This is a genomic window from Lysinibacillus sp. Bpr_S20, assembly GCF_023337835.1.
Lineage (GTDB): Bacteria > Bacillota > Bacilli > Bacillales_A > Planococcaceae > Lysinibacillus.
In genome coordinates, this window is record NZ_JALNLQ010000002.1 from 173015 (window position 1) to 230685 (window position 57671).

A 57671-nucleotide genomic window follows, 5' to 3' on the forward strand; every position below is an offset into this window, starting at 1 on the left:
GAGCGTTATTTTTTTTGCTCGCACTCTGTGCATTAGGCTGGGGATTTACACCCTATCAGACGGTTTTTGCGGGCATCGCAATCGGTGCATTCTTTGGTACGTATAATTTTTGGATTTTAGTTCGCCGTATGGAGAAGTTTGATCGATCCATTAGTGAAGGGAAGAAAGTAGGCTCACTTGGTACAGCGCTTCGCTTTGCATCAGGTGTAGCGGCAGTCGCTTTAGCCATTTCGTTGCCAAACTATTTTCACTTAATTAGCACGGTCATAGGGCTAATGATTCCGTACGTTTTTCTCTTTGTCGAGAGAATAGTGTCACATGTAAGGAACCGCTAATGTGCTTTAAATTAGAAAGAGAGGTGAAAAATAACAATGAATCATAAAGCTCCATTACAAGTAGTTGATTTCGGTTTGTTTACACTAACATTCAACCTTTCAACTGTTATGATGTTACTAGTTGCGGCTGTAATCGTTTTCTTAATCGCATTTATCTCAACTAGAAGCCTAAAGTTAAAACCTACAGGTATGCAAAACTTTATGGAATGGATTATGGATTTCGTAAAGAACATCATCAAAAGCAACATGGACTGGAAAACTGGTGGACGATTCCACATTTTAGGTATCACGTTAATTATGTTTATCGCAGTATCTAACTTATTAGGTCTTCCATTCTCTATCGTCTATAACGACGAACTTTGGTGGAAATCTCCTACAGCTGACCCAACTGTTACAATGACTCTTGCAACAATGATTTTAGCCTTAACACATTTCTATGGTATTAAAATGAAGGGGACAGGCCATTATGGTGGTACATTCTTCAAACCTATGGCATTCATGTTCCCGCTAAAAATCGTTGAAGAGTTTGCAAATACTTTAACATTAGGTCTTCGTCTTTACGGTAACATTTATGCGGGTGAGATTTTACTTGGCTTAATCGCAAGCTTAGCAGCATCAGGTGCCGTTGGATTCGTCGGAGCAATTGTTCCAATGATGGCATGGCAAGGTTTCTCTATTTTCATCGGCTTTATCCAAGCCTTTATCTTCACAATGTTAACAATGGTTTACATGGCTCATAAAGTGAGCGATGACCATTAATATAAAGCATATTTCTTATGCTTGAACCAAAAAAAACAAACAATTCCAAGGAGGAAATTTTCAAATGGTAGGTTCAATAGGTTTATTAGCAGCAGCAATCGCAATCGGTCTAGGTGCACTTGGTGCAGGTATCGGTAACGGTCTTATCGTTTCAAAAACAGTAGAAGGTATCGCTCGTCAACCAGAAGCTCGTGGCGTTCTACAAACTACAATGTTCATCGGGGTAGCATTAGTTGAAGCCCTTCCAATCATCGCAGTAGTAATCGCATTCATCGTAATGAACAAATAATTCAGTTGTATACTGAATTCTAGTGGCGAAGCAGGAATCTCCAGATGAAACTTCGCCCTTCATTTTGGAACTGATAAAAGCTATGTGTAAATATAGCTTTTTAAAATAGGTAGTTTTTTAAATTATTATGTTGAAGTTAAAGCTCTTGAAGGGAGTGAAACAATCGTGTTTTTAGATTATCTTGTACTAGGTTCAGGTACTGGTTTTAACGGTGGTGATATCGTATCAACATTAGTGATTTTCTTAGTGTTAATGCTATTACTTAAAAAGTTCGCTTGGGGTCCACTTATGGGCATCATGCAACAACGTGAAGAATTAGTAGCTAGTGAAATCGAAGCAGCTGAAAAAGCGCGCAAAGATTCGCACCAATTTTTAGAAGAACAAAAGAGCCTTCTTAAAGAAGCTCGTACGGAAGCACAATCGATTGTTGAAGGCGCTAAGAAGCAAGGCGAAATGCAAAAAGAAGAAATTCTTACTGCAGCTCGCAATGAAGCAAACCGCTTAAAAGAATCGGCTTTACGTGAAATTGAGTCTGAAAAAGAAAAAGCTATTGCAGCTGTACGTGATGAAGTCGTTTCATTATCTGTACTTGCAGCATCTAAAGTCCTTAGCAAAGAGATTTCTGAGGCAGACAACCGTGCTCTAATTGAAGAGACGATTGCGAAGGCAGGGGAAGCTCGATGAGTAATTCAACTGTAGCAAAACGTTACGCACAAGCGCTTTTTGAATTAGCGCAACAAAAAAACATTCTTGCTGAAGTTGGAGCAGACTTAAATGAGCTAACAAAAGTAGTCAAAGAATCTCCTGATTTTTTAACACTATTAAATGCTCCTAAGTTCTCTATCGAACGTAAGAAACAAATGGTAGCAGAAATCTTTGCAGGTGCAACTACAGATGTTTTACACACAGTTCAACTACTTGTTGAGAAAAAACGTGTAAACGAACTGAAGCTTATTGCTAACGCATATGCTGAGCTTGCTGCACAGGCACAAGGTACTGCGGATGCAACAGTATTCTCTACTCGTGCACTTTCTGCTGAAGAAAGTACTAATATTTCAACAGTATTTGCGAAACTTGTAGGGAAACAATCATTAAACATTACAAACGAAATTGATCCATCACTTCTTGGTGGTATTCGTGTTCAAATCGGTAATCATATTTATGATAGCTCAGTAGCGAACAAGCTTGAGCGCCTAAAACGTGAATTGATCGGTTAATAATTTAGAAATGTGAGAGGTGACATACATGGGCATCAAGGCTGAAGAAATCAGCAGTCTGATTAAACAACAGATTGAGAATTATGAATCTGAACTTAAAGTAAGCGAAGTTGGTACAGTTATCCGTATTGGTGACGGTATCGCTCTTGCTCATGGCCTCGACAACGCCATGGCTGGAGAACTTCTTGAGTTCTCTAATGGTGTTATGGGTATGGCTCAAAACCTAGAAGAAGGTAACGTTGGTATCGTAATCTTAGGTCCATACGCTGACATCAAAGAAGGCGATGAAGTTCGTCGTACAGGTCGTATCATGGAAGTACCAGTTGGTGAAGAACTAATTGGCCGTGTTGTAAACCCACTTGGTCAACCAGTGGATGGACAAGGTCCAATCAACACAACAAAAACTCGTCCAATCGAAAGTCCAGCTTTCGGTGTAATGGCTCGTAAATCAGTACACGAACCACTACAAACTGGTATCAAAGCGATTGACGCTTTAGTACCAATCGGTCGTGGTCAACGTGAGTTAATCATCGGTGACCGTCAAACAGGTAAAACATCTGTAGCAATCGATGCAATCCTTAACCAAAATGACCAAAACATGATCTGTATCTATGTTGCAATCGGTCAAAAAGAGTCTACTGTACGTGGTGTAGTAGAAACTCTTCGTAAAAATGGCGCTTTAGATTACACAATCGTTGTGACAGCTTCTGCTTCTCAACCAGCTCCATTATTATTCTTAGCACCATTTGCTGGTGTATCTATGGCTGAAGAATTCATGTTACAAGGTAAACACGTTTTAATCGTGTATGATGATCTTACTAAACAAGCATCAGCTTACCGTGAACTTTCACTTCTTCTTCGCCGTCCTCCAGGTCGTGAAGCTTACCCTGGTGACGTTTTCTACTTACACAGCCGCTTACTTGAACGTGCTGCGAAGTTAAACGAAACATACCAAAATGGTTCTATTACAGCTCTTCCATTCGTTGAGACACAAGCTGGGGATATCTCTGCATACATCCCAACTAACGTAATCTCAATCACTGATGGACAAATTTTCTTACAATCTGACTTATTCAACTCTGGGGTACGTCCAGCGATTAACGCCGGTCTTTCTGTATCACGTGTAGGTGGATCTGCTCAAATTAAAGCGATGAAAAAAGTTGCGGGTACACTACGTCTTGACTTAGCTGCATTCCGTGAGCTTGAATCATTCGCTCAATTCGGTTCAGATTTAGATAAAGTAACGCTTGCTAAACTTGAACGTGGTAAACGTACGGTTGAAGTTCTTAAACAAGACCTTAACAAGCCACTTAAAGTTGAAAAACAAGTTGCTATCCTTTATGCACTAACTAAAGGTCATTTAGATGATATTCCAGTACAAGATATCGTTCGCTTTGAACGTGAATTCTTAAGCTGGTTAGATACAAACCACACAAACGTTTTAGATCATGTTCGTACTACAAAAGAACTTGCTCCTGATGCGGATTACGTAGCAGCTTTAACAGAGTTCAAAAAAACTTTCGCTAAATCAGAATAAGTTCGAGTTAGTCACTTGATTAAAAAACAAAAGGTGGTGAAATACCAGTGGTAAACTTACGCGAAATTAAAGGTCGTATTAATTCTACAAAGAGTACGAAACAAATCACGAAAGCGATGCAGATGGTTTCTTCTTCAAAGTTACGTCGTGCAGAGCAAAACGCTAAAGCGTACGTTCCTTACATGGAAAAAATCCAGGATGTAGTAGGCGCGATTGCTTCAGGAACAAAAGACAGTGGACATCCAATGTTAACTGCTCGTCCTGTTAAGAAAACAGCTTACTTAGTCATTGGTTCTGACCGTGGTCTTGCAGGTGCTTACAACTCAAGTATCCTACGTCAAGTACAACGTACAATTGACGAGCGTCATAAATCAAAAGACGAATACGTTATTTTAGCGGTAGGTCGTGTTGTTCGTGATTACTTTGTGAAACGTGATCATAATGTCATCAGCGATGTTGTCGGTCTTCCGGACCAACCATCATTTGCTGATATTAAAGAAATCGCTCGTAAAGCTGTTGGTATGTTCACTGATGGTACTTATGATGAACTTTATATGTACTACAATCACTTTGTCAGCGCAATTGCTAGCGAAGTGACAGAGAAAAAACTTCTTCCATTAACGGATCTTGCACCTGCTAGCAGTAATGCTTCTTACGAATTTGAGCCATCTGGTGAAGCAATTCTTGAAGTGTTACTTCCACAATACGCGGAAAGCTTAGTTTACGGCGCATTATTAGATGGAAAAGCAAGTGAACATGCTTCTCGTATGACGGCTATGAAAAATGCAACTGATAACGCTTCTGATCTTATTTCAGACCTTTCATTGCAATATAACCGTGCGCGTCAAGCGGCGATTACACAAGAAATTACAGAAATCGTTGGTGGAGCTGCAGCCTTAGAATAGGCCAGCTTCCCAATGTCGTATAAGAATACGATAGGAGGGTACACAGTAATGAATAAAGGACATGTTATTCAAGTAATGGGTCCAGTTGTTGACGTAAAATTTGACAATGGCCAATTACCAGCAATCTATAACTCATTAACAGTTAAGATTGAACGTCCTAATGAAGAACCAACAATTCTTGCATTAGAAGTTGCTCTTCATTTAGGTGATGATTCTGTTCGTACAATTGCAATGTCATCTACTGATGGCTTACAACGTGGAGCAGAAGTAACAGACTCAGGAAAAGCTATCTCAGTACCAGTTGGTGAAGTTACTTTAGGTCGTGTATTCAACGTACTTGGAGAAGTTATCGACTTAGGTGAAGAGATTCCAGCTGATGCACGCCGTGATTCAATTCACCGTGAAGCACCATCTTTCGAGCATCTTTCAACTACAGTTGAAATTCTTGAAACAGGTATTAAAGTAGTAGACTTACTAGCACCATATATTAAAGGTGGTAAAATCGGTCTATTCGGTGGTGCCGGTGTAGGTAAAACGGTATTAATCCAAGAATTAATCAACAACATCGCACAAGAACACTCAGGTATCTCTGTATTCGCTGGTGTAGGTGAGCGTACTCGTGAAGGGAACGACTTATTCTTCGAGATGAGCGATTCAGGCGTTATCAAGCAAACAGCGATGGTATTCGGTCAAATGAACGAGCCACCTGGTGCACGTATGCGTGTAGCATTAACTGGTCTTACAATGGCGGAATACTTCCGTGATGAACAAGGTCAAGACGTACTTTTATTCATCGACAATATCTTCCGTTTCACACAAGCAGGTTCTGAGGTTTCTGCCCTATTAGGTCGTATGCCTTCTGCGGTAGGTTACCAACCAACACTTGCAACTGAAATGGGTAAATTACAAGAACGTATCACATCTACTAACAAAGGTTCTGTAACTTCTATTCAAGCGATCTACGTACCAGCCGATGACTATACTGACCCGGCTCCGGCTACAACTTTCGCCCACTTAGATGCAACGACTAACCTTGAGCGTAAATTATCAGAAATGGGTATCTACCCTGCGGTTGACCCATTAGCTTCGACTTCTCGTGCTTTATCACCAGAAATCGTAGGTGCTGAGCACTACGCAATCGCTACTGGCGTACAACGTACAATCCAACGTTACCGTGAATTACAAGATATCATTGCGATCTTAGGTATGGATGAATTATCTGATGAAGATAAACAAACAGTAGAACGTGCTCGTCGTATTCAATTCTTCTTATCTCAAAACTTCCACGTTGCGGAACAATTTACTGGTCAAAAAGGTTCTTATGTACCTGTTAAAGAAACTGTTCGCTCATTCAAGGAAATCCTTGATGGCAAATGGGATCACCTACCAGAAGATGCTTTCCGTCTAGTTGGTTCTATTGATGAAGTAGTTGAAAAAGCGAAAAGCATGGGCGTAGAGGTTTAATACTAGGGACGAGGAGGAAAAAATATGAAGACAGTTCTAGTCAATATTGTCACTCCCGACGGCCCAGTATACGATTCTGAAGTATCAATGGTAATCGCTAAAACAACTTCAGGTGAAATCGGTGTTCTTGCAGGCCATATTCCTATGGTTGCTCCACTTGCAATTGGTGCAGTGAAGCTTAAAAAAGAAAACGGTTCAACTGAACTAGTTGCCTTAAGCGGTGGTTTCATTGAAGTTCGCCCTGAAAAAATTTCAATTTTAGCTCCTTCTGCTGAAATTGCTGAAAGCATCGATGTTAAACGTGCTAAAGAAGCCGTTAAACGTGCTGAAGGTCGTCTTCAAAGTAAACAAGATAACATTGATTTCAAACGTGCTGACCTAGCATTAAAACGTGCGTTGAATCGTATCAACGTTCATGAGGGTAATATCTAATTCAAATTTTAACGGGCAGATTCAACATCTGTCCGTTTTTTAACTTTATGCTCTATATACCGTTTGAACGTATCGCTAGAGGACTTAATATGGAGGAATCAATATGGAAATATATGAGGCAATAGGGCAGGACGCTTTAATAGGGATTTTATCGCATATATTTTTTATCGCTATTACCTTTTATGCACTACAAGCTTTTATGTTAGAAAAGCTCTTCAAGAAGAACAAAGTATTTCAAATCCAATTAATTTATATTTTAGTAAGTATTACGATAGGATCAGCTGTTTCAAATTTCTTTCTGCAAATTTCAAACTGGTCTGGGAAGCTTCCGTATTTATTTTAATAGCCCCTTATTACTATCTTTATGTTAGTAAGTGAATCTACATATTTCACAGGGCTTTATAACATAATTTATGTGGTCCTTTGAAATATGTAAAAATCAGTTTTACATCTCTCAAATGTTTTGAAAGCGAAAGAGAAGCGACAACTACAGATGTCTTAGTAGCGAAAGCAAAGCGACAGGTGTGCAGTACCTCACCACTGCTTAAGATGGTGAGATGAAGCACACGCCATGATACTGGGGAATAATTGATATAATTCCATTAGATTTTGTTTTTGTTCACAAATCATTGGGTATATATTAGAAATTAACACATTTCTTCCGTGTTATTGGTCATTCACAAAAAAAAAAAACATGCGTACAATAAATTAAATAGCAAAATATCAATAAATGACGTAAAATAGTGATTTGGATGCTTGAACGAGCGTAAAAAAAGTTGTACTATAGAGTTGTTTGTTTACTGATTATGACATTATACTTCTTTTTAAAATAAAATTTTGATAGGTTAATAGATTGAATTCGGAGGGACATAGGGTGGAAAAAATAATAGTGACTGGCGGCCAAAAGCTACAGGGAAAAGTACGGGTTGAGGGCGCAAAAAATGCAGTGTTACCAATCCTAGCAGCAGCTTTACTTGCTTCTAAAGGAGAAAATGTAATTAAAGAAGTCCCTAACTTAGCAGATGTCTTTACTATAAATGAAGTACTAAAAAGTTTAAATGCAGCAGTTACATATATACCAGAGGATAATACAGTATATATTGATACAACAAAAGAACTTTCTAGTGAAGCTCAATTTGAATATGTCAGTAAAATGCGTGCATCGATTTTAGTGATGGGTTCTTTATTAGCTCGTAATGGCTATGCTCGTGTTGCTTTACCTGGGGGATGTGCAATCGGTTCCCGTCCAATTGAGTTACATTTAAAGGGCTTTGAGGCGATGGGAGCAAAAATTTCTTTTGGCCATGGCTATGTAGAGGCGAAGGCAGAAGGACGTTTAAAAGGCGCAAATGTGTATTTGGACTTCCCAAGCGTGGGGGCAACTGAAAATATTATGACAGCTGCAGCCTTAGCGCAAGGAACAACTGTAATTGAAAATGCTGCGAAAGAACCTGAAATCGTAGATCTTGCAAACTTCATTAATAATATGGGTGGTCGTGTTATCGGTGCAGGTACGAATACAATTCGTATCGAAGGAGTCGATACATTATATGGTACAGAACATCATATTATTCCTGACCGTATTGAAGCTGGAACATTTATGGTTGCAGCAGCAATTACAAAAGGGGATGTAACGATTGAAAATGCTGTTCCCGAGCATATGACAGCATTAATTGCAAAGATGCGTGAAATGGGTGTAGAAATAACAGAGCTTGAAGAAGGAATCCGTGTACGTGCTCCTAAAGCATTAAAAGCTGTTGATATTAAAACTATGCCACATCCAGGCTTCCCAACAGATATGCAATCACAAATGATGGCCTTGATGTTAACTGCTGAAGGTACGAGTATTATTACGGAAACGGTTTTCGAAAATCGTTTTATGCATGTTGAGGAGTTCCGTCGCATGAATGCCGGTGCTAAAATAGAAGGACGTTCTGTGTTTATCGAAGGACCTGTAAAGCTTCAGGGTGCTGAAGTAATGGCCACTGATTTACGAGCTGCGGCCGCACTAATTTTAGCAGGTCTTGTATCTGAAGGTGTGACTAGAGTGACAAAGCTTCATCATTTAGATCGTGGTTATGTTGATTTCCACGGCAAACTAGCTGCACTTGGCGCACAAATTGAACGTGTACCAGTAGAAGAAGTTATCATTGAAGAGAAAACAACTGTTGAATTACCAACAAACTAAATAGATTGATGAACCCTTTGCTTACGAGCAAAGGGTTTTTTTAGTCATGTTGGTGAGAGTCTGGTAAACAAGATTGAGTGATGTACATGTAAAGGATGCGAAAAAAAGCATATTTCCGCCATATAAGAGGATGTTAATTCCTATTTATTAGAGTTTTTAAAACGTATACCATGCAATTAGTTGATTGGAGTGGAGGCTGGGCGACTCCTTGGGGATCAGCGATAGGGGAACGAAGGCTAAGAGCATCACATCCTGTGATAACGCCTTCGTGACCAACATCTTGTTCGCCCGAGACCCTGGAGCGAGCAACGCGAGTGAAGCGGCTCATCGGACGCCCCCAGGAAGCTCTGCTCTGCGCGAAAGCGAAGCGTCAGCGGCAAAGCGCCCAGCCGGAACGGAAATCAACTTCACGCTATGGTGATAAGAGATTTTTAGAGAGCCCTCAATCACATATTTTGAAAAGTTTCAGCATATTATTCCTTATGAAAAAATGGATGATGAGTATAGGCATAATTTGTTTGATTGGAGCATTATATATGCTTCCTGTGGCATTTGGTGAGAGGCTTACGGTTGGAGATTCGCCTGAAACAACAGAGCAAGCTTGTGAAATATTCATAGAAGTGGAGGGACAAAAGGAAAAAATCCCTTTAGAAACGTATGTAACGGGTGTGGTAGCGGCAGAAATGCCTGTTTCATTTAAAAAAGAAGCTTTAAAGGCGCAAGCTATTGCAGCAAGAACATATGCGTTAAAATCGACAAATTACGGTGAAATAGCTATCGCTCCTACAGTTGCTAGACAAGTTTTTTACAATAAGGAACAAAGAAAAGCGAATTGGACTAGCAATTTCCCGGGGAATGAAAAGAAAATTGTCGAGGCCATTAATGAAACGAAAGGACAAGTTCTTCTATATAATAATGAATTAATTACGGCAATGTTTCATTCTACTAGCAATGGGAAAACAGAGAGTGCCTACGATTTTAGTGGCAATGATGTACCTTATTTACAAAGTGTTGCGAGCATTTCGGATCAATCCTCACCAAAGTTTTCAGCGATGAAAGAATGGACATTAGCTGAATGGAATGCTTTGTGGCCTGTTAAATGGCAGGAAAGTGATTTCAACCTTGTACAGTATTTTTTAAATGATTCGGGACGTGTTGAGCGCATGCAATTAGGTAAGAATGTGTGGTCAGGGCGAGAAATTCGAACACTTTTAGAAATACCATCAACGGATTTTAAAATTGCCTATAATTCAGCTGCCGGAAAAGTGCAGGTAAGTACGAAAGGATACGGGCATGGGGTAGGAATGAGTCAATATGGAGCAGAGGCTATGGCAAGTGATGGGAAAACTGCTTCCGAAATTTTACACTATTATTATCAAGAAACAGAAATAAAAAAGATAGATGCATGTTTAAAATAACTTCTAGTTGTTCACACTGCAACTAGAGGTGATGAAAATGAGAGAGGATAAAAATAGTAAAACTTCTCAAAATCAAGATGAAAAAGTTCAATTACAGAAGAAACCGTGGTTTTGGCCAGTTGTTTACGCTGGTGGTGCTCTAATGCTAGCAGGTTTGCTACTTGGTTACAATAGTCTTGTATCAAAAGAAGAGGCTCCGTTACCAACAGTAGCAGAAGTAGATTCAGGTCCTGTAGTTGAAACAAATGCAAAAACAGAAACAATGAAGTACCCGTTCAAGGAAGCGAATCTTAGTAAAATTCAAGTTTCGCAAGAGTTTTATGAAGTAGAGGCAAATGCAGAGTCGCGTGAAAAAGCACTTATGGTATTTAATCAAACATATACGACATCTTCTGGTATTTCTCTTTCTATGAATGGTGAAGAATTCGAAGTACTTGCTGCTATGAGTGGTAAAGTAAAACAAGTAAAACTTGATGCGTTTACAGGCAATAAAATCGTTATTGAACATGCCAATGGTCAAGAAACAACTTATAGCTCTGTAAAAGACATTGCTATCAAGGAAGGCGATCAGGTAACGCAAGGTCAAGTAATTGGGAAAGCGACTGATAATGAGTGGAATCAATCAGCTGGCGTACATTTGCATTTTGAAGTTCTAGAAAACGGAAAATATATTAATCCGAAAAAGTTACTAGCCTTTTAACTTATTTCAGTAAGAGTTTTGTGTAACGTAAGTGCAATGCTAGTTTAAGTCACTTTTCAGTGCTTATCCAAAATGTAAGCACTACAGAATCGGCTTTGTGCAAGAGCAAAGCCGATTTCGTATGCCGTGATGCAGAAGCGTGATGGATGATAGGAAATTCGTAGATTTCAAATATAGTAAATGATTCATTTACATTGAGAGAAACGAATACTAAAAAATGCATAAAAAATCGGTATTTTATCGTGAAAATGTAAAACGTGTTCTGAATAGCTTTGTCCTCACATAAGGTGAAGAAATGCGCAGACGTGCATCTGATGCCATTTGTGAAATTGTGTGGAAAGGACGAAGAACGTGCACGAGCACATTCGGAAGCGCTGCATACGCCTCGGTGAATTATTGATTGAGACGCGTGAGACTGTGCGTGTCCTCGCGAAAATGACAGGTTATTCAAAAAGTACGGTGCACAAAGATTTAACAGAGCGACTACCAACAATTCATGAAGCATTAGCTGAGCAAGTGAAAGAAATACTCGCCTACCATAAGGCCGTACGTCATATTCGTGGAGGAGAGGCAACGAAAAACAAGTGGAAAGAAAGAGCGAGTCAAGAATGATTCGTTCTTTTTTTAATGCGAAGGACAAGCTAGATACATATTTCCTGAAAGCGTCCAACTGTAACGGAAGTCACCCCTTCGATTTGCTAAAGAATCAAAAAGATTGCTGAAGGATTTCATCTTTTCATTAACTGTTCATATAATTGAAAGGAATGAAGTTCGATTCACAAAATTAGGTGTAATTACCAAAAGGATATGATAAAATATTCTAGATAAACATATAAAAATGAACGTTATGTAGTTGGAAATGGCGGGAAGGAGAAATTATAAAATGTTTTCGAAAGATATAGGCATTGACCTAGGAACTGCGAACGTATTAATCCACGTTAAAGGCAAAGGAATCGTCTTAAATGAACCATCAGTTGTGGCGATCGATAAAAAAACAAATAAAGTATTAGCGGTGGGGGAAGAGGCTCGCCAAATGGTAGGGCGTACACCGGGTAATATTACTGCAATTCGTCCACTACGAGATGGTGTCATTGCAGATTTTGACGTTACTGAAGCGATGCTAAAACATTTCATCAACAAATTAAACGTCAAAGGGTTTTTAGCGAAGCCACGTATTTTAATTTGCTGTCCAACAAACATTACTAGTGTTGAGCAAAAGGCGATCCGTGAAGCCGCAGAAAAATCAGGTGGAAAAAAAGTATACTTAGAAGAAGAACCTAAAGTTGCAGCTATTGGAGCAGGCATGGATATATTCCAACCTAGCGGCAATATGGTCGTTGATATTGGCGGCGGAACAACAGATGTGGCAGTCCTATCAATGGGTGATATTGTAACAAGTGAGTCCATTAAGGTAGCTGGAGACAATTTTGATAATGATATTTTGCAATATATAAAAAAAGAATATAAATTGCTAATTGGTGAACGTACGGCAGAAGCCATTAAAATAACAATCGGTACAGTCTTTAAAGGTAGCCGAGACGATTCAATGGACATTCGTGGCCGAGACATGGTGACAGGTCTACCACGTACAATAACGATTCACTCTGAAGAGATTGAACGTGCATTACATGAATCAGTCGCTATGATTGTTCAATCTGCAAAAAATGTTTTAGAAAAAACGCCACCAGAGCTATCTGCGGATATCATTGATCGTGGAGTCATTATTACAGGCGGTGGTGCGTTACTGCACGGTATGGACCAGCTATTAATCGAAGAGCTAAAGGTACCTGTGTTCGTTGCAGAGCAACCTATGGATTGTGTAGCAATCGGTACAGGAATTATGCTAGAAAATATTGATCGAGTGCCAGCATCCTTATAAAAATATGATGAGGTGATTCCTTTGTTTAAAGGGTTTTATACAGTTGCAACTGGTATGATTGCACAACAAAGACGAACAGAATTACTAACCAATAATTTATCAAATGCGAATACACCAGGATTTAAAGCAGACCAATCAACAATTCGCTCATTCCCCGACATGCTCATGTCGAGTGTAGGAAAAACAAATGCACCTGCTAATCAGCAAGCAGGCTCTCAATATATGAGTCAAGTGGGCGCATTAAACACAGGGATTTATATGCAAGAAACATTACCAAATTACATACAAGGCCAAATCTATAACACTGATTTCACGACAGATATGGCTTTGATCGATGGAAACTTACCACAAAATGAAGATGGTACTGCTGGATCTATTTTCTTCCGTTTAGCACATCCTGATGGTGGCGAAGCATATACTCGCAACGGGAATTTTACATTAGATGGTCAAGGCTATTTAGTAAATCCACAGGGGCTGTATGTGTTATCAGATAGAGGTCAACGCATCCAACTACCGAATGATGATTTTCGCCTAGATGAGAACGGGGCAATCTATGTTGGTAATCAGCAAGTTGCTCGTGTTGGAGTATCATTTTCAGCGAATCCGAACATGCTACGTAAACAGGATAATGGCTTAATTCGCACTGAAAACGGTGATAACTTACCGACAGCTTACGGTGCCAATGGCGTATCCTTTACACTGCGTCAAAATTATCTAGAAGGCTCAAACGTAGATTCTAGTCGCACAATGACTGATTTAATGACAGCATACCGTGCTTTCGAAGCTAACCAAAAAGTGTTACAGGCTTATGATCGCAGCATGGAGAAGGCTGCTAATGAAATCGGGAAAGTATAATAGGCGAACTGGAGGCGTTTGAACATGCTACGTACAATGATGACTGCAACAAACACAATGGGGCAATTACAAAATAAACTAGACACAATTAGTAATAACATTGCCAATAGCAATACACTCGGCTATAAAACGCAAGAAGCTACATTCAATGAATTGCTTTATCAGCAATTTAATAATGACAAGCAAGACCGAGCTGACCGACAATCACCAGTTGGTATCCGTTATGGTTCAGGCGCAATGCTTGGACAAATCCAATCAAATCAAAAGCAAGGCTCTCTACAAACAACGAATCGTGACCTTGATTTTGCTTTTACAAAACCAAAGCAATATTTCAATATTTTAATGCCAGAAGGTGAAAATGGCACAAAAACAGTGTATACTCGTCAAGGTGACTTTTATTTATCACCATTAAATAATGGAACAGTAATGGTTGTAACTGCAGATGGATATCCATTGGCAAACTCAACAGGACAAGCGATTACATTACCAGATAATGTGAAGAGTTTCGCGATCCGTGATGGTGGCGTATTAGAGGCAGCATATCCAAATGGAGATATTATTCGTACTGATGTAGCAGTGACAGAATTCCAAAAGCCACAGCTAATGGAGAAAATTTCTGGCGCCTATGTTGGACTTCCGGATAACCTAGCTCAGCTTGGATATACACAAGCTGAAGTTGTCACTGAATTACGAGGAGCAAATCGTCAGCAAATTGGCATGCAGAGCGGTTCGCTAGAAATGTCGAATGTAAATCTTTCAAAGGAAATGACGGATTTAATTCAGACACAGCGTTCTTATCAATTCAATGCAAGAGCTGTAACTTTAGCAGACCAAATGCTTGGGCTCATTAATGGTATTCGATAGTCAATCCGATATTACTGTTTAGTAAGTAATGAAGAGGAGTACAATCTATGACAAACGATTCAAGTCGAGGTTCTATGCAAACAAAAGAAACCGATACGCCACCAGAAGAGAAGGAACACGGCTCAAATGGAGAGCAACAAGAGGTTCGCTGGGTGCAAATACGGCTGATTCCGATTTGGCTACGCGTTGTACTTATTATCATCTTAGTTGTTATTGCCGCAGTTTTAGGTGCAATGTTTGGCTATAGTGTAATTGGACAAGGTAGAGCCGTGGACGTCTTCAAACCAGAAACATGGCAGCATATATTTGATATTATGAATGGTAAAGAATAAAATTATTCTTTACCATACTTTGTATTTACATAGCTTTATCTTCATGCAGCAAATGTTTTGTAACATTTATTGCATGAAGATAAAATCTGGATGCAATGACGCCAAGGCGAAATTGATATAAGGGGGAAAAGAAATGTTAACAGCAGAGCAAATTCAAGCAATTTTACCACACCGCTATCCTTTTTTATTCGTGGATCGAATCGTTGAATTAGAAGAAGGCAAGCGTGCAGTCGGTTTAAAAAATGTTTCGATGAACGAGGACTTTTTTAATGGACATTTCCCAGGCTATCCAGTAATGCCTGGCGTTTTAATTGTAGAGGCACTGGCACAAGTGGGTGGTGTAGCGTTATTAAACGCAGAGGAATTCAAAGGTCGACTAGCTTTCTTGACGGGTATTGATAATTGTCGATTCAAGCGCCAAGTAGTACCGGGAGACCAACTTCGCTTAGAGGTTGAATTCGTGAAACTACGTGGAGTAATGGGCAAAGGTCATGGCGTTGCGACAGTCGATGGAGAACTAGTATGTGAAGCGGATATTCTTTTTGCCATTGGGCCTGAACAACCAAAACAGGCTTAATTTGCAATTATAGGATAAAAGATATAAAATAATGATGTCGAATTATGTTTTTACTGTTAATCTTTTTAATAGATTAATTTAGATTTTTTATAGAAAATGCAATGGCATATATGTGATTGTAAATTGAAATACATGTAATTTTAGTTTTGTTTGAAACGTAGGAGGATTAAATAGATGTATAAGGAATTGTCTTCAGGTGTTAAAATTAGCATTACACGTTCGATTTCCACATCTTTTGAATCGTACTTAGCAAGTATTGATTGGAAAGAAGAGCGTTTTTCTATGGAAGACTTCATTGCTAGCTGGCAAACGTATTTTCAAGAAAATGCCGCATGGATCGAAAAAATCCCAGCAGATGTTTTAATGAGTACTGAATTCCATGAAGAAATGGCCAAAAAAATCGATGAAGTAATTGCCAAAATTTTAAATGAAGAACCAACAGCTAAGCAAATTGAAACAATCGAGGCCTTGCAAAAAGAGCTTGGTACAAATTATAAATTCAGCTGTAAAGCAGAAGCAGCATACATTGAACAATTGTTAAAAGAAAAACAAAAATAGTTTGTACAAAAATCGGATAGTTCCCTCCTTTCCCGGGCAATCTATGTAGGATCACAAATACACACATTGTATTTGATGACATAGCACCGAGGAAAGGAGGTTTTTTCATATGTGGAAAATGTCATTTTTGACAGTTATTCTTTTTTCTGCTTTATTCCTTGGAGGTTGTAACTGGGGAAACAGAGCAGTTGAAACAAGACCAGTCGAGAACGTTAAACACGACGTTCGCCGAGGTGTTGAGAAAGTGGAAGAAAGAAATGACGTTTACAACCGTGACGTTAATGGTGTTAACCGTAACACTGTACTTCCAGAAGCTACAACACCAGGTACAACTGCACCAAGAACAACAACACCAGGTACAACAACAGTACCAGGAACGACAACACCAGGAACAAATGCTGATATAAACAGCACAAATGGCTATAACAACGTTCCTAATGCAAATGGCGTAGTTAAAGAAAAGGTCGTTGAAGAGAAAGTAACGCGATAATATAAAAAAGAGTGTTTCCAACCATGGAAACACTCTTTTTTCATTTCGCGAAGTGAGGGTGAGTGAATACCCGCGGAGCAAGGATGAATACCCGCGGAGCAAGGGAGAATACCCGCGGAGCAAGGGAGAATACCCGCGGAGCAAAGGAGAATACCCGCGAATCAAAGGTAAATACCTGCGGAGCAAGTAAATACCCGCGAATCAAAGGTGAATACCCGCGAAGCAAGGGCAAATACCCGCGGAGCAAAGGTGAATATCCGCGAAGCAAGGGATACCCGCGAAGCAAGGATAAATACCCGCGAAACAAGGGCAAATACCCGCGAAACAAGGGTAAATACCCGCGAATCGAAGGTGAATACCCGCGAAACAAGGGCAAATACCCGAGGAGCAAGTAAATACCCGCGAATCAAAGGTGAATACCCGCGGAGCAAGTAAATACCCGCGAATCAAAGGTGAATACCCGCGAAGCAAGGGCAAATACCCGCGAAGCAAGTAAATACCCGCGGAGCAAGGGTAAATACCCGCGAATCAAAGGTGAATATCCGCGGAGCAAGTAAATACCCGCGAAACAAGGGCAAATACCCGCGGAGTAAGGATAAATACCCGCGAATCAAAGGTAAATACCCGCGAAGCAAGGGTATTCAGCCATACGAAATCCCTAGGAAGAGCGGAAAAATGGCTTCATATAGTCCACTAAATTTTCGGGTAAGTGATAAACACGATTTTTATAAGAACCTGTATAGGGAAATTGAAACTTTCTAAGTAAGCGATTGGCTGCATCACTGGAAGGAATATCGAAAAATTCACGTAACTGTTTGTTGGTAATCGTCGGCTTTACTAAGTATCGATAATCTTGTAGGGCTTCAGCAAATATTTCTTCGCTTGCATATTGACAGGACGAACATCTCCAAATCCCGCGAGCATAATGCATTTGAGATTTGTATTGGCATTTCGGACAAAGCACGCCTTGGCGAAATCGTGATGGATCAATAGAAGTCGGAACTTTGGATGGTTGATTTCTAGTAAGAAGTTGTTGAGTAATCTGCGTTAACTGTTCATTGCTTAAAATGGTTTTTGTATATTTTTCAAAAAGGGAATTTAGATGTTTTTGAAGTCCTGAAACATGGAAAATCGGAATTGTATTTGGGTGACTAGCAATGATAGCAGAGGGATTCGAAATGATAACCGCACCCTCAATGGGAAGAGAATAGTTTTGGAAAATAACTTTAAGAAATTGCATATGTCGTTGGGTCTGCGTGATGGCATTGGGAAATCCTTCGACAGTTCCATTTGGTTTCGTTCGAATACATTGATGAGTAAAATCGTCAAAATCTAGACGTCCGTTAATATTCTTGATTTCAACAATTAACATAAAGTGACTGCAAATGAAAAGGGTATCGAGTTGATGTGAATGCTGTGCAGAATTTATCAGAATTAAATTATGTAACACTGAAAAAGTATACGGACATATTAATTCATGCCATTCACGGTCAACTCTCTTCTCACCAGCAAAGCCAGCATCCAATCTTCTAAATTGCTCATGATAAAAGCCAAAATCAGGATCCTCTTCGAACAACCGCCTCTTTAAAGCCTCAAGCCACAATAATTTTACAGGCTTTTCCCTAATAGCAATGTGCAAGTGTAGTTACCTCCTATAATTTTTACATCGTATTTTACCTTAAAATTTCTACCTGTCCAATAAAAAATAACGATGCAGATTTTGCATCGTTAAATTCAAGTTCAATCATTTTTGAGTTTTGGTCGTTCTTTCATATCGTGTGAGAAGCGGTCCAATAGATTCTCTAAAGTAACACCCTCAGCTAGTAACTCGGCAAGTAATTGTTCGGCATATTTCGAGCGTTTTGTCTTTAGTGTTCCTTTTAAAAGAACAGAGACGTGCTCGCCAATTTCTTCAACTGTATGTACGACAACTTGGAAAGGGGCAGGCTCATTATCTGGAAATGAAATAACTGCACGTACATGAAAAACAGTAGCATTCGCTAAAAGTTCATCAAAAGTTGAACGATATTGCTGATCCATAAACAGTTCAAGAATCCAAGATTGATGGCTATTTTCCTGGTTAATAATAATTCCATCGACTAAAGGGAAAGGTTGCATGCCGTCTTTTGTGACAAGGTCAAAGGAAAGCATCTTAAATGTTTTCATTATGTAATATCCTCCTAAGTCGGTCATCTTTTTTAGTATAACATATTCAATTAGCTCTGTAGGGTTAATGCTGTGTTGTCACACAAACTGCAAAAACAGCGAAATTGCCTATTTCAACAAGTAGCATTTGTCATTACAGCGAAAAGCATTCGGCCTGAAAAATTATTCAATAATTGAAAAGGAAAAGCTTCAATATATCCAATTTATGATTAAAAACTAAGGGAAATGATAAAAATCGACTTTTGCCAACGCAGGATCAATTTTTGTAAGATGAGAGCAATCCAAAGCAAAGGAGGTGAATCGATGAACCAAGTCGGACTGGTCGGAAGGTTAACAAAGGATCCAGTGTTACGACACTTATCTGGAAATCGCGTGCAAGCACATTTTTCGTTAGCCATTAATCGCAATTACAAAAACAGCCGTGGGGAAGTGGATGCTGACTTTATTCTCTGTACAGTATGGGGAAGGCTTGCAGAGCATATCGTCAAATATTGCGGGAAAGGCTCATTAATCGGGGCAAATGGTCGTATTCAATCACGATCATTTGTAAATGAAGAAAGCGCAAAGGTTTTTATAACAGAAGTAGTCGTAGAAGATGTCCGATTTTATCAGCTTAAGCCAAGGGATAGTGACGAGGCTACAGTACCGTCAAAGCAATCTGATGAGCAGGAAGGCTTAAAGGATTTTGTGCTACCTGAGGCAGAAGTACAATTACCAGTAATATAGCAGTCCTAAAGGGTACATACGGGGCAAGTGACAAGTAACAAGTTGTTGTCTGATCCGCCATTCTCCTTCTATACTTGCACCGTAATCAATTTAGAAAGGAATGATGTACACCTTTCATAACGTAGTTCATTGCTGAAGACCGCACAGCAATGAGCCTTTTAAACACAACTAAATATAAATATGAAGTAAGTAGGGAAGAAGTAACAGTAAGATCCACTGAAAAAAGCGCCAAGAACACTTGGGCTCTTGGCGCTTTTAACATTAAAAATCAAGCTTCATTAAATCACGGAGTTCGTCATCTTCTAACTCAGTTAACCATTGGCTTGATTGAATGAGTTCTTCTGATAATGCAGATTTTTGGGCAAGCATTTTATCGATTTTCTCTTCGATAGTACCGATTGTCACAAACTTATGCACTTGCACAAATTGTGTTTGGCCAATTCGATAGGCACGGTCAGTTGCTTGATTTTCAACGGCGGGATTCCACCAGCGATCTGCGTGTAATACATGATTTGCCGCTGTTAAATTTAGCCCTGTTCCACCTGCTTTTAAGGAAAGGATAAATATTGGGAAATCTCCTGCCTGAAAAGTCTCTACTAAGCGGTCACGCTGCTGCTTAGGCATCGCACCTGTTAAGAACGGTGCATCAATATTATATAGTTCACTAAAACAATGCTGTAGTAATTGCCCCATCCCAATATATTGGGTGAAAATGAGGCACTGCTCGCCGTTGTCCACGATTTCTGTAGCCATTTGCACGATGCGTTCTAATTTCGTAGAACGAGTTAGCATGGATTCGGCATCCTCGAAAGGTTCTTTTAAATACAAGGCAGGATGATTACATAATTGCTTTAACTTACTAAGCATTTTTAAGACGCGTCCCTTTTTTTGGAAGCCTGTTAATTGCTCCAGCTGATCGAGCGTCTCTAATATATATCCCTCGTATAAAGATGCTTGCTCAGTTGTTAATGGGCAATACTCATGAGACTCTTGTTTATCAGGTAAGTTAAGCTGTAAGTGTGGGTCACGTTTTGTACGGCGAAGTAAAAACGGTTGAATTTTTGCACGTAACTTCTGTTTATGTGACTCAGACTCATCTCGTTCTATCGGTAAAATAAATTCTTCATTAAAGCGACCGAAGCTACCTAAATAGCCTTTATGGATAAAGTCGAAAATGGCCCATAGCTCCGATAAACGGTTTTCCACAGGTGTACCCGTTAAAGCAATATGATGTGTACCATTTAATTTACGAATAGCTCTTGATTGTAGCGTTTGCATATTTTTAATATTTTGAGCTTCATCTAGTACAACTGTTGCCCATTCAACAACTTGTAAAAACTCAGCATCCTGTGATACCGTGCCATAGGTAGATAAAATCACATGAGGTTTTTCGCTTTCTACAAGCTGTTTAAAAGCATCCTCCTTTGCTCGATTTGCCTGATAATGCGTATGCACACGCAAGGAAGGAGCAAAACGCGCAAGTTCCTTTTGCCAGTTGCCTAGTACGGACGTAGGGCAAATGATGATGGATGGCTTTGTATCCTCAGTAGTTTCAGAAAGATGAAGCAAATATGAAATAAGCTGAACCGTTTTACCAAGACCCATATCATCAGCTAGGCATGCACCAAAGCCTTGTTCGCGCATGAAGACAAGCCATTCAAAGCCCTCATGCTGATAAGGACGTAATTCTGCCTGCAATAATGTAGGAATCTGTACGGTAGGAAGTCCTTTTTTCTCCTGAAGCTGCTCCATATAGGATTTAAGCGATTTTTGTAATTCGAATGCAAAAAGCGGGTCATCTCGCATTGCATCATCGGCATCCTCTTCTTCAAGAGGTAAGGATAAATCCTCTGGTAGCTCACGGAATAATAATTCACGAACAGTCCAGCTTTCATCTTCTGCCTGCTGCATCAATGCACGCATTTCTTGCATCCAGTTCGCATCGACTCGAAACCATTCAGTACCAATGCGAATGAATTCACGTTTCTCATCCACAAGCTTTTTAAATTGTTCAGGTGAAATGGACTGTCCATTCATAGAAAATTGCCATTTGAACGTTAAAATATCATCTAATCCAGCAACCTTCTTTGTCGCTACATTGCCAGTACTTACGCGAACACGCATTTTGGATTGTTTCAAATCTTTAAGCCAAGCTGGCAATACAACATCAAAGCCGAGTGCCTGTAATCTTGCTAAATCCTCACGTAAAAATGCTCGAACTTGTAAATCTTCAAGCATCACACGGATGAAAATATCGCTACGTAAATCTTCAATAGAAAGAAGATCTACAATTTGTCCTTGTTGTTGTTCAATAGCATCAGCATACAATTGCCACTTCGCCGGTAGAGCGTCAGCGATTGGCAGAGATTGCTTTCGCATAGCAGGCGTCCAGTAGTTTTTGGCTGTTGCCGTACTAAGTACTGTTTCTAATAGCCATACTTCTGAATCTTCCTCAGGCTCACTTAAGCGTAGGGAGACAGTAACTGCTCCTGCCTGTCGTTCTTGCTCTAATGGCCAACCCCCACGTAAGAAAAATGGCGTTAGCTTTGGTAAATCAGACAGTACAAGACCTGCTTGCGCCAGTTTTTGCTGTACGGCCGTTTCTAATAAAGCTGTATCTACCCCGTCTAGAGGAAATGTTAGTGTAGAAAAATCATCAGCAATAACTACGTGTGACCAGAGCGAGGGCTCCTGCCAATACGTTTGTAAAGCGGACGCTTTTTCTAGCAACACCTGACTTTCTGCGTTCACACCTTGCCATTCAATAAAAGGATGCACATAGCGCTTTGAAAAAATATCAAGGAGCTCAGAGGATGAAACGTCAATCGTAAGTTCTGAACGATTGGTTAATAAACCATAGACATTCACTTCATAGTTAAAAAATAATGAAGAAATGAGTGATTCTGTTTCCATTGCTGCACCATCAGCAGTAAATCCCTGTAACGTAAAATATCCTTCCTGTGCTGCATTAATACGAAGCTGTAATTTTTTTGAAAACGGGGAAGGAGCATTCATAGTCATCATACTAAGTTTCCTTTCTCAATTTCTTCCTGTAATGCACGAAGTCGTTTATACTCTGCACGAATTGTTTGCATATATGTCTCAAAATAAGCAGTTTTACCAGCACGCTTTGCTGCACTGCGCATACTTTTCCAGATTCGTACAGCCTGCTTGTAGTTCATACGTGATTTTTGTGTAATTTCCGTCATGGCATATAGATGATATAAAGGCAATACTGTTGCAGGCGCAACCTGAAGCACATCCTTTAATCCACACATTTCTAAATAAGAAAGAGAGGAGAGGTTCAGCTGATGAAGGGCAGCCCATTCACGATAACGTCCTTTTTTAATAAGAAAGAACGAAAACGGTTGGAGTCCATAAACACCAAATGCACTATATAAGGTTGCTTCCTGTTCTTCTGTAAGCTGTATGTCTTCGTATAAAAGCTGAAATTGCTTTACATATTGAGCACGTTTTACAACCGGCACAGTTTGCTGTAAAAAGACTTCGGTAAATGGTAGCATCGCGCGTAAAATAATGGACTGTGCATGTGATTCGCCAGCACGTTTTGCAAAAGTAGCCAGCTCAAATAGATCCTGCATATGTTGTCCATCAATATGTGCAATGCTTTCCAGTAATAAACTTTCTTTTTGTAGCAGCACATAAAATAGCAGTTTTAATGACTGCAAGGAAATCTCAGCTGAAGGATTTTCAAGGTTATTTATAAGTGCTAATTCCTGTTCACGACGCGGCTTTTCATAAAAAAGCACCGCCCAAAGCAACATATATATTTGAAGTCGATCAGCAAATAAGCCTTGTCGTTCTAATAAAAGCTCTCTCACTAATTCCTGAATTGCATCATAAAATGGGTCAGTAGCAAAAAGACGTGATCGACCAGTTAGCTCGGTCAGTGTACCCTCCAATGATTGAACACTTTGATCAATAAAATATTTCATATAAGGAGAATCCAATGAATGTCCTTTTGTTTCATTTAAATGACGCCATATTGTATTAAAGATGGATAGTTCCATGAAAAGCTTATAAAGTGGCTGCCACTCACGTTCGAAAGGCATATGCCGTTGAAGTCGTTCCAATGCATCTGTCCGTATAGCGGAAAGACCATACCCTTCAAGAATACGTCCAGGTGGTAATAAACGTTTCATGACTTCATTGACCATCAATCGCCAGCTTTCTGGACTCCGTTCATCTGCCAATGATTTTAATTGCACTGATTTTTTGGCGCGCCAAGCACCTGACCAATTTTGTACGGAATCAAAATACTGATAAAGGGCAAGCAATGCGCCAACCTGATGTCTACACCATTTCAGCTGAGGACAGTTACAGCGCAACTCCTCATTGGCAAAATCAATTTCTACAGAAGCAGGTCTGACATCCTGTACGCTTGCATATAATGTAGAACTCGCTCCATTAAAACGTTCAAAGACAACTGATTTATTGCGCACTGAAAAAACAGCACGACGCACTAGCTCTTCGTCTTCAGTAGAGGAAGGATGTAACGCCTGTTCAGCTTCCTGTATTCTAGTAAGGATAAACTCTTGGTGTTCCTTAGCTAATTGGGCAATAGACAATGCCATAACCTCACTCCTTTCAAAATGTATAGCTAGTGGGCATTAAAGTATGAAGGAAAAAAGACTGTCCTTCCATTATACGATTAAAATGCGTACATGATAAGCTGAATGATTTGAAAGACAAAAATCAAGGAGAAGATAGTTAACAAGATAATTAATATGTGTTAAAATCTGAATAATCAGATAAATAGGGAGGGATGAAGGATGATGCAAGTTCAATATATGAAACCATTTTACACAAAAATCACTGGAGACAAACTCCGTCTCGTGTTTGCTTATCAATATTTCTCTATTTTAAAAGAGAATGAGATTTTCCATTTCATTCCCATCGAAGGTAAAGAGATGATTATCAACTTGAATACACAGCAAATTGAAAATATATCTGAAGTATTTGTTTTCCAAAAAGGAAATCGTTTTATCCGACTGCCATTATATCAATTATTATTAATTACAAATGTTCATGAGCATCTAGCACCGATTCTTGAAAACGCTACTCCCAAACCACAGTTACCACTTGTTTCTTCAGTGACTGTAGGGGAAGTAGATCAACTCATTACTGAATTGGAGCAAAAAAACATTGATCATTTAATCGACCAGGCATTACTAGATAATAATAAAGCGCTCTTTTTTGAATTACTACAACAAAAGAACCATCAACTCGGAGGATTCGAAAATTGAATACACGGTATTTCAATAAGTAAGCACCTACTTTTCAATTACGAAAAGCGGGTGCTTTTATATGTAATTGAGTCTAAAGTTTGAAATTTGGAAATGGATTAAAATTTATTACTATATACAACCTACTAAATTACCAAAATAAACTTAAAAGAATTGAACAAAGACCGAAATAAACAACAATAGGGGGTGGTGAAATGATGTTTGGAAAATGGTCAGCAACGGGGTTGTCAATTTTAAATAATATGAATAGACATTACAGTGCAATGAACAAGGCAATGCTTCGAATTTCTTCAGGTTACCGTATCAATAGTGCTGCGGATGATCCAGCGGGACTTGCGATTTCCGAAAAAATGCGTGCGCAAATTCGCGGATTGAACATGGCAGCAAAAAATATCCAAGACGGTATTTCACTCGTTCAAACAGCTGAAGGTGCACTAAATGAAGTACATGATATGATTCAGCGCATGCGCGAGCTCGCAGTACAGGCCTCGAACGATACATTAACAGATAGTGACCGTGAGAAACTCGATATGGAATTTCAAGAATTAAAAAAAGAAATTCAGCGCATCTCGAAAGACACTGAGTTTAACACCAAGACATTACTAGATGGGGATTATGCTACAAACGGTATTAAAATTCAGGCAGGTGCCAACGCAGGTCAAAGCATCGAGCTGTTTATTAACGGTATGGGGGCTGGAGCACTTGGCTTGGACGATACGACATCCATCGCCACTCGTGACGATGCCAATCACGCAATTTCCACAATGGACGAAGCCTTAAAACGTGTATCAAGCGAGCGCTCAAGACTAGGTGCCTACCAAAATCGCCTAGAACACGCCTATAATGCAAACGTAAACACAGCAGAAAACTTACAAGACGCCGAATCCCGCATCCGAGACGCCGACATCGCCAAAGAAATGATGAACATGGTAAAAGCACAAATCCTCATGCAAGCAAGTCAATACGTACTAGCAATGCACATGCAACAAGCACAATCAATCCTACAACTACTCGACAGCGGAAGGAATCCCCGATACTAAAGGAGATTCCTTTTTTACGTGGCGTAAAAAGTGAAAGCCACTGATAAAAAATGTACAATCGCCGATAAAGAAGAGACCATCGCCGATAAAAGTGAAATAATCGCCGACAAAACACGAAAAATAGCTGATTAAATCACAAAACTGCTGTAAAATGTGCTATAATCGCTGGAAGGATCCTGAATCCGCTATAAACCTAACAAAATTTAAATAGAAAAGGAGAGAATGGATTGATCATAAAATCCTTCGCACCATCCCCGTTGACTACAGGACTTCAAGCACTTGTGAATCGGTTACAGCCCACGCACCCGCAATATCACCAGCTTCAGCAGGAACTTAAAAATAAAGAAGCGGGTGATTATGGTGAGCAGTATGTTATGAAGGAACTACAGCAAATTGCACTGCTCAATGATTGCTACATTCTCCACAATGTAACACTTCCCTCTGTTCTTCCCATGCAAATTGATATTTTACTCATTGTCCCCAACGCTATCATTCTTTTGGAAATTAAAAATATTCGAGGAATTGTACATTTTAAAAATGATCCCCGCCAGCTCATTCGGACATCGGATTCTGGAGAGGTTCACGTTTTTACGCATCCTGAAGTTCAGCTTGAACAGTATATGCAAGGTGTGAAGCATTTCTTCAATACCCAACAGGTTTCGATACCTATTTATGGAGCCGTTGTGTTTCCTTTTAATAATGTAAATATTCATCGAGAGGACGGACGGTTGCCAATTATCATGGCAAAAGAGCTGCCCATATTTCTACATAAACACTTAGAGACAAGCAAAGAGACGAAAACAATGGCAGACATCAAAAATATCATTTTGTCGCATTTGAAGCACAGAACGCCATTTCCGCTTTGCACATACTATCAAATTGATGCTTCTGCTTTGCAGCGGGGTGTTTATTGTGAAAACTGTGGAAGGTTTGGAATGCAAAAATTACGTATGACTTGGCATTGCCAAAGCTGTAAATTTATATCTAAAAACGCACATATACGAGCACTACTGGATTATTACATGCTAGTAGGGGATACAATAACGAACAGAAATTGTCGTGAGTTTTTGAATGTAGAGAGCCAGTATGTAGCAAAGCGGCTTTTACAAAAATTAAATTTATCAAGTACAGGACCAGATCGAATTAGGAAGTACCATTTGTCCAGCATATATTGGAATTCGCCGCAAAAAGAGTGAGTTGCGCCGCTAACTGAAGGAAGACCGCCGCCAAACGATAAAGTTGCGCCGCCAACCAAACGAGGAACGCCGCTAAAACTTGAAAATCCGCCGCTAAGGCACAAGACTTATGCCAAACAGTCCAACATATATAGGAGTTCGCTGCAAAAAGAGTGAGTTGCGCCGCAAACTGAAGGAAGACCGCCGCCAAACGATAAAGTTGCGCCGCTAACCAAACGAGGAACGCCGCTAAAACTTGAAAATCCGCCGCTAAGGCACAAGACTTATGCCAAACAGTCCAACATATATAGGAGTTCGCCGCAAAAAGAGTGAGTTGCGCCGCTAACTGAAGGAAAACCGCCGCCAAACGATAAAGTTGCGCCGCCAACCAAACGAGGAACGCCGCAAAACCCTGAAGATTCGCCGCTATCCGACAAAACATTCGCTAATCGGACACAGAAAACAGCTTCAAAATAACAAATTGATTCACACTTTCCCTTGAAAGATGTATACTATAATGCAGAACAAAATGCAGCACGCATTTATAGAACATATCATATAACTACTCGTTTTTGAAAACGGAAGGAAGAATAGAGAAATGACTAAATCAATTTGTGTCGTTGGACTTGGCTACATCGGTTTACCAACGGCTGTAATGTTTGCCAATCACGGCATAAAAGTACATGGGGTAGACGTAAACCCAGCAGCAGTAAAAAGTATTCAAGAGAAAAAACTTCATATTGAAGAAAATGGATTGCAGGAGCGCCTGAACAAAGCGGTTGATGAAGGTTTCTTAACGGCGTCAACGACACCACAGGAAGCGGATGTGTTTATCGTGGCTGTTCCGTCGCCGATTAATCCTGATAATACAGCGAATTTAGAATATGTACGTCAAGCTACGGCTTCAATCGTGCCTTACGTGAAAAAAGGGAACCTTGTTATTCTTGAATCGACAGTACCACCGAAAACGGTAGAGCACATTATGCTACCAGAGTTAATCAAGGCAAATCTTGAATTTGGTGTTGATTTATTTGTAGCACATTCACCAGAGCGTGTAATTCCTGGTCGTATTTTTGAAGAGTTAGTGAACAACGACCGTATCGTTGGTGGGATTGACGAGAAGTCTGCACAAATGACAAAAGAGCTTTATCAAACATTTGTGAATGGGACAATTCACCTGACGGATGCAACGACAGCTGAGCTAGTAAAAGTAATGGAAAACACGTATCGTGATGTCAACATTGCATTTGCCAATGAGCTTGCAAAATTAGCAGAGAAGCTAGACGTCAACATTTGGGAAGCGATTAAATTTGCGAACTATCACCCACGTGTAAATGTTCACTTCCCAGGGCCTGGTGTAGGTGGTCACTGTATCGCGGTTGACCCTTGGTTCCTAGTGGAGCTAGGTGGAGAGACAGCACAACTTATTCATTTATCTCGTAATACGAATGATAGTATGCCAAGCTTTACAGCACAACAAACACAAGCCATCTTAAATCAAAACAAAATTGCTGGTGGCAAAGTAGCTGTTCTTGGACTAGCCTTCAAAGGAAATGTAGACGACATGCGCGAAAGCCCATCTACAATCGTTATTGATGAGTTACAAAATCTTGGATTAGAAGTTATTTCATATGATCCACACATTAAAGAAAACAAACATGCTACACAAACACAAAGCTTAGAAGAAGCGACAAAAGATGCAGATATCATCGTTGTGCTAACAGATCATAATGAATTTAAAGCATTAGAAGCTGCAGAAATCACAGCAAAATCAAAAATCGTCTTCGATACGAAAAACTGCTTAAAACGTGATAAATGGGAAGAAGCAGGCTTCCAGTTCCACCTTTTAGGAGATGCGAAGAACCGATGAAAGAAACAGTACTTGGCATCAATGTCAATACGGAAGGCTACGATGAATTAATGGAGATGGCATTCGAGCGTATTGAAAAAAAAGAAAAAGCGCTCGTTGTTGCCATCAATCCAGAGAAAATTATTAAGGCAAAAGAAGACCCTGCTCTAAAGAAGCTGCTGAACGAAGCAGAATTTCAAATTCCAGATGGCATTGGTGTAATCCTTGCTTCCAAAATTCAAAAAGGGCAAATCCGTGAACGTGTGACAGGCGTCGATATGATGATGAAGCTTTGTGAAGAAGCGGCAAAACGTGGCAAGCCTATTTTCCTTTACGGAGGAAAACCGGGTGTTGCAGATGCGGCAAAAGCAAAGCTAGAATCATTATTTCCTTCTATTAAAATAGTCGGCACACAGGACGGCTACGAAAAGGACGAACAGAAGGTCATTGACCGCATAAATGAAGCACAACCCGATTTACTTTTTGTAGCGATGGGAAGTCCAAGGCAAGAAAACTGGATTAATGCCAATCGCAATCAATTGCATCCAACTATTTATCAAGGTGTGGGCGGATCATTCGATGTACTTGCAGGAACAGTAAAACGTGCACCTGAAATTTTCCAAAAATTTGGCCTTGAATGGTTTTATCGTTTAATGAAAGAACCTAAGCGTATCAAGCGTCAAATTGCGCTTCCATTATTTTTATTGGAAGTGGCAAGACAAAAACGCCAATAATTTTTAAAAATTGGTATTGTTGTTTTATATTGAAAGTGTTAGACTGTAAATGTATAGGAATTTCCTCTATGAAATAATAGAATTCCCTGCAAGGAAACAACGGTTGGTAGCCCAAGCGAAAAAAGCTCAAGCATTTAGATGCTTGAGCTTTTTTCGTGTCTAAAAATAGTAGTCTCTCCTTAAAAGCATACATGCACTGTCAAAAGATCCCTCCTATACATTTCACCGGAACACCTCAAACATGTAGCACCTACAATTTCCATATTAAAAAATAGGATTTCCAATTTTCACACCTTATAAAATGGATTTACATCCCCTAATTAGATATTTCTGTAAAAACATTGAACATTTAAGGCTTGTTTACCATATTATTGTTGGAAAAGATGTGCAAAAACACTTGAAAAATCGTCTTAAATAGATAACAATGGTAAAAGAGAGTTGCATGCCCATGTTTTTCCGGAAATGAATTAGAAACATTTCCAAAATATGATTGACAACTTTTAGGTATCAAACTATACTTTTATGTGTAGTTGTTTATTTACTGCATTTCTATGTATTTGTAGTAGAGACATAATTTATGAACTTAGAGGAGGAAATTTTTCAATGGCTAACCAACCAAAGAAATACAAAAAATTCGTAGCAACGGCTGCTACAGCTACATTAGTAGCTGCTGCAATCGTACCAGTTGCTTCTGCGGCAGGATTCACAGATGTAAAGGGTAGTTCTCACGAAGAAGCTATCAACGCTTTAGCTGAAGCAGGTATCATCAATGGATACGCTGATGGCACATTCAAACCAAATCAAGATGTAAACCGTGGCCAAGTAGTAAAATTATTAGGCCGTTGGTTAGAAACTGAAGGCTATGAAGCTCCAGCTGACTGGGAAACAAAACAATACTTCAAAGACCTTCCGTTAACAGCTGAAAAAGAGCTATTAAAATATGCTGCTCTTTCTAAAGAAGCAGGCGTATTCGAAGGTTCAAACGGCAACTTAAACTTCACACAAAAAATGCAACGTCAACAAATGGCAGTTGTATTAGTGCGTGCTATCAACGAAATCTATGGATTAGATCTAGTAAAAGAATACAAAGCTGAAAAATTCACAAGCGAAATCGCTGACCTAGACAAAGCGTTCTCTGCTGAGCAACGTGAAGCTATCACTGCTTTAGAATATGCTGAGTTAACAAATGTAACTACCCTACCAGGTAAAAAATTCAACCCAGCTAACTCTATCACTCGCGGTCAATTCGCTTCATTCTTATACCGTACAATCAACATTGAAGTAGCAACTTCAGCTTCTGTAAAAGCTATCAACAGCACAACTGTTGAAGTAACGTTTGACGAAGAAGTTGAAAACATTCAAGCTCTTAACTTCGAAATCAAAGATCTAGAAGTTAAAAACGCAGCTGTAAAACAATCTAACAAAAAAGTTGTTGTTTTAACTACTGCTCCTCAAACAGCTGGCAAAGAGTACACTGTATCTCTTAACGCTGAAGAAATCGGTAAATTCAAAGGTATCGAAGCTGTAATTCCAACTTCAATTGATGTTGTTGAGAAATCTCAACAAAACGTTCTTGGTAACCAAGTAACTGTAAAAGCAAAAATTGCTGTTGCTGAAGGTCAATCTAAAGCTGGTATTCCTGTAACATTTAACATTGTAAATGCTCAAGATAATTCTCCAAACCCAGGTGGATCTTTAAACCAACCAATCGTAGCTGAAGCAGTGACTAATGAAGAGGGTGTAGCTACTTATACTTATACACGTTATGCAGCAACTTCTAATCAATTAGCAACTAGCGATGAAGTACAAGCATATGCGACTGGTAAACCAGCTGTGCGTTCATTTGCTAAAGTGTACTGGGCAAATATTCAACCATTAACGATTACTGAAGTAACAACAGGTGCTACTATTAATAATGGTGCTAAGAAAGTTTATAAAGTAAAAGTTGCACTTGACCATGCTGAAAAAGTTAATAATGCATCTTATCCAAATCATCCATATCAAGTGAATTTAGGTTTCAAAGAAAACTTAAATGTTACACCAGATAAAGCAGTTAAAGATGTTACTGTAACTGATGCATTTGGTAATACTTTAGGATATCCAGGTCAATGGACAACAACTTCTCAAAATGGTAATGCAGTTAAAATTTTATTAGATAAAAATGGTGAAGGTACATTCACTTTATCTGGTAACAATGCAACAGTTACTCCATTTGTTTTCGTTGACCAACAATCAAAAGTTGCTAATGCTGCAGATGTGAAAAATCGCTTTGATGAAACTGAATTATTTGCTCAAGCTCCATCTGTAACTTTCGCTAAAGCTCATAATTTAGCTATTAATCTTGAAGCAAAAGGCGTAGAAGCAGCTGCTAAATATCAAACTGCATTTACATTAGATACTAAAGGTAATTTACCTCGTAACACAGGTGGACGTTCATACGTTGCAACTATAGCAGATTTACAAGGTGCAACAGCGGGTTCTAAAACTCCTGTTTATGTATCTGTAGCAAAAGGTAACTCTAAAACTGCTAACAATGTAGCGAATGTATTTGTTTACGATGAAATCGGTAAAAAATTACATGAAGTAAAATATGTAAATGATAAACCAACACCAATTTTATTAAATACAGATGCTAAAGGCCAAGTTAAATTCAAATTAGTAGGCGATGCAGATTCTTACGCTACACCAACTGTATTTGTTGATAGCGGTGACAAAGCTGGTCAATTAGATAGCAACGATTTACAACAAGTTGGTTCAATCGTATACTTTGGTGATGTTAAAGTTGAAAAAGCTCGCCTAACTGTAGATGATGAATCAGAAACAACTGTAAACGTTACTGAAGAAACAGAGTTTGTTTATGAAACAGTTGACCAAAACGATAACCCTTACTATGTTGCAGGTGTTCCAGAATATACTGCTACATTTGATTTAACAGCTTTATATAACAATGCTACTGTAAAAGCAGGAACTTATGGAAATGTTACTAGTGCTTTAGGTACAATTAACCAAGATAGCCATAAGGTAGTTACTGTGAAAAGTGATACAAATGGTAGAGCATCTGTTAAAGTAGAAGCTGTAGCGGGTACACGTGTAACTGCGAACGTTTCAGCATCAACTCTTTCATTCGGTAATTTATCAGCAACTGCTATCTTCACTAACTTAACAAATGAAGGCGCATCTAACTTCACTGGTAAATTATTAGCTGTTGATACAGGTAATAACCGTCTATTAGCAACAGATAAAAATGGTGTTGTATATGAATTAAAATATGCTGAAAATGAATTACGTTTAAATAATAACCAAACTGTTGATGAAGCTACATTCGCAACAAAAATTGGAAATGTATTCTCATTCACGCAAAAAACAAACTCAGCAGCAGCAGTATTCAATGTAGAAGCAAATCAAGCATCAGCGATTGATACAACTTCTGCAAATTCAGTTCTTAAAACTATCACAATCAATGCTGATCAAACTCCAGCTGCTAAAGTTTATGATTTTGGTAATGCAACATTAAAAGGTAATATTAAAGTTAACGGTGAAAATGTTACAATCAAGAATTTAAAATTAGATGGTACTATTACTGTTGGAGATGTTGGCACACCATCTACTAGCATTAACTATGTTGATGACTTTAGTGTTGAAAATGTAACAGCACCAACTGGTGGAGCAGTAAATGTTATTCTTAACAATGGTGATGGAAATACTTTCACAGTAACAGGATCTACTCTTAATGAAGTGACTGTAGCTATTCCTGAACACGTAGCAGTAGGTTCAACATCTACTATTAATGACTTAAAACTACTAGTTGCTGGTTCTTCAATTACTGGTGCTGGTACAGTTAAAAAAGTAACTATAGCTAACAACTCTATTACTTTCTCTAAGGATAACCAAGTTAAAATTGATGAAGTATATGATGTAGCTAAAGCTACAGCTGAAGCAACAAAAGCTTTAGAAGATGCAATCAAAGCAGAAGCAGATGCTAAACTAGTTGAAGGTGATTATACTCCTGCTACATGGACAGCATATGCAAAAGCATTAGCAGATGCAAAAGCAGTAGATACTACTAAAGCTACAATTGCTCAAATTGAAAAAGCAACTAAAGATTTAGCAGAGGCAAAAAATGCATTAGTTAAAAAAGAAGATGCAAAAAAAGACGCTGAGTTAAAACTTCAATTTGATGCTGAAAAGGTTGCATTCACATCTTCAGAAGCACTACCAAAAGGTATTGATGTATCTGTAGACAATAAAGATGTAGTAACTGCACTTGATGCTGATAATAAATCAATTTCTTTAAAATTTGAAGATGGTAAAGTACCAACAGCAGTTACAACAATTACAGTAACTGTAAAAACTGTAGCAACTGATGATACAAAAGCTGGCACATTCACATATAAAGTGAAATATACTCCAGAAGTTGCTGCAACAGATACTGAAGAAGCAAAAGCTGCTAAATGGGAAGAAGTAAAAGAAGCTACAAAGTAATAGAAGTGTTACTTTATAAACTAACTTTCGTGAAATAAGTAATTTACAGCTCCATGGATATAACTTTAATTAGTTAAATTCCATGGGGTTTTTCTATCTATCTAACTTATATTCATCTGGGAAGTTCGGATGCATGATAAACTGTTCCATGAGCCACGTGTCTATTACTGCTGTACTGCATTAGTCATAACCGCATTAACACACACTTCAAACAGTTAATATATTATTGATATAGAAATTTATTAGCCTTTATTCCTTCTACAGGAAAAGGCTTTTTACATTTTAAGGAGGAATTCATTCTCATCGATGTATTGGATCATTTGATTAGCACATCAAAAGGTTTCCGTTCATTAAAAGAATTGGGTTACATGTAATTGATAGAGGGTAAACAAGATGGAAGCATTACAACGTTTTATAGAAGGAATAAATAAGTTAATAGGAAACAATGTCAATAGAAGAAGCAGTTTACGAATCGCTATTATTGGGCTATGTGTCGCATGCACTTCTTTTTTTCGATGTTATTGGCATCTACTAATGTCGTGAGTTCAAATACATTATACAAAGTATGGACTCGGTAGAAGAAATTTCTGCTGAGTCTATTTTTTAAGGAGATGTTTTTTTAAAACTATAATTTAATATGTAATAATTTCGTGAGCATATCTAAAAATCTATTAAATTTCAATATAAAAATAATAATAATTTACACAAAATATACTATTAATAACAATAATTAGTTATATAATTAATATGGTATTAATAATAATTTGCTTACATATATATGTAGTGGGGAAATATGTTTTGTATCGTTCGACAATGGATGACATGCAGTATGCCATGAAAGCCGCCTGTAGGGTGTAGGCCCACTGTGGGAATGCAAAGATAGGTTTACGTTGTCGACAATGCATGCAAACGACACACATAGCATGATAGCAGCGAAGGAGGTAGGGGCAAAGTAGAAGAGAGTCTATATCTTTCAGTACTAGATAGTAAACAAGTTAAATGCAATAGAATGACAGTTAATGAATAAACAATTCTATCATTTTTTGCACAGTCTACTATTAAGTAGAGAGAAGACTTTGCATTTAAAAAACTAACTTTCCTAAATTTGAAAGGGGAATTTACTTGTCAAAGAATAATTGGAAGAAGCCTTTAAATACCTTTTTAGCAACAACCCTAGTCGCAAGTGTGGTTGCACCAGTAGCACCCATCACTGCAAAAGCTGAATCTTTAGCAAAGGATTTAATCATTTCAGAGTATATTGAGGGGAGTTCCTTCAATAAAGCCATTGAAATATATAATGGAACAGGGGCCGCTGTTGATTTAAGTCATTATACGTTAGAACTTCATACGAACGGCGAAGCCACTGCGAAAAATAAAGTGAGTTTGACAGGTATGCTAGAAAATAGAGCTACCTATGTTGTTTATCATAAGGATGCAAAGCCTGACATTAAAGCAAAAGGAAATTTGGAAAGCTCAACTGTTATTAATTTCAATGGAAATGATCCAGTTGTATTAAGAAAATCTGGTGAAGTAGTTGATTCCATTGGACAAGTTGGTTCTTCCGCGGATTTTGCGAAAGATGTAACTTTGGTAAGAAAAAGTTCAGTTTTGTCGGGTGATACAACAATTGATGATCCGTTTAACGCTGCGTTAGAATGGACTTCATTTCCTATAGATTATTTTTCTAATTTAGGGCAACACGTAATGGATACTTCAGGTGGACCTGTTGATCCTGAAGCACCGTCAGTTCTCTCAATTGGAGAGGCTCGCAATAAGGGAGTCGGTGAAACGGTAACGATCAAAGGTAGAGTTGCAGCTGGCTTAAAAAATACGTTCTCGGTTCAAGACGAGACAGGTGGTATTGCTGTAAGACCTACTAGTCTAGCAATGTCTGTCGGTGATGAGGTTACGTTAAAAGGTAAATTAGCTGATTATCGCGGGTTACTTCAATTAGATGGTGCTACAATCGTTGAAAAAGTGGAAAATGTCGGTGCCCCTTCTCCAAAGGTCGTAACAGGTGCTCAAGTAAATGAAGAGCGCGAATCACAGCTCGTAACAGTGAAAAATGTTACGCTCACAGATGTTCAACAAGGGGCTGGATGGGCAAACTTTACTGCCAGTGACGGAACGAACTTCCTTGTGCGAGATGAGACTAATTCGCTTGACTTAACGGTCGGTACAAACTATGAATCTATCACTGGTATTGTGCAACAGTTCGATAAAGACTACCAATTGATTCCTCGTTCAAAAGCAGATATCGTAGTGGACAGTTCGGTATTAAAGCCTGCTAGCGCATCTCCTGGAAGTGGAACGTTTGTTGGAAATACAACAGTTACATTATCAACATCAACGGCAGATGCAGAAATTTATTACACAGTAGATGGCACGGAGCCAACGGATAAAAGTTCTAAATATGAGAAGCCAATAGAAATTACTAAAGATACTACAGTAAAGGCAATTGTCAAAGCGAAAGATGGTACGTTAAGTGAAGTAACGACGTATGAATATACGATTACAGATAAATTACAAATTCATGATATTCAAGGTGCGGGGCATGCTACTACATTTGATGGTCAGACAGTGGAAGGAATTGAAGGCATCGTCACGTATTCGTTTTCATTAAATAATAATTGGTATTATACGATTCAAACGCCAGATGAATTGGCTGATGATGATCCGAATACTTCTGAAGGAATTTTCCTCTACAGTGGGAAGAAACAATGGCCAATAAAGGTAGGAGATTTAGTATCTGTTAAAGGTAAAGTAAGCGAATACGCTTACGATGGCTATGATGATCGACAACAAACAGATTTAAAAACAACGCAAATTAATGTGCGTGACGATCAAGATGGAAAAGTAGAAGTCCTTAAAAGTAGTGTCGCGTTACCAAAAGCAGTCGAAATTGATAAGTTAAAAATGTCCTTTAGTGAGATTGACAGTGATCAGCTTGAAATATTTAATCCAACTATCGACGCTATTGATTTTTGGGAAAGTCTTGAAGGGATGAGAGTAGAAGTTGGCAACGTGAAAGCTGTAGGGCCACAGGATCATGGAGATTTAGTAACAGTACTGGAGGATGAACCAACAGACACTATTCACGGTGGGGTATTGTACGAGAAAGACAATGCCAATCCAAACAGAATTCAGTTCCGCTTAGAACCGAATGGAGCTGCACGTGATTTTGAGGTTGCAACAGGCGATAAGTTTAAAGGGCCAATTACGGGAATCGTAGGCTATTCCTATCAAAACTTTAAAATCTATGCTTCTTTAGATGAGATGAAGGCAGCCCATGAAAAGGGAGCTACATCTCCAGAGACAACAAAAATAGAGAAGGCACAAGATAAGGTAACCATTGCTTCTTATAATTTGGAAAACTTCTCGAATAACAAAACATCTACAACTGATGATAAAGCGAGAAAATTAGCAAGAGCCATTGCTGTTGATATGGGTAGTCCTGATATTGTTGGCGTAACAGAGGTGCAGGATAATAACGGGCCGTCTGCAGGTGATTCCAAAGCGGATCAAAGTTATCAACGATTAATTGACGCTATTAAAGGTGTAGGCGGTGTCGAGTATCAGTATGTGAATATCGATCCCAATAACAATCAAGACGGTGGCGCGCCAGATGCGAACATTCGAGTTGGCTTCCTTTATAATCCAGAGCGAGTGAAGTTGAAGGAAGGTATTCCGTCAGGGGATGCTACAACAGCTGTAGGTTATAAAGATGGAAAATTAACATTGAACCCTGGTCGTATTGATCCGGAAAATGAAGCGTTTAAAAATAGCCGCAAACCTTTAGCCGCACAATTTGAATTCCAAGGTGAAGATGTCATTGTCATCGCAAATCATTGGAATTCTAAAAATGGAGATACACCTTTATTTGGTGCCATTCAGCCTCCACAATATGGAAGTGAAGTGCAACGTAAAAAGATTGCCAACATTGTTTATAACTTTGTGGAAGACGTGAAATCAAAAAATCCAGATGCCAACATTGTTTCTTTAGGTGATTTTAATGATTTCCAATTTTCGGATGCTCTTAAAATCCATGAAGGTCAATTGATGACAGATATGATTCATAAAGTGGAAGCTTCTGATCGTTACACATATGTTTATCAGGGGAATTCACAAGTATTAGACCATATTTTAGTGTCAAACAATCTAACAGACAAAACGGCTATTGATATCCTTCATATTAATGCTGATTTCACGGACATGGCCGGTCGTGCAAGTGACCATGACCCTGTAATGGTTCAAATCGACGTGAATAAAGGCTCAACTGTTGAACCGATTAAGCCTGAAATCGTTTATGACTATAAGAACTTCAAAAAGAACAAATTGACAATAAACAAACCGAGTATCGCACTGCATTTAGATGCCCAATCGGTTATTCCAAAAGGTGTATTCCTTAAAGGTGCCTATGTGGAGCTACATGGAGAAGGCTTTAAGACGACGGATGTTACCTTTAGTCCAGTTAAAGCAGGGATGATTATCGACGTAAAAGGCACTGCCGTGAAATCAATCACGATTGAAGGTCCAAATGTCAGTGAAATAAGAGGCGCTGAAAATATAGATATTCAATCAATCATCTATAAAAAAGGTGCATCACCTAAGCAAATTAAATTTACCAATTCAAAAGGGGATCCCATTGTGGATCCTTCTTTACCATCTGAAAATAAACAACCAATCGTTAAAAATCCAATTCCAAACAAAACGGCTGCTGTTGGAGAGGACATTCAAATTGATTTAACCGATCATTTTTCTGATCCTGATGGTGATGAACTTTCATTTACTGCTACAAAAGGAATTATAAATGGAAAGGTATTAACACTCAATTTAGATGAGGGTAGTCATATTGTTGGTGTCACAGCATCTGACGGCAAAAAAAGTGTCACGACAAGTTTCAGCGTTACCGTTAGTGCAAATGATTATTATGCAGGTGCCTATAATAAGGAAGGTCAAGCATTAAAAACAGTTCTGCATGATATTATTTCTGAACAAAAGGTCCTTTCTTATGATGAAGTTTGGGATGCATTAAAGTATACGGATGAAGATCCTAGTAATTCGAGTAATGTCATTTTACTGTACACGGGGAAATCTAGTCCAAAAACAAACAGTGGCGGCAATGTAGGGAACTGGAACCGAGAGCACACATGGGCAAAATCACATGGTAACTTTGGAACAAGTAAAGGACCAGGAACAGATATCCACCACTTACGCCCCGCCGATGTACAAGTGAATAGCGCAAGAGGAAATTTAGACTTCGACAATGGTGGCAGTCCAGTGGCTGGCTGTAACGGCTGCCTGAAAGACGCAGATTCATTCGAACCACCGAATAGCGTAAAAGGCGATATCGCACGTATTCTATTTTATATGGCCACTCGTTATGAGGCTGGCGATAAGGTTGATCTAGAATTAAATGACCGAGTTAATAATGGATCAGCTCCGTATCACGGTAAACTTTCTGTTCTTCTACAATGGCACAAACAAGATCCTGTAGATGCATATGAAAAACAAAGAAATGAAAGAATTTACGAAATCCAAGGCAATCGAAATCCATTTATCGACCATCCAGAATGGGTCGAGAAGATTTGGTAATATGTCTGTACTCAAAACGCCACTTCAACGTTTAAGTTGAAGTGGCGTTTGTGGTTTGGCTGATTTTGCTTCCAAAAAACAGCTTGTTGCTGCTCACATTCTACTATTTCATTTCACCTATCTTCTATTATATGTTTATTTCATTTCACCCATTTTCTATTCAATGTATCTATTTTACATGTATCACCATTTGCATTCATCTATAAATTGTGACAGACTTATTAGAGATATAAAAAGTAATAGGAGAATGTTAAAGTGATTAAAGAGTGGGATTTACTACGTGTGGTTGCGTGTTTGTCTATTTTATTATTACACACTTCTTCATGGATCATTATGACGATAGGTATACAGCCGGAGCAGACAATCTATCAGTTTTTACGGATTGCGCTATGTTATGCGACACCGACGTTTATTTTATTGTCTATTTTAATTTTAGCGAATCGGTATCAGGATAGAATACCGAGTAACTTTTGGTCGAATAGAATTCAATATATTTTTCTACCTTTTTTAGCGTGGGCAATGATAGATTCGATTATTGTAGAGTTAACGAACCACAATGGCTTAATATGGGACAAGTTTGTTAATAATGTCGTTTATGGTGAGTTTGTAGGCTGGTTTGTTGTAGTTATTTTGCAGCTATATGCAGTTTTTGTGTTGATGAAACGATTTAAATGGTCTATGGCTTGGTTTTTACCGTTATGTGTACTGATTTCTTTTATTCATCATTCAGTGATTTTATTGCCATATCCATACTTTCAAGATAATGAACTTCTGTTTCGTTTACTCTTTACGGGTTGGCTTGGTTATTTTGCCATAGCCTATGCGATAGGTGTGTATTATACGCAGATTGCTGCGCTTGCGAAAAAGTATCGTTACGCGACGATTGTGTTGTTCGTGTTATCAGGTGTCTTTTTATACATCCGTCTGCTACTTGGTTATACTGAGACGCATTCGAGACGACTGGATTTAATACCGCTTGTAATAAGTATTACCCTGTTGGTCATTGCCTGGGGACAGTTAATACCTTATACGAGAACGGTTCAACTGATAAGCCGATATGCGTTTATGATCTATCTCATTCATTGGGAAGTACTGCGTCTATCAACAGGCTGGTTTGTGGACCATTTTAATAGTACGCTCGTCAGAGTACCATTGCTAATGCTGTGGACACTAGTCGTTTGTATTACGGTGACGAAGCTGATTTCGATGCTTCCATTTAGTCAATGGGTAGTTGGAAAAATAAAAAAACGTCCTCGTACTGCATAAGAAAAGCAGTGATTTCTTTCATTAAAGAAATCACTGTTTTTTTGTATTGCCGGTAGCAAGCGGGTGGTTGCGCCGCTAAAGATAGAAATACCGCCGGCAACACTGTGAGTAGCGCCGGTAAAGATGGAACAATCGCCGGTAAAATAATGAGTAGCGCCACAAAAGGTAGAAACATCGCCGGCAACACTGTGAGTAGCGCCGGTAAAGATAGAAACATCGCCGGTAACAGCAAGAGTAGCGCCGCTAAAGTTAGAGACATCGCCGGCAACATAATGAGTAGCGCCGCTAAAGACAGAACAATCGCCGGCAACATCAACAATTGCGCCGCTAAATGTCGATCGTTACTCTGGCATCAGTCTTAAATTGCGGTCATTGTAAGCAAGCACGACGTAGTCGGGGTGCAGGCTTTGTAGATAAGAGATAGCATCTTTATCCAAATAACGTAAGTCTAAAATCGTTAACTCTTTAAAGTGACTTGCCACATGAAATTGAATAGTGTTGAAGTATGAATCTTTGATGACGACGATATGTTTATCGCTGTCATAATGATTGTTAACAATTGTGAGCTCTGAGAAGTCGCGGCTATAGGCTTCGGCATAGTTGACGACTGTTTCAGGACTCATCTTTTTAGCACGGCCGTATACTGCGTCGTACGGAGCTGTGACGCCATCCTCGATAGAACCGACATGAATTGTAAATTGTGTTGCGAATGAAGCTGGCTCGTTGTAGCAAACTTGATCGCGGTTATTGACGGTCATGTACAAAATTTTATTCCATGAGCCAGCAAACTTATTAGGTAAGCAATAAGTATTGGCTTCATTATATGGAATCGGTTCAATCGTTTCACCGAGTCGTTCGCTCATTGTTTTCATGAGTGCCTGATAGCCTGAGTATGCACCGCGTATTGTCCAGTGATGATCGGTTTTGAAGAAGTTACGTTCAGCAGAAAAGTCGTTATTCTTCATTTCATCATAGAGACGAACATTATCTACACCTTTAGCGGTAACAAACTCATGAAGGCGTAAATTATTGGCAACTCCGGCGTCCTCAGGCATATAGCTTGGGCTTGGCTCGCGTGAGTAAGTCGCCTTTGCTGGTAGCGAGTAATACGTAAACGGGATATTTTTTTCAGCTAGTCCTTCGCTTAGCTTTTGTAAATCAGTAGCAAAGTAAGCGAGCTCCTCATCCGGTTTTTCTTCAGCAGGCTTTGAAATAATCCAGCCGCTTTTATCATCAACTGCGTACTTATCGTTTAAGTAGGTTTTCCCCATCGCACGTTGGTAGTAAACATAATTACGCATCCATGTATCGCGTGCAGGAAATTGATCGGAAATATAGGTTTCTACTTGTTTTGACCATGCCCCAGATAAAATTTCCTGTGGGCTTGGCGAAAGATTTGCAGATTCTAACGTACGGTTCTCCATTTCAGATTGTGGACGATCCACCGTTAATACGTGCACGACGAAGCCACCGAAAATGATGCAAAAAAAGGTTATTGGTAATAGATACATTTGTATTTTTCGCATGTTGTCCCACCTAGAATCTAAAGTAAATGAATGGATTATGTGTTGCGTTCACTAAAAACATCGTGATAAAGAGCAACAATGCTCCATAGTAAATGGATTGTACAAGGCGTAGACTCCAATCAAATGATAGGGAAGCCGTCGCTTTTTGCTCGCTCCACGTTTGATAAAGTCTATAAACTGGCATAACGAAGATAATCGCAATGACAAAATACACGACATAATCCTTTGCAAGCAAAATCGTTTCATAATTATACAGTGCTGCATCGGATAGTCCGAACAACGTTTTGATAAATCCAAAGGCGTATGTAAAGTCATTCGCTCTAAAGAATACCCAACCGAACATAATGAAAGTAATCGTATAAACATGACGTAAGAAACGAGGTACGCGTTCCAACCATTTTAAAAGCACCCATTTTTCAAGGCAAATTAATAGTCCGTAATAAAAGCCCCATGCCATAAATGTCCAGCTCGCCCCGTGCCAAAAGCCCGTTAACGTCCAAACAATTAATAAGTTTCGATATAGTTTCCATGCGTGGCTAACACGACTACCGCCAAGTGGAAAGTAGACATAGTCTCTAAACCAGCTGCTGAGCGAAATATGCCAGCGACGCCAGAATTCTGTTACGGACTGTGCAATGTACGGATAGTTAAAGTTCTCTTCAAAATGGAAGCCAAAAATTCGTGCTAAACCAATGGCCATATCACTATAGGCAGAGAAGTCAAAATAGATTTGTAGCGCGTAAGCAAAGAGCCCAATCCAAGCAGTACCTGTTGTTAAATCGCCACCTGATAAACTGAAAACCTGGTCGGCCACTTCACCCATCGGATTTGCAATAAGTACTTTTTTAGCTAACCCCTGCACAAAGCGACGAGTACCCATCATCCAATCCTCAGCTGTAGAAAAACGCTTTTTAATTTGCTCGGCTACCGTTTGATAACGCACAATCGGTCCGGCTACAAGCTGTGGAAACAATGTAATGAAAAGCGATAAATCTAAAAAATTACGCTGTGCCTTTACGTCTTTTCGGTAAACATCAATCACATAGCTAAGTGCTTGGAACGTGTAGAATGAAATACCAATCGGAAGCGGTACAGCCTCCCATTCAATAGGCTTATCCAAATAGTTGTTCAAAATGTCCACGAAAAAGCCGGCGTATTTGTAATAGCCTAGGATGGCCAAATTACTCACAATAACAAGCCAAAGTAGCGCTTTTCGTTTAGACTGCGAAACCGTATTTTCAATGACAATCCCCAAAATATAATTAAGCAAAATGGAAATCACCATTAATAGTACATACTTCGGTTCCCCCCATGCATAAAAGAACAGGCTGGCCAAAAGTAAAATTGTGTTACGAAGCATCTTCGGAGAGATGAAGTACACAATGAGCACTAATGGTAAAAAGACATATAAAAATATAAGGCTACTAAAAACCATTCCTTCAAATCCTCATCTCTAATAATAGTTATATCCATTATAGTATCGCGAATAATCGCTAATAAAAAGCCTAAATCGCCGATAAGATCATGAAGATCCCTAATAATAAGGTAGAATCACTGAAAAATCACGAAAATCACTGATATTATCACAACAATTGCTGATTAAATTCCAAATATCGCTAATTGAACCAATACAATCGCTGATAGAAAAATAGAATCGCTGATAACTAGATGAATACCGCTGATAAAAAGTCAATAACCGCTGATAAATTCACGAAGATCGCTGATAAAAAGGTAGAAACGCCGATAAATCGTGAAAATCGCTGATAAAAAATAGAATCGCTGATAACTAGACGAATACCGCTGATAAAAAGTCAATAACCGCTGATAAATTCATGAAGATCGCCGATAAAATGCCAAAAACCACCGACTATATCACGACACTCGCTGATTAAAAAATGCAAATCACCATGGGTCATTTTTCGTCGATCATTAAAAAAATAATTGCTTATAAAATGTACCAAATAACTCATAATACATCAAATTTATGTAAAAATATATTAGATTCAAGGAATACAAGAATAAATTTCCTACACTATTTTAACGTAAATTCACGAATTGTTCACTATTGGTTTTTACTCAATTATTGCGCGAAAGTCGAAATATGTAGAAATTTGGATGGTAAAAATGACATGGGTAAGATGGTATATTTTCCTTGTGGCAGTAAGGTTTGTCTGTCAATTTTAAGGATGGTAGCAACAATTATATTTTCATAAAAAATGGTTAAATAACCTTTAAAATTAAGGTGTTACCACAATTTTCATTCCAGTTATTTCATTTTGAAATTTATTATCTCGTAATCTTATAATGAATTCGTAGTCACAAATATTGGCTAATTTATCTAGGGGGTATTTTCATATGAAACAAAAATATAGTAAATGGGTTGTCGGCGCAGCGTCAGCAGCTCTAGTAGCATCAGCAATCGTACCAGCAGCAAGCGCAGCTAGCTTTACTGATATTGAAAAAAGTGATCACAAGGATGCAATCTTAGCATTAGCGGACGCTAAAATCGTAGCAGGTTACCCAGATGGCACATTCAAACCGAATGCTGTAGTTACTCGTGGTAATGTAACTAAGTTCTTAGGAAAATGGTTAGTGTCAGAAAATTACGAAATTCCTGCAGATTATGCAACAGAAGCTCGTTTCACTGATTTACCAACAACAACACCTGACAAAGAGTTATTACAATATGCAGCACTTGTTAAAGATGCTGGCGTATTCAAAGGCTCAAATAACAAATTAATGCACACTAATAACATGAGCCGTGAGCAAATGGCAGTAGTTTTAGTACGTGCAATCAAAACAGTTTATAACGTAGATTTAGTAGCTGAATACAAAGAAGCTGGATTCAAATCTACTATCACTGACTTAGAAAAAGCTACAGCTGCAGAAAATCGCGAAGCAATCATCGCGTTAGAATATGCTGAACTTACAAACGTTAAACAATTCAATCCTAAAAACACATTAACACGCGGTCAATTTGCATCATTCTTAAGCCGTGCAATTGATAATGTTGGTGAAGAAGTTTTAACTGTTAAAGAAGCTAAAGTTGTAGATGCAACTACATTAGAAGTAACACTTTCTGATGATTCAAAACATACTGTGAAATTAGAAACTGCTCTTCCAGAAAACAAAGAAACTAAAGTAGATTTCGAAATTGATGGTAAATCTTATTCAGCTGTAGTTACTTATGAAGTACCTGATGCTAAATTAGAATCAGTAAAAGCAATTAACGCTAAAACAATCGAAGTTCAATTTAACAAAGCAATAGAAGATACTTCTAAAGCTAAAGTTGAATTACTACGTGGTTCTTTCAAACAAAACGTAACTCTTGTTTGGGCTGATGACAAAAAATCAGTTCAATTAGTAGGTGCTACAAACTTCCAAGCAGCTGAATACACTGTAAACGTTGCTGGTTTAACTGAAAATGTATTAACTAATACAGTTAAAATCGAAGCTCAAAAAGTAACTTCAATTGAAGTTTTAGACGAAGTAGCTGTAGTTAACAAAGCCGTTAAAACTGACGGTACTTTCGACGCTGGTACTACTGCAACTGTTGGTTATGTAGTTAAAGATCAATACGGTACAGATATTACAAAATCAACTTCTTTAAAAACAAATAATGATGTTAACGTAGTTGCTGATTCAGCTAAAGGTGTAGTGAAATTATCAGGTGCTGTAGTTGAAGGCAAAAAAATCGGCGATTTAGTACCAGTAGTATTATTTGATTCTGCTACAGGCACATCAGTTTCAAAAACTGTAAAATTATCTGCTGAATCTACAGTTTCTTCTATCGAAGTAGCTGGTGTTTATAACGCTAAAGGTGAAGAAGTAGCTTTAAATGATGCTTCTAAAGCTTCTGATGCGTATATCGTATTAAATCTTAAAGATCAATATGGTAAAGAAATTACAGACGAAGCTAAAGCAACTGGTCTAGTAATTACAAACACAAACTCAACAAACTTAGACATCGAAAACACTGTTAAAAAAGTTAAAATTGGCGATAAAGATAAATTAGTAGTTGCATTAAAATCTATCTTAAAAGCTGGCGATACTGATGTATTATTCATTTCAACAACTAACGGTCAATCAGCTAAATATACTGTTAAAGTTGCAGAAACTTCTACAACTAATACAATCGCTGTTTCTCAACCAGAAATCGCTGTTGCTGAAGAAGCTACATTAATCCCATTAACAGTTACTGATAAAGAAGGCAATGTAATCACTAACAAAAAAGTGTTAGCTGATGCAAACAAAGGTATTAAAGTTGGTGGTGCTACAGTTGCTGAATCAGCTCTTGAAGTAAAAGATGGCCAAGTATACTACAAAACAACATTTAACACTGCTGGAACACAAGCATTAGTATTCCAAACTTCAACTTACAACGTTGCTACTATTACTGTAGATGTTAAAGCAAAAGCAGTACCAACTGTAGTACGTGGACTTAAAAATCCTTTAGTAATTTCAACATCTCAAAATCCTGTTACAATTACAGCGAAAGACCACTTAATCATTGAAGACCAATATGGTCGTGAAATGAAAAACTCTGAAGCGCCTGTAAAAGTTACATTAGTTGGTACTTCAGATGTAGTAACATTAAACGGTAATACAGTGAAAGCTGAAAAAAATGGTACAGCGACTTTAAATGTGGCACTTGAAACTCAAAATGGCACAATTGATTCTGCTGTAGAAGTAAAAGTACAAGTAACTGATGGTACAGAATACAACGGTTATGAAATTGCTGAAATTGGTAAAACAAAAGCAGGCGAAGATAAAGCTATTACAGTTAACGGTTTACTAAACGGTGGTAAAGTTGCACTTGAAGCTAACGAATATACTGCGACAGTAACTGGCGGTCAATTAGATGCACCACAAGTTGTAACTGCTGGTAAAGTAAAAGTTGAAGAAGCAGCTTTAAACACAGATTCAGCTAAAAAAGTAGTAGATACAGAATTCACATTAAAAGTTACAGTTAATGCTACTGGTGAAATCTTAGAACAAAAATTCGTTGTTTCAGCTGAAGCTGCAAAAACGCAAGATTTCTTCTTTACAGCATCAGCACCAGCAGCTGATTACAACCAAGCTAAAGCTATTACAGAGGCTACATTAGTATCTGGTTCAACTGTAGCAGTAGGCTTAAAATCTACAGGTGATGCACCTGCAGTAGTAAACGTTGCAACTGTTGACCAATACGGTAACAAAGCAATCACAGCACTTGCTGCAAATACAGTTACAATCGTACCTGAAAAAGCGGCTGATTTAACAATTACTGATAACGGTACTGCTGGTGCAACAGCAGCATTAAAATCAGGTGTTACAGAAGCTAAAGCTACTTTAAAAGTTAAAGTAGGTAACGCAACAAAAGAATTAAAAGTAACAATTGTAGCAGCACCTTAATTAAAGGGATTATGCTATAAACTAGTGAACTAGTATCTTAGCCTTGTGATTAGATGAAACTTTTTGTTTCATTATGGTCACAAGGCTTTTTGATGGAGATAGAAGTTAAAGCCCTAACATTTAATATAAATGTTAGGGCTATTTCCATTTGTAGTAAAACATGAAGAAAAGCTCAACAACACATTCTAGAATACATAACAATAGAAGATTATGAAACTTTTAGTATTACTCGACATATTATCATAGTATGATAGACAAAATATGTTAAGGGGTTGAGCTGGTGATGAATAAGCATACTTTATTTCAGGGGGCATTAGTTGCTGCTCTTGCGACAAGCGCCATTGTAATAGTACCGTCTGCGCAGGCAACAGAGAAATTTTCGGATGTTGATTACACGAAGGAATACGGTGTAGCGGTAAAGGATTTAGCGGGACGCGGAATTATTAAAGGTTATGCAGATGGCACATTTAAGCCATTTGCTAATGTGACGCGTGGACAGGCATCGAAGATTTTAGCAGGTCTTTTAGGGCTGGATACTAAAAATGTACAGGACCCTAAATTTACGGATGTAAAGCCGAGCGATGAATATTATGGAGCAATCGCTGCCTTAGCAAATCAAGGCATTATTTCAGGATTTGCTGATGGTAGATTCGGTGTCAATCAAGCTATTACACGTGAACAATTGGCGCGAATGCTAACAAGTGCTTATCAATTAGAAATGGCTGAAGCAGATCAAACATTACCCTTTACGGATATTGTAAAATATTCGGATGCTTATTACGCAGTCGCTCCATTGTTTGAAAATCATATAACGAAGGGGATAACGCCAACTACTTTTGGTGTACAAGAGACGGTGAATCGTTCGCAGCTTGCTTTATTTATTCATCGAATTGAGGCTGTTCAGGCGAAACGAGCTATCCAAACATTTACTGCGCGTGAGCTTAATTCAACTAATATTGATGCTTATTCTACCAATAATTTAACACCAGATGGAGAACATGAATTTTTCCGTATTCTTCGAACAAATTACGATGTGAAAATTGAGGCGTTACGAGAAGGATCAGGCTATTTCATGCTTGTTGGCTATAATATCGATAATGAGGGAAATTATGCAATTGTCGATATGCAAAAATATAAAATTGATGTCACAAAAGTAGATGGAAAATTACAAATGAACTGTCAGCCAACAGATGAAATTACACCAGGTTCAGCACTGTTTTTAGAGCAAGATTTTGGCTTTGATCCGAAAAATATTCAGCTAACAACAGCTGATGGTCATGCTGTGAGTGATAAAGTTTTCAGCTATAAGCCATATAAATTTGATGGCTGGGAGGAAGAAACAATTCCTAAGGGCGGTAACTACGTGCTGATGTTATCACAAGCAGGTGACTATATCGCGACTCTCTCTGATAATAACGGACATTCGACACGGGTAGGTATCCATGCAGAATCTGATGGCTATGAATTGTATACAACATCAGCGATTGAAAAAAACAGTGCGTTCATTCCAAAAAGTGAAATTGGTTTTAAAGTGAAAGATTTCAAAATCGAACAATACACAGGTGCAATGCATGATTATAAAATAGTTGATGTCGATCTTTCAGAAGATGGCGTCACTGTCAAAAAAGTCGGACAAGGTAATGCTATTTTTTCTGTTCGTCTAAATGGAGAAAATGGTGAAAAACTTTATGTCCATGGCATGATCCATGAGGTAAGTGGTATAACAGCAATGAATTATGAACTAGTAACCCAAGAACAAATGGAGAATTCATCGTTTAATTAATAAAACGGTGTAAATCGCTGATAAACCTGGGTAAATCGCTGATAAATATCGAAGAATCGCTGATAAAACCAGGTGAAACGCTGATAAACAATGGAAAATCGCTGATAAACCTGGGTAAATCGCTGATAAATATCGAAGAATCGCTGATAACCCCGGGTTCGCTGATAAATATCGAAGAATCGCTGATAAACCTGGGTAAGTCGCTGATAAATATCGAAGAATCGCTGATAAATCCGGGTAAATCGCTGATAAACAACGAAGAATCGCTGATAACCCCGGGTTCGCTGATAAACAACGAAGAATCGCTGATAACCCCGGGAAAATCGCCGATAAACATCAAAAAACCTCCCCAATTTTCATTCGGGGAGGTTCTTGTATACTAAAAGACGATATATTTCACGTAGTCTTTCCAACCGATCTTTTTGAAATCTTGCCATTTAATTTTTTCAAGAGGGATTGAACGGAAGGAGCGCGCTAATATATTGCGTTGTTCATTTGCAATAATTGGTGTGCCGGCTTCCAAATAGCTTGAGAAGATAGTAGAATCGGCCGTTTTAAAGGCAACCTGGATATCCTCAAGGCGTATTTTGCCGTTTTCATCAATTGTATAAATGCTATGTTTATTGTTCTTTCTAGATTTCACCCATGCGGACTTCACCTTAAACGCGTTGGATGCTTCATTTACGGTAATAGCAGCCTTACCAACTGTTGAAAATGGAATGTTATCTAGTATGTCATCCTGATGCAAGATGACTTCATAGCTTGTAGGCTTTGGTAGCTTGGCAGTTTTAGCTAGTTCATTTGCCCAAAGTGATTCAGTATTCATGGCTATCTTTTGTTTTTGAACGACAGTACCTGATAAATCCCCGTCGTTATGTGGCAATTTAAAAGTAACAGTTTGTCCATCTTCAACCTTTTGCCATTCATCCTCGGATAAGTAGGCGAGCATAGATTTTTCAGCTGAATAAATTTCAAATGTTACTGTACCAGCTTCTTCAGTGATTTTTGAGATTACACCATCTACTGGGCAAATAACACCTTGCCATGCTTTAATTTGTTCTATGCGTGCATCCAATAATGCTACTTCACGATTAGTCTCCGCGATGTGGCGATTCAGTATGGCCACTGCCGTTGATGGAGTAGCTTGCTGACCTAATTCAAACTTAACAGAGACGTTTAACTTTTCACTAATTTGGTCGGTATTAATAGAGCTTTTTGGGTCATTGGCTCCACCGTATTCAGATTCTATCTCCGCTAGCGCAGATTCTAAATCACTTAATTCAGTTTCGTAGGCAGTGCGTTCAGCCTCAAGCTTTGTTAATTCACCGTCAACTTTCTCTGTTTTGTAGGTTGCTAGTAAATCATTAGCGTGTACTTCTTGTCCACGTGTTGCATCGATGGCAGAAAGGCTTTTCGCATCTGCTGAAATCGTATAAGTTTGAGAAGGTGCAACAATCGCATCCTTTTCAACAGTCTCTTTACGTTCGCCAGTAGCAGCTATTTGGAATTCATCGATAAAGTAGGATCTGGCTACTTTACTATCATCCTTAAATACAAAATAAGCATTTACGCCAATTAATAACGCTATCACAATAATACTTAAAATTGTCCAAGGTCTGGATTTAATAAAGCGCATCATCCTAACCCCCTTGTAATCCATTCTTGTAGTGGTAACGCACTAACCATTCCGATAAAAATAGCCATTACCACATAGAGCCCAATAATTTTTGCTAATAAGGCCTTACGATCTGACCAGTCCTCCCATTTTGAAAGGAACGTGTATTGCACAATAATTGTTAATACCGTTGCTACGGTAAGTTGATTGATAGCAAATAGTACAAAATCCGTATCAATCACTTGCTGTGCTACAGGTGCAAGTGAAAAGAAGGAGAAGTTTGTCGTGTATCCAACTGCATAAAACACGGCAAATAAAATTGTCTTTTCAATAAGTAAAAATACCATTACATAAAGTTGTACCTTCTGAATCCATTTGTAAGGAATGTCTGTAAATAGATGTAACAAGTATGTAATGCCGTAATAATGGAAGCAATAATAGATAACTCCCCAGGCAATAGCCCCAACCATTGATAGTAAACGGGCTGTATAGTATTCACTTGGATGATTCGATGCAAATAATGTTGTTAAGCTTTCGGTACCCATGCCCCAAAACTCGCGAACCATAAATAGAAGCATAAAGAGTATGAAAACTGTGAAGGATCGTTTTTTATAGCCTCTTATTTCTCCTTGTTCAACAGCTTGGGTAAAGTTAGCGGGATGCATTAAGCTGTGCCAAAACTTATATTGATAAAACATATGTAGCTCCCTTTCTCGTAATTTAAATATTTAAGTTGTAGTATGCACCTATTTACTGGTAAATGACATAGTAGTTTAATTTAATCGCTATGGTTAGACAATTATACAAAGTTTTTATTCCCCATTCTATGTAATGTTAGACAAAATATTTCCTGGAAAATATAAAGTGCAAGTACATGCAGACAAGCTTAGATCTCGCTTTCGACAATTGTGGGCCATATTCGCACCTATCTTTAACATATAAAGTCTATTAGCATTTTTTATTGCAATCGGTCATATTTTGCCAAAATTTTTGCCAGATCAATGCACATGATTCAATTATATAGTATCCTAACAATAACTTCCTATAAAAAGACTATTTAATCTAAAAAAAAATATTATTCCGTTGGTGAAGGGGATAGCTTCTTCTATAGAATAGCTTGAAATAGGATAAAATGCACCGATACTAAAGGTAGCAAATTAGAAATGAAAGATACATAACAATTTACCTATAAAAAGAAAGGGTGGGCATTTTGAAGAAACCAATACAGGTTGGTGTCATAACAAGCCTATTACTAACTCCGGCAGCGATCGCCAATGCTCAAGAAGGACAACCTCAAACAATCTCTCAGGAGAATCAACAAGCTAATGTGAATGTAGCTGCAACAGTCACAGATCCAAGAGCTCAAACTATTGCACAATTTGGCAAACTATCTGAAAAATCTGGAGCGACAGAAATGGCTGCTGCCAAGAGAGATTTAGCATTTTTAAGCGATAATTTTGATGAGGAAGAAATCTATTTTATTACGGCTAAATATAACTATATAGAAAAACAAATTGTTTTGTTAAAAAAGCTCAAAGATATTGGTGCAAGTATTAATGGTCTCTCCTATACTAGTAAAACTTTCATGAAAGAAGTAAACGATGTATTTACTAGATATGAGAAATTTTTAGGTACAGAAGAGGGAAATTATTTATCTGTACAAAAAACATTTAAAGACGCTGTTGATACTGCAACTAACAATAAGGCTAGAGCTATCGTTAAAGATGTGACGGGTACATCACTCCAATATGAATTTCCAGAGCCTGATCGCAATACGTATTTCAAAAATAACGGGGCAGATATTGCAAAACTAAACAAAATGAATGATGATGCAAATGCAGTGAGTGGTTCAGTCACTTTATTGGAAAAACTTTTATCCATCCTTAGTGATCCAAATGCTGATGCTACTAAAATTGCAGAAACTACTACTGAAATAACAACTAATTTGAACAAACACACAGCAGATCAAAAGAAAATCATTACAGCCTATAATCCAACGAATGCAACGGTGACACCTTACAAAAAATATACAGAAGTAGTAGCGAACTTATCTTCAGCGGAGAAAGTAATGGCGAGTATTACACTGCTGAAAAATAAAGGTCCAGAAAAATTCACATCTGCTACAAGCTTTATTAGTGAAGTTGCATCGATTGAAACGGCCTTTAATAAACTAGATGCTAGCTCAAAACGACTAGTGACAAACTATAAAGATCTTGAACCGTTTAAGGAAGCGGCTACTATTTCCAAGCAAATTGCAGCGCTAAAACCGTCAAGTAGTGCAGATTATCGAACTTCCGTAGCGGCGATAAGTGGTGCCTTATCAACTTTAGATACAAAAGATTACGTAATAAATAGCGCTGACTTAACATTAGCTGAAGCAAATATCAAAGTAGCGCAAGAAATTGAGGCACTCATTGCGGGCATTACCAAAGCACCGGATATTATTACAGCAATTGAGCAAGCACGAGCTGCTTACAATACACCTGTAGCATCTGATGGAACGAAAATAGATCCAGCCACTGTCAAAAAAATCGTCAATAATTTGTCAGTGCTAACAAGCTGGGAAACTTCACATAAAGCTGTTTTAAATGTAATTACACTTGTGGAAAAGCTAGACCCAACTGCCAAAGATTATACTAAAAAAGCAAAGGCAGCGAATACGGCTTACCTAAAGTTAGATTCTACAAAACAGGCGTCCGTGAAAAGCTATCATTCTGGAAAATTGAATGATCAAGTAGCGGCAATGGATGTTGTGGCACGCATCATGGCCTTAAATCCATCGCAAAAAACATATACAGAGGCAGTTACGCAGTTATTTAAAGATTACGGGGAACTATCAGCTGAGGGGCAAAAACTTGTCACGAATTATGTTGATCTTGAAACCGCGAATCGCTATATTACAACAGCTAAAAATTTCGATGAGCGTGTTATCGCTTTAGCGAATGAGTCAGACGCTACGTTTGTAGCGAAAGTAGCGGAGATGTCTACTGAATATAAAGCAATGGATAAAAATGTGAAAAAATTAGTCACACAATCCAAGACATTAACAACTTATGAGAAGAATAATGCCAATGTTGTGAAGGTTATTAAGGCAATTGACGCTTTAAATCCAGCAAGTAAGGATTATACAAAAAAAGTTTTGGCCGCACGAAAAGCTTATAATGCATTAGATTCTGCTTCGCAAAAACGCGTAACAAACTACAATCAGCTAACAGCGGTTGAGGATGTGGCTACATTAATAGGCTTAATTGAAACATTGAAGCCGACAAGTAAAACATTTTTAAATGATTTAGAATCTGCGCGCAAAAACTATGATGCATTACCACCAGAAAAGCAAAATGCTGTCACTAACTATGAAAAGCTTGTTACAGCAGAGACTGAGCTAAAATCTGCGGCTATAGTGATTGAATTGATAGAGGCGGCAATGCCTGATGACCCTGATTATTTAACGAAGCTCATGAATGCTCGCGTTGCTTACGATAAACTAACATCCGGACAGAAAAAGCTTGTGTCTAATGTAAAGGTATTAACAGATCGCGAAAAACAAGTAAAACCAATTTTAAATGTGATGGTGCAAATTGATGGTTTAGAGCCAGGCACAAGTAAATTTGTCAGTCAAGTAAACTCAGCACGAAAAGCGTACGATAAGCTGACAAAGGACCAAAAGCTATATGTTAAAAATATTGCTATTTTACAGAGCTATGAGCCAACTGCCAAAGTGGTTGAATTAATTGGCAAGTTAAAGCCATCAAGTAAAACGTTCACTACGGATACCGTACAAGCTCGCGCATTATACGATGCCCTAGCGAATGACATGCAACAATATGTCACAAACTACAATTTATTACAAGCTGCTGAAGCGAGCATCTTAGGTGCAGGAAATGTACAGCGCATGATTGATGAGCTTCCGACTGTCCCAGCAAATCAATATATTAAACGTATTGAAGAGATACGAGCAGCATATAATGCATTACCAAAAGATCAACAATATGCGGTTTCAAACTATAAAACATTGCAAGAGCAAGAGAAAATGATTAAACCTGTCATTAACGTTGTCAACGAGATTGATAAACTTATGACATCGAAAAATATGGACAGCCAATATCAAAAGATTTTAAAAGCATATGACAATCTTACTGCTACTCAACGTAAATATGTTTATAACGAGCAGTTGCTTCTATCATTAGATAACGTTATTAAAGTTTATAAGAGTATTGCAGCGTTAAAACCAAGCGATAAAATGTATTTTGGAATGATAGAATCTGTGCGTAAAGATTACGATAGCTTAAGTACTGCAGATAAGCAAAGAGTATCCAATTACAATGTATTGCTTGAAGCTGAGAAAAATATGAGTGAAGTAAAGAAAGTCGTAGAGATTATTGCTGGTCTAAATCCGACTTCCAGCACATATATTCAAGATGTAGCGAATGCTTCTGCGGCATATAAAGCGTTGGACTCAAAAGTAAAAGGACAAGTCCTTAACTACGATACTTTAAAGAAAGCGGAAAAAGATGTAGCGGCCGTGTTAAAAGTAGTAAATGCAATCGGTGAATTGGATCCAGACGCTAAAACGTTTGAGAAGAAAGTACTGGCTGCACAAAAACTATATGACGCCCTTACGCTTGAACAGCAGGACTTAGTATATAATTACCGTATTTTACAGGACCACTTAAAAACATTAGGTTATTAATAAGAAGAGAGGGCATGTCCCTCTTTTCTTTATATATAATAAGGAAGGGAAGCATAAATTTGTCGATGGAGAAGGTACATAAAGCATGGGCTTTAGCAACCGCTGCAGTAGTTGTACCCTGTGTTGTGGCAATGCCTGCAGAAGCAGCGACAATGCCATTTACAGATATAAAAAATAGCGGAAGCGAAGCAGAATTATACAAGGCGGTTAGTGAATTATATAATCAGGGAATTGTCTTTGGAACAACATCGACTACGTTTAGTCCTTATCAAAATTTAACGCGAGGGGAAGCGGCATATTTTTTGGCTAAAGCTCTAAAATTGGAGACAAAAAATGTAGTGAATCCTGGCTTCAGTGATGTACCAACCTCTCATCAATATTACGGGCATATTGCCGCGCTTGCTGAAAAGGGTATTATCCAAAAAGGTACAAATTATAATCCAAATCATTTTATCAAGCGAAGTCAAATGGCAAAGATGTTGACAGTTGGCTTTGATTTACAGCAGGCAACAACATTATCTGCACCATTTTTAGATTTTACGAAAGATAATGAAACTAATAGGTATATTCAAACGTTATTAAATTATGAGATTACACAAGGAACTAGCGCGACGACATTTTCACCTTATACAGATGTCCGACGCGGTCAAATGGCCTTATTCATCTATCGTACTTTGCAAAAAACAGAAGATGATTTCTTTATTATTAGCGTTGAATAAACACGAAAACGCACTCTCAGGTTATTTTCAATCTTAGGGTGGTTTTTTGAAAGGTAAAAGGTAAAATCGGGTAATAATGGATATGTTTGTTGTGCTAATTGCACACGTCCCCCGAAGAAGATCAAATAGTTCTATACATATTTAAATGAAGGAGGAGGTAGTTGTTTTGTTTAAAAAAGTATCTATTGTAGTTGGCATGTCTTGTATTTTGCTGACTACATCATATGCTGTGCCTCTGACAAACACATCTGAAGAAGTATTGGCAGCTAGTATTGCAAAGGATGTATCACAATCACATTGGGCAAGAAGCTCAATAGAACATATGCTAGAAAAGCATTATATGACAAATTATCAGGATGGCTCCTTTAGACCAGAACAAACGATTACTAGGGCAGAGGCGGCAACTGCAATTGCCCGTTCCATGCAGCTAAACCTTGATAACAATTATTCTCCAAATTTTAAGGACTTATCAGCCAAACATCCGAACTATAAAGAAATTTGCGCCTTGGTCAAATTAGGGGTTTTGCAAAATGGTGATTACTTCAACCCTGATGCCCCTTTACAGCGTGCGCAAATTGCCAAAATGCTAACACTCGCTTATAAAATTGAAGTCGATTCTAAAAATAATAGTAAATTTAGCGACGTGAAGCAGGGATATTGGGCAAAAGACTATATTGAATCACTTGCAGATGTTGGGGTTATTAAAGGGATCAACGCACAGCAATTTGCACCAAATCGGTTGGTAACACGTGCGCAATTTGCTTCTCTGGTTGAAAGAAGTCTCGACTTTTCAACGAAGGTAGCAAATCGCGAGGTCGCCTATGACTATTTATCCAAGTCATATA

General features: G+C 38.4%; 45 protein-coding genes (2 of these 45 running past the window's edge). 35 read left to right on the top strand and 10 right to left on the bottom strand.

The features are described 5' to 3' along the window. From MWJ95_RS05430 to MWJ95_RS05530, 21 genes are all read left to right on the top strand, one after another. A protein-coding gene (locus tag MWJ95_RS05430) for an ATP synthase subunit I (protein WP_249075151.1) crosses the window boundary here: on the top strand, positions 1-335 show its 3' portion. The gene continues 37 nt to the left of window position 1, outside the view; only the last 335 of its 372 coding nucleotides appear in the window; its start codon lies beyond the left edge, outside the window; its stop codon occupies positions 333-335. 36 nt (positions 336-371) lie between these two features. Beyond that, positions 372-1094: a F0F1 ATP synthase subunit A gene (gene atpB / locus MWJ95_RS05435; protein WP_249075150.1), complete on the top strand. Its 723-nt coding sequence runs from the start codon at positions 372-374 to the stop codon at positions 1092-1094. A 64-nt stretch (positions 1095-1158) separates the two neighbouring features. Next, positions 1159-1383 carry a F0F1 ATP synthase subunit C gene (atpE, locus tag MWJ95_RS05440; protein WP_249075149.1) on the top strand — a complete coding sequence of 75 codons (225 nt, stop codon included), beginning with the start codon at positions 1159-1161 and terminating at the stop codon, positions 1381-1383. Between the two features lie 165 nt (positions 1384-1548). Next, positions 1549-2067 (top strand): F0F1 ATP synthase subunit B, encoded by a 519-nt coding sequence (gene atpF, locus MWJ95_RS05445; RefSeq protein ID WP_249075148.1) that lies wholly within the window; start codon positions 1549-1551, stop codon positions 2065-2067. Next, entirely contained in the window at positions 2064-2600 is a 537-nt protein-coding gene (locus tag MWJ95_RS05450) for a F0F1 ATP synthase subunit delta (RefSeq protein ID WP_249075147.1), read from the top strand. The genes atpF and MWJ95_RS05450 overlap by 4 nt, the downstream gene beginning before the upstream one ends. A gap of 28 nt (positions 2601-2628) precedes the next feature. Further along, positions 2629-4137 carry a F0F1 ATP synthase subunit alpha gene (gene atpA, locus MWJ95_RS05455; RefSeq protein WP_248717828.1) on the top strand — a complete coding sequence of 503 codons (1509 nt, stop codon included), beginning with the start codon at positions 2629-2631 and terminating at the stop codon, positions 4135-4137. Positions 4138-4184: 47 nt separating this feature from the next. Next, on the top strand, positions 4185-5042 hold the full coding sequence (atpG, locus tag MWJ95_RS05460) for an ATP synthase F1 subunit gamma (RefSeq protein WP_053484440.1): 858 nt from the start codon (positions 4185-4187) through the stop codon (positions 5040-5042). A gap of 48 nt (positions 5043-5090) precedes the next feature. After that, complete coding sequence (atpD, locus tag MWJ95_RS05465; RefSeq protein WP_249075146.1) at positions 5091-6506, top strand: F0F1 ATP synthase subunit beta; 1416 nt, start codon at positions 5091-5093, stop codon at positions 6504-6506. Positions 6507-6530: 24 nt separating this feature from the next. Beyond that, on the top strand, positions 6531-6938 hold the full coding sequence (locus MWJ95_RS05470) for a F0F1 ATP synthase subunit epsilon (RefSeq protein ID WP_053484438.1): 408 nt from the start codon (positions 6531-6533) through the stop codon (positions 6936-6938). A 103-nt stretch (positions 6939-7041) separates the two neighbouring features. Then, entirely contained in the window at positions 7042-7281 is a 240-nt protein-coding gene (locus tag MWJ95_RS05475; protein WP_249075145.1) for a DUF1146 family protein, read from the top strand. A 531-nt stretch (positions 7282-7812) separates the two neighbouring features. After that, positions 7813-9126, top strand: coding sequence for a UDP-N-acetylglucosamine 1-carboxyvinyltransferase (murA, locus tag MWJ95_RS05480; RefSeq protein WP_249075144.1), 1314 nt, complete (start codon positions 7813-7815; stop codon positions 9124-9126). A gap of 482 nt (positions 9127-9608) precedes the next feature. Continuing rightward, positions 9609-10544 (top strand): stage II sporulation protein D, encoded by a 936-nt coding sequence (gene spoIID, locus MWJ95_RS05485; RefSeq protein WP_481817344.1) that lies wholly within the window; start codon positions 9609-9611, stop codon positions 10542-10544. Between the two features lie 37 nt (positions 10545-10581). Beyond that, positions 10582-11244 (top strand): M23 family metallopeptidase, encoded by a 663-nt coding sequence (locus tag MWJ95_RS05490; RefSeq protein ID WP_249075142.1) that lies wholly within the window; start codon positions 10582-10584, stop codon positions 11242-11244. Positions 11245-11595: 351 nt separating this feature from the next. After that, complete coding sequence (locus MWJ95_RS05495) at positions 11596-11856, top strand: sporulation transcriptional regulator SpoIIID (RefSeq protein ID WP_249075141.1); 261 nt, start codon at positions 11596-11598, stop codon at positions 11854-11856. Positions 11857-12127: 271 nt separating this feature from the next. Next, a complete protein-coding gene (mreB, locus tag MWJ95_RS05500; RefSeq protein ID WP_249075140.1) occupies positions 12128-13123 on the top strand; it encodes a rod shape-determining protein in 996 nt (331 codons plus the stop codon). A 21-nt stretch (positions 13124-13144) separates the two neighbouring features. Beyond that, entirely contained in the window at positions 13145-13978 is an 834-nt protein-coding gene (locus MWJ95_RS05505; protein WP_249075139.1) for a flagellar hook-basal body protein, read from the top strand. A gap of 24 nt (positions 13979-14002) precedes the next feature. Further along, the gene (locus tag MWJ95_RS05510) at positions 14003-14842 is read left to right on the top strand and encodes a flagellar hook-basal body protein (protein WP_249075138.1); all 840 of its coding nucleotides are present in this window, start codon (positions 14003-14005) and stop codon (positions 14840-14842) included. 47 nt (positions 14843-14889) lie between these two features. Continuing rightward, a complete protein-coding gene (locus MWJ95_RS05515) occupies positions 14890-15174 on the top strand; it encodes a DNA-directed RNA polymerase subunit beta (RefSeq protein WP_249075137.1) in 285 nt (94 codons plus the stop codon). Between the two features lie 133 nt (positions 15175-15307). Beyond that, positions 15308-15751 (top strand): 3-hydroxyacyl-ACP dehydratase FabZ, encoded by a 444-nt coding sequence (fabZ, locus tag MWJ95_RS05520; protein ID WP_249075136.1) that lies wholly within the window; start codon positions 15308-15310, stop codon positions 15749-15751. Between the two features lie 174 nt (positions 15752-15925). After that, entirely contained in the window at positions 15926-16309 is a 384-nt protein-coding gene (locus MWJ95_RS05525; protein WP_249075135.1) for a hypothetical protein, read from the top strand. A 109-nt stretch (positions 16310-16418) separates the two neighbouring features. Then, complete coding sequence (locus tag MWJ95_RS05530; RefSeq protein ID WP_249075134.1) at positions 16419-16799, top strand: hypothetical protein; 381 nt, start codon at positions 16419-16421, stop codon at positions 16797-16799. A 658-nt stretch (positions 16800-17457) separates the two neighbouring features. Here MWJ95_RS05530 and MWJ95_RS05535 read toward each other — a convergent pair. Both MWJ95_RS05535 and MWJ95_RS05540 read right to left on the bottom strand, forming a co-directional pair. Continuing rightward, positions 17458-18438, bottom strand: coding sequence for an NERD domain-containing protein (locus tag MWJ95_RS05535; RefSeq protein ID WP_249076302.1), 981 nt, complete (start codon positions 18436-18438; stop codon positions 17458-17460). Between the two features lie 101 nt (positions 18439-18539). Further along, positions 18540-18965: a YwpF-like family protein gene (locus MWJ95_RS05540; protein ID WP_249076303.1), complete on the bottom strand. Its 426-nt coding sequence runs from the start codon at positions 18963-18965 to the stop codon at positions 18540-18542. Positions 18966-19268: 303 nt separating this feature from the next. Between MWJ95_RS05540 and MWJ95_RS05545 the strand changes: the two genes are divergently transcribed. Further along, the gene (locus MWJ95_RS05545) at positions 19269-19691 is read left to right on the top strand and encodes a single-stranded DNA-binding protein (RefSeq protein WP_249076304.1); all 423 of its coding nucleotides are present in this window, start codon (positions 19269-19271) and stop codon (positions 19689-19691) included. A gap of 261 nt (positions 19692-19952) precedes the next feature. On the opposite strand, the gene MWJ95_RS05550 is transcribed toward MWJ95_RS05545, so the two are convergent. Together MWJ95_RS05550 and MWJ95_RS05555 are read right to left on the bottom strand one after the other, a co-directional pair. Further along, on the bottom strand, positions 19953-22715 hold the full coding sequence (locus tag MWJ95_RS05550) for a DEAD/DEAH box helicase (protein WP_249104675.1): 2763 nt from the start codon (positions 22713-22715) through the stop codon (positions 19953-19955). Then, entirely contained in the window at positions 22712-24286 is a 1575-nt protein-coding gene (locus MWJ95_RS05555) for a hypothetical protein (RefSeq protein WP_249104677.1), read from the bottom strand. Before MWJ95_RS05555 ends, MWJ95_RS05550 begins: the two co-directional genes overlap by 4 nt. 198 nt (positions 24287-24484) lie before the next feature. Here MWJ95_RS05555 and MWJ95_RS05560 point away from each other — a divergent pair, with 198 nt between their 5' ends. The 8 genes from MWJ95_RS05560 (at position 24485) to MWJ95_RS05595 (ending at position 41099) form a co-directional block, all read left to right on the top strand. After that, a complete protein-coding gene (locus MWJ95_RS05560) occupies positions 24485-24958 on the top strand; it encodes an IDEAL domain-containing protein (RefSeq protein ID WP_249076308.1) in 474 nt (157 codons plus the stop codon). 197 nt (positions 24959-25155) lie between these two features. Then, entirely contained in the window at positions 25156-25998 is an 843-nt protein-coding gene (locus MWJ95_RS05565) for a flagellin N-terminal helical domain-containing protein (protein ID WP_249104927.1), read from the top strand. A 227-nt stretch (positions 25999-26225) separates the two neighbouring features. Next, positions 26226-27194: a nuclease-related domain-containing protein gene (locus MWJ95_RS05570; protein WP_249104678.1), complete on the top strand. Its 969-nt coding sequence runs from the start codon at positions 26226-26228 to the stop codon at positions 27192-27194. Positions 27195-27771: 577 nt separating this feature from the next. Then, a complete protein-coding gene (locus MWJ95_RS05575; protein WP_249076312.1) occupies positions 27772-29043 on the top strand; it encodes a nucleotide sugar dehydrogenase in 1272 nt (423 codons plus the stop codon). Next, positions 29040-29756, top strand: a complete 717-nt coding sequence (locus MWJ95_RS05580) for a WecB/TagA/CpsF family glycosyltransferase (RefSeq protein WP_249104680.1) — start codon at positions 29040-29042, stop codon at positions 29754-29756. Before MWJ95_RS05575 ends, MWJ95_RS05580 begins: the two co-directional genes overlap by 4 nt. Before the next feature lie 603 nt (positions 29757-30359). Continuing rightward, complete coding sequence (locus MWJ95_RS05585) at positions 30360-34238, top strand: S-layer homology domain-containing protein (RefSeq protein ID WP_249104682.1); 3879 nt, start codon at positions 30360-30362, stop codon at positions 34236-34238. 1122 nt (positions 34239-35360) lie between these two features. Next, positions 35361-39833, top strand: coding sequence for an endonuclease (locus MWJ95_RS05590; protein ID WP_249104684.1), 4473 nt, complete (start codon positions 35361-35363; stop codon positions 39831-39833). 255 nt (positions 39834-40088) lie between these two features. Continuing rightward, positions 40089-41099: an acyltransferase family protein gene (locus MWJ95_RS05595; protein WP_249076321.1), complete on the top strand. Its 1011-nt coding sequence runs from the start codon at positions 40089-40091 to the stop codon at positions 41097-41099. Here MWJ95_RS05595 and MWJ95_RS05600 read toward each other — a convergent pair. The 3 genes from MWJ95_RS05600 to MWJ95_RS05610 are packed head-to-tail and all read right to left on the bottom strand — an operon-like array spanning position 41050 to position 44060. Next, positions 41050-41412: a hypothetical protein gene (locus MWJ95_RS05600; RefSeq protein ID WP_249104687.1), complete on the bottom strand. Its 363-nt coding sequence runs from the start codon at positions 41410-41412 to the stop codon at positions 41050-41052. The genes MWJ95_RS05595 and MWJ95_RS05600 overlap by 50 nt on opposite strands. A 28-nt stretch (positions 41413-41440) precedes the next feature. Further along, on the bottom strand, positions 41441-42625 hold the full coding sequence (locus MWJ95_RS05605) for an alginate O-acetyltransferase AlgX-related protein (protein ID WP_249073490.1): 1185 nt from the start codon (positions 42623-42625) through the stop codon (positions 41441-41443). A gap of 10 nt (positions 42626-42635) precedes the next feature. Then, a complete protein-coding gene (locus tag MWJ95_RS05610; RefSeq protein WP_249104688.1) occupies positions 42636-44060 on the bottom strand; it encodes an MBOAT family O-acyltransferase in 1425 nt (474 codons plus the stop codon). 920 nt (positions 44061-44980) lie between these two features. Between MWJ95_RS05610 and MWJ95_RS05615 the strand changes: the two genes are divergently transcribed. Continuing rightward, the gene (locus tag MWJ95_RS05615) at positions 44981-48019 is read left to right on the top strand and encodes an S-layer homology domain-containing protein (RefSeq protein WP_249104690.1); all 3039 of its coding nucleotides are present in this window, start codon (positions 44981-44983) and stop codon (positions 48017-48019) included. Between the two features lie 283 nt (positions 48020-48302). After that, positions 48303-49802, top strand: a complete 1500-nt coding sequence (locus MWJ95_RS05620) for an S-layer homology domain-containing protein (protein WP_249104928.1) — start codon at positions 48303-48305, stop codon at positions 49800-49802. Here MWJ95_RS05620 and MWJ95_RS05625 read toward each other — a convergent pair. The 3 genes from MWJ95_RS05625 to MWJ95_RS05635 are packed head-to-tail and all read right to left on the bottom strand — an operon-like array spanning position 49795 to position 52115. Continuing rightward, on the bottom strand, positions 49795-50139 hold the full coding sequence (locus MWJ95_RS05625; protein WP_249073487.1) for a hypothetical protein: 345 nt from the start codon (positions 50137-50139) through the stop codon (positions 49795-49797). The two genes, MWJ95_RS05620 and MWJ95_RS05625, sit on opposite strands and share 8 nt — an antisense overlap. 42 nt (positions 50140-50181) lie before the next feature. Beyond that, the gene (locus MWJ95_RS05630; RefSeq protein WP_249104692.1) at positions 50182-51441 is read right to left on the bottom strand and encodes an HlyD family secretion protein; all 1260 of its coding nucleotides are present in this window, start codon (positions 51439-51441) and stop codon (positions 50182-50184) included. Then, positions 51438-52115: a hypothetical protein gene (locus MWJ95_RS05635; protein ID WP_249073485.1), complete on the bottom strand. Its 678-nt coding sequence runs from the start codon at positions 52113-52115 to the stop codon at positions 51438-51440. The genes MWJ95_RS05630 and MWJ95_RS05635 overlap by 4 nt, the downstream gene beginning before the upstream one ends. Positions 52116-52627: 512 nt before the next feature. Between MWJ95_RS05635 and MWJ95_RS05640 the strand changes: the two genes are divergently transcribed. The 3 genes from MWJ95_RS05640 to MWJ95_RS05650 form a co-directional block, all read left to right on the top strand. Continuing rightward, the gene (locus tag MWJ95_RS05640; protein ID WP_249104694.1) at positions 52628-56107 is read left to right on the top strand and encodes a hypothetical protein; all 3480 of its coding nucleotides are present in this window, start codon (positions 52628-52630) and stop codon (positions 56105-56107) included. A gap of 65 nt (positions 56108-56172) precedes the next feature. Further along, positions 56173-56826, top strand: coding sequence for an S-layer homology domain-containing protein (locus tag MWJ95_RS05645; protein ID WP_249073483.1), 654 nt, complete (start codon positions 56173-56175; stop codon positions 56824-56826). Positions 56827-56992: 166 nt separating this feature from the next. After that, positions 56993-57671, top strand: the 5' portion of a protein-coding gene (locus tag MWJ95_RS05650; RefSeq protein WP_249073482.1) for a CAP and S-layer homology domain-containing protein. Its footprint extends 404 nt past the window's final position; 679 of the gene's 1083 nt are visible here — the first part of the coding sequence; its start codon is at positions 56993-56995; its stop codon lies beyond the right edge, outside the window.

Bases quoted from the DNA above. Each gene is read 5' to 3' on its own strand.
- MWJ95_RS05630 (WP_249104692.1), bottom strand. From the start codon at position 51,441: ATGATGCGCTTTATTAAATCCAGACCTTGGACAATTTTAAGTATTATT.
- MWJ95_RS05525 (WP_249075135.1), top strand. From the start codon at position 15,926: ATGTATAAGGAATTGTCTTCAGGTGTTAAAATTAGCATTACACGTTCG.
- MWJ95_RS05510 (WP_249075138.1), top strand. From the start codon at position 14,003: ATGCTACGTACAATGATGACTGCAACAAACACAATGGGGCAATTACAA.
- MWJ95_RS05635 (WP_249073485.1), bottom strand. From the start codon at position 52,115: ATGTTTTATCAATATAAGTTTTGGCACAGCTTAATGCATCCCGCTAAC.
- fabZ (WP_249075136.1), top strand. From the start codon at position 15,308: ATGTTAACAGCAGAGCAAATTCAAGCAATTTTACCACACCGCTATCCT.
- spoIID (WP_481817344.1), top strand. From the start codon at position 9,609: ATGAAAAAATGGATGATGAGTATAGGCATAATTTGTTTGATTGGAGCA.
- MWJ95_RS05620 (WP_249104928.1), top strand. From the start codon at position 48,303: ATGAATAAGCATACTTTATTTCAGGGGGCATTAGTTGCTGCTCTTGCG.
- MWJ95_RS05540 (WP_249076303.1), bottom strand. From the start codon at position 18,965: ATGAAAACATTTAAGATGCTTTCCTTTGACCTTGTCACAAAAGACGGC.
- MWJ95_RS05545 (WP_249076304.1), top strand. From the start codon at position 19,269: ATGAACCAAGTCGGACTGGTCGGAAGGTTAACAAAGGATCCAGTGTTA.
- MWJ95_RS05575 (WP_249076312.1), top strand. From the start codon at position 27,772: ATGACTAAATCAATTTGTGTCGTTGGACTTGGCTACATCGGTTTACCA.
- MWJ95_RS05585 (WP_249104682.1), top strand. From the start codon at position 30,360: ATGGCTAACCAACCAAAGAAATACAAAAAATTCGTAGCAACGGCTGCT.
- MWJ95_RS05555 (WP_249104677.1), bottom strand. From the start codon at position 24,286: ATGGCATTGTCTATTGCCCAATTAGCTAAGGAACACCAAGAGTTTATC.
- MWJ95_RS05470 (WP_053484438.1), top strand. From the start codon at position 6,531: ATGAAGACAGTTCTAGTCAATATTGTCACTCCCGACGGCCCAGTATAC.
- MWJ95_RS05605 (WP_249073490.1), bottom strand. From the start codon at position 42,625: ATGCGAAAAATACAAATGTATCTATTACCAATAACCTTTTTTTGCATC.
- atpD (WP_249075146.1), top strand. From the start codon at position 5,091: ATGAATAAAGGACATGTTATTCAAGTAATGGGTCCAGTTGTTGACGTA.
- mreB (WP_249075140.1), top strand. From the start codon at position 12,128: ATGTTTTCGAAAGATATAGGCATTGACCTAGGAACTGCGAACGTATTA.
- MWJ95_RS05530 (WP_249075134.1), top strand. From the start codon at position 16,419: ATGTGGAAAATGTCATTTTTGACAGTTATTCTTTTTTCTGCTTTATTC.
- MWJ95_RS05550 (WP_249104675.1), bottom strand. From the start codon at position 22,715: ATGATGACTATGAATGCTCCTTCCCCGTTTTCAAAAAAATTACAGCTT.
- MWJ95_RS05560 (WP_249076308.1), top strand. From the start codon at position 24,485: ATGATGCAAGTTCAATATATGAAACCATTTTACACAAAAATCACTGGA.
- MWJ95_RS05600 (WP_249104687.1), bottom strand. From the start codon at position 41,412: ATGTTGCCGGCGATTGTTCTGTCTTTAGCGGCGCTACTCATTATGTTG.
- MWJ95_RS05450 (WP_249075147.1), top strand. From the start codon at position 2,064: ATGAGTAATTCAACTGTAGCAAAACGTTACGCACAAGCGCTTTTTGAA.
- MWJ95_RS05625 (WP_249073487.1), bottom strand. From the start codon at position 50,139: ATGTTTATCGGCGATTTTCCCGGGGTTATCAGCGATTCTTCGTTGTTT.
- MWJ95_RS05515 (WP_249075137.1), top strand. From the start codon at position 14,890: ATGACAAACGATTCAAGTCGAGGTTCTATGCAAACAAAAGAAACCGAT.
- atpB (WP_249075150.1), top strand. From the start codon at position 372: ATGAATCATAAAGCTCCATTACAAGTAGTTGATTTCGGTTTGTTTACA.
- MWJ95_RS05475 (WP_249075145.1), top strand. From the start codon at position 7,042: ATGGAAATATATGAGGCAATAGGGCAGGACGCTTTAATAGGGATTTTA.
- MWJ95_RS05565 (WP_249104927.1), top strand. From the start codon at position 25,156: ATGTTTGGAAAATGGTCAGCAACGGGGTTGTCAATTTTAAATAATATG.
- MWJ95_RS05645 (WP_249073483.1), top strand. From the start codon at position 56,173: ATGGAGAAGGTACATAAAGCATGGGCTTTAGCAACCGCTGCAGTAGTT.
- MWJ95_RS05615 (WP_249104690.1), top strand. From the start codon at position 44,981: ATGAAACAAAAATATAGTAAATGGGTTGTCGGCGCAGCGTCAGCAGCT.
- MWJ95_RS05610 (WP_249104688.1), bottom strand. From the start codon at position 44,060: ATGGTTTTTAGTAGCCTTATATTTTTATATGTCTTTTTACCATTAGTG.
- MWJ95_RS05490 (WP_249075142.1), top strand. From the start codon at position 10,582: ATGAGAGAGGATAAAAATAGTAAAACTTCTCAAAATCAAGATGAAAAA.
- MWJ95_RS05580 (WP_249104680.1), top strand. From the start codon at position 29,040: ATGAAAGAAACAGTACTTGGCATCAATGTCAATACGGAAGGCTACGAT.
- atpA (WP_248717828.1), top strand. From the start codon at position 2,629: ATGGGCATCAAGGCTGAAGAAATCAGCAGTCTGATTAAACAACAGATT.
- atpE (WP_249075149.1), top strand. From the start codon at position 1,159: ATGGTAGGTTCAATAGGTTTATTAGCAGCAGCAATCGCAATCGGTCTA.